54 protein-coding genes, 4 tRNA genes and 8 pseudogenes (1 of these 66 only partly in view) are annotated in these 55915 nt (G+C 67.8%); 36 read left to right on the forward strand and 30 right to left on the reverse strand.

The features are described from left to right. On the forward strand, positions 1–402 hold a 402-nt coding region (locus tag BN4332_RS34395), incomplete at its 5' end, for a thiamine pyrophosphate-dependent enzyme (protein ID WP_235654111.1). Between the two features lie 10 nt (positions 403–412). Here BN4332_RS34395 and BN4332_RS16160 read toward each other — a convergent pair. Then, complete coding sequence (locus BN4332_RS16160) at positions 413–853, reverse strand: SRPBCC family protein (RefSeq protein WP_066899630.1); 441 nt, start codon at positions 851–853, stop codon at positions 413–415. Positions 854–886: 33 nt separating this feature from the next. On the opposite strand from BN4332_RS16160, the gene BN4332_RS16165 reads away from it, so the two are divergent. Beyond that, the gene (locus BN4332_RS16165) at positions 887–1234 is read left to right on the forward strand and encodes a UBP-type zinc finger domain-containing protein (protein WP_066899632.1); all 348 of its coding nucleotides are present in this window, start codon (positions 887–889) and stop codon (positions 1232–1234) included. Here the strand turns inward: BN4332_RS16165 and BN4332_RS16170 are convergent. Together BN4332_RS16170 and BN4332_RS16175 are read right to left on the reverse strand one after the other, a co-directional pair. After that, positions 1231–2787, reverse strand: a complete 1557-nt coding sequence (locus BN4332_RS16170) for a phytoene desaturase family protein (protein WP_066899634.1) — start codon at positions 2785–2787, stop codon at positions 1231–1233. The genes BN4332_RS16165 and BN4332_RS16170 overlap by 4 nt on opposite strands. A gap of 64 nt (positions 2788–2851) precedes the next feature. Further along, positions 2852–3457: a TetR/AcrR family transcriptional regulator gene (locus BN4332_RS16175; RefSeq protein WP_066899816.1), complete on the reverse strand. Its 606-nt coding sequence runs from the start codon at positions 3455–3457 to the stop codon at positions 2852–2854. 89 nt (positions 3458–3546) lie between these two features. Here BN4332_RS16175 and BN4332_RS16180 point away from each other — a divergent pair, with 89 nt between their 5' ends. Further along, entirely contained in the window at positions 3547–4023 is a 477-nt protein-coding gene (locus BN4332_RS16180; protein ID WP_066899636.1) for a DUF2834 domain-containing protein, read from the forward strand. On the opposite strand, the gene BN4332_RS16185 is transcribed toward BN4332_RS16180, so the two are convergent. Both BN4332_RS16185 and BN4332_RS16190 read right to left on the reverse strand, forming a co-directional pair. Continuing rightward, positions 4016–4615, reverse strand: coding sequence for a TetR/AcrR family transcriptional regulator (locus BN4332_RS16185; protein ID WP_066899638.1), 600 nt, complete (start codon positions 4613–4615; stop codon positions 4016–4018). The two genes, BN4332_RS16180 and BN4332_RS16185, sit on opposite strands and share 8 nt — an antisense overlap. Before the next feature lie 72 nt (positions 4616–4687). After that, positions 4688–5241, reverse strand: a pseudogene (locus BN4332_RS16190) (YdcF family protein). Positions 5242–5625: 384 nt separating this feature from the next. Between BN4332_RS16190 and BN4332_RS34400 the strand changes: the two are divergent. The 3 genes and pseudogenes from BN4332_RS34400 to BN4332_RS16200 form a co-directional block, all read left to right on the forward strand. Further along, positions 5626–6261 (forward strand): annotated as a pseudogene (locus tag BN4332_RS34400) (TIGR04222 domain-containing membrane protein); the annotation flags it as partial. A 33-nt stretch (positions 6262–6294) separates the two neighbouring features. Then, a pseudogene (locus tag BN4332_RS34405) lies at positions 6295–6912 on the forward strand (MbnB/TglH/ChrH family RiPP precursor modification enzyme); the annotation flags it as partial. Beyond that, a complete protein-coding gene (locus BN4332_RS16200) occupies positions 6909–7106 on the forward strand; it encodes an SCO6045 C-terminal-like domain-containing protein (protein WP_235654112.1) in 198 nt (65 codons plus the stop codon). The pseudogene BN4332_RS34405 and the gene BN4332_RS16200, both read left to right, overlap by 4 nt. A gap of 33 nt (positions 7107–7139) precedes the next feature. On the opposite strand, the gene BN4332_RS16205 is transcribed toward BN4332_RS16200, so the two are convergent. The 3 genes from BN4332_RS16205 to BN4332_RS16215 all read right to left on the reverse strand — a co-directional run bounded on the left by BN4332_RS16205 (position 7140) and on the right by BN4332_RS16215 (position 7439). Then, positions 7140–7213: transfer RNA gene (locus tag BN4332_RS16205), tRNA-Phe, on the reverse strand. A 41-nt stretch (positions 7214–7254) separates the two neighbouring features. After that, positions 7255–7331: transfer RNA gene (locus BN4332_RS16210), tRNA-Asp, on the reverse strand. A gap of 35 nt (positions 7332–7366) precedes the next feature. Beyond that, positions 7367–7439: transfer RNA gene (locus BN4332_RS16215), tRNA-Glu, on the reverse strand. 135 nt (positions 7440–7574) lie between these two features. Between BN4332_RS16215 and BN4332_RS16220 the strand changes: the two genes are divergently transcribed. Together BN4332_RS16220 and BN4332_RS16225 are read left to right on the forward strand one after the other, a co-directional pair. Beyond that, positions 7575–7650 (forward strand) — tRNA-Lys (locus BN4332_RS16220). A 186-nt stretch (positions 7651–7836) separates the two neighbouring features. Beyond that, the gene (locus BN4332_RS16225) at positions 7837–8193 is read left to right on the forward strand and encodes a DUF732 domain-containing protein (RefSeq protein ID WP_066899641.1); all 357 of its coding nucleotides are present in this window, start codon (positions 7837–7839) and stop codon (positions 8191–8193) included. 11 nt (positions 8194–8204) lie between these two features. On the opposite strand, the gene BN4332_RS16230 is transcribed toward BN4332_RS16225, so the two are convergent. Continuing rightward, positions 8205–9215 (reverse strand): oxygenase MpaB family protein, encoded by a 1011-nt coding sequence (locus BN4332_RS16230; RefSeq protein ID WP_066899643.1) that lies wholly within the window; start codon positions 9213–9215, stop codon positions 8205–8207. Positions 9216–9295: 80 nt separating this feature from the next. Here BN4332_RS16230 and BN4332_RS16235 point away from each other — a divergent pair, with 80 nt between their 5' ends. Then, the gene (locus BN4332_RS16235) at positions 9296–9880 is read left to right on the forward strand and encodes a TetR/AcrR family transcriptional regulator (RefSeq protein ID WP_066899645.1); all 585 of its coding nucleotides are present in this window, start codon (positions 9296–9298) and stop codon (positions 9878–9880) included. A gap of 16 nt (positions 9881–9896) precedes the next feature. Here the strand turns inward: BN4332_RS16235 and BN4332_RS16240 are convergent, their stop codons facing one another. Continuing rightward, on the reverse strand, positions 9897–10337 hold the full coding sequence (locus BN4332_RS16240; RefSeq protein ID WP_066899647.1) for a hypothetical protein: 441 nt from the start codon (positions 10335–10337) through the stop codon (positions 9897–9899). Positions 10338–10489: 152 nt separating this feature from the next. Next, on the reverse strand, positions 10490–10918 hold the full coding sequence (locus BN4332_RS16245) for a hypothetical protein (RefSeq protein ID WP_066899649.1): 429 nt from the start codon (positions 10916–10918) through the stop codon (positions 10490–10492). Between the two features lie 579 nt (positions 10919–11497). Between BN4332_RS16245 and BN4332_RS16255 the strand changes: the two genes are divergently transcribed. The 4 genes and pseudogenes from BN4332_RS16255 to phoU all read left to right on the forward strand — a co-directional run bounded on the left by BN4332_RS16255 (position 11498) and on the right by phoU (position 16773). Continuing rightward, the gene (locus BN4332_RS16255; RefSeq protein WP_066899653.1) at positions 11498–12496 is read left to right on the forward strand and encodes an acyl-ACP desaturase; all 999 of its coding nucleotides are present in this window, start codon (positions 11498–11500) and stop codon (positions 12494–12496) included. 41 nt (positions 12497–12537) lie between these two features. Next, positions 12538–13378: pseudogene (dusB, locus tag BN4332_RS16260) on the forward strand (tRNA dihydrouridine synthase DusB). Between the two features lie 233 nt (positions 13379–13611). Next, positions 13612–16020, forward strand: coding sequence for an LCP family glycopolymer transferase (locus tag BN4332_RS16265; protein WP_066899655.1), 2409 nt, complete (start codon positions 13612–13614; stop codon positions 16018–16020). An 87-nt stretch (positions 16021–16107) separates the two neighbouring features. Continuing rightward, positions 16108–16773, forward strand: coding sequence for a phosphate signaling complex protein PhoU (gene phoU / locus BN4332_RS16270; protein WP_066899657.1), 666 nt, complete (start codon positions 16108–16110; stop codon positions 16771–16773). 4 nt (positions 16774–16777) lie between these two features. Here the strand turns inward: phoU and BN4332_RS16275 are convergent, their stop codons facing one another. Further along, complete coding sequence (locus BN4332_RS16275) at positions 16778–17296, reverse strand: MarR family winged helix-turn-helix transcriptional regulator (RefSeq protein WP_066899820.1); 519 nt, start codon at positions 17294–17296, stop codon at positions 16778–16780. Between the two features lie 82 nt (positions 17297–17378). Between BN4332_RS16275 and BN4332_RS16280 the strand changes: the two genes are divergently transcribed. Further along, on the forward strand, positions 17379–18353 hold the full coding sequence (locus tag BN4332_RS16280; protein WP_066899658.1) for a quinone oxidoreductase family protein: 975 nt from the start codon (positions 17379–17381) through the stop codon (positions 18351–18353). 16 nt (positions 18354–18369) lie between these two features. Here BN4332_RS16280 and pstB read toward each other — a convergent pair whose 3' ends face one another. From pstB to BN4332_RS16310, 6 genes and pseudogenes are all read right to left on the reverse strand, one after another. Then, entirely contained in the window at positions 18370–19146 is a 777-nt protein-coding gene (gene pstB / locus BN4332_RS16285; RefSeq protein WP_055117691.1) for a phosphate ABC transporter ATP-binding protein PstB, read from the reverse strand. Between the two features lie 9 nt (positions 19147–19155). Then, positions 19156–20070 carry a phosphate ABC transporter permease PstA gene (gene pstA / locus BN4332_RS16290; RefSeq protein ID WP_066899661.1) on the reverse strand — a complete coding sequence of 305 codons (915 nt, stop codon included), beginning with the start codon at positions 20068–20070 and terminating at the stop codon, positions 19156–19158. Continuing rightward, positions 20067–21122 carry a phosphate ABC transporter permease subunit PstC gene (gene pstC / locus BN4332_RS16295; protein ID WP_066899663.1) on the reverse strand — a complete coding sequence of 352 codons (1056 nt, stop codon included), beginning with the start codon at positions 21120–21122 and terminating at the stop codon, positions 20067–20069. The genes pstA and pstC overlap by 4 nt, the downstream gene beginning before the upstream one ends. A 53-nt stretch (positions 21123–21175) precedes the next feature. Beyond that, the gene (gene pstS, locus BN4332_RS16300; RefSeq protein ID WP_066899665.1) at positions 21176–22315 is read right to left on the reverse strand and encodes a phosphate ABC transporter substrate-binding protein PstS; all 1140 of its coding nucleotides are present in this window, start codon (positions 22313–22315) and stop codon (positions 21176–21178) included. A 121-nt stretch (positions 22316–22436) separates the two neighbouring features. After that, positions 22437–23056 (reverse strand): annotated as a pseudogene (mshD, locus tag BN4332_RS16305) (mycothiol synthase). Then, positions 23053–23832 (reverse strand): winged helix-turn-helix transcriptional regulator, encoded by a 780-nt coding sequence (locus BN4332_RS16310; protein ID WP_096867097.1) that lies wholly within the window; start codon positions 23830–23832, stop codon positions 23053–23055. Before BN4332_RS16310 ends, mshD begins: the two are co-directional and overlap by 4 nt. A gap of 163 nt (positions 23833–23995) precedes the next feature. Between BN4332_RS16310 and lmeA the strand changes: the two genes are divergently transcribed. The 8 genes from lmeA to BN4332_RS16355 all read left to right on the forward strand — a co-directional run bounded on the left by lmeA (position 23996) and on the right by BN4332_RS16355 (position 28268). Continuing rightward, entirely contained in the window at positions 23996–24811 is an 816-nt protein-coding gene (gene lmeA, locus BN4332_RS16315; protein ID WP_066899669.1) for a mannan chain length control protein LmeA, read from the forward strand. Then, on the forward strand, positions 24808–25230 hold the full coding sequence (locus tag BN4332_RS16320; protein ID WP_066899671.1) for a thioredoxin family protein: 423 nt from the start codon (positions 24808–24810) through the stop codon (positions 25228–25230). Before lmeA ends, BN4332_RS16320 begins: the two co-directional genes overlap by 4 nt. A gap of 29 nt (positions 25231–25259) precedes the next feature. After that, entirely contained in the window at positions 25260–25349 is a 90-nt protein-coding gene (locus tag BN4332_RS35190) for an Ms5788A family Cys-rich leader peptide (protein ID WP_350222965.1), read from the forward strand. Positions 25350–25439: 90 nt separating this feature from the next. Continuing rightward, positions 25440–25931, forward strand: coding sequence for a DUF4395 domain-containing protein (locus BN4332_RS16330; protein WP_066899673.1), 492 nt, complete (start codon positions 25440–25442; stop codon positions 25929–25931). Positions 25932–25965: 34 nt separating this feature from the next. Beyond that, positions 25966–26802: a sulfurtransferase gene (locus BN4332_RS16335; RefSeq protein ID WP_066899676.1), complete on the forward strand. Its 837-nt coding sequence runs from the start codon at positions 25966–25968 to the stop codon at positions 26800–26802. 1 nt (position 26803) lies between these two features. Next, positions 26804–27106: a DUF1416 domain-containing protein gene (locus tag BN4332_RS16340; RefSeq protein WP_029110402.1), complete on the forward strand. Its 303-nt coding sequence runs from the start codon at positions 26804–26806 to the stop codon at positions 27104–27106. Between the two features lie 230 nt (positions 27107–27336). After that, positions 27337–28020, forward strand: a complete 684-nt coding sequence (locus BN4332_RS16350) for a heme-binding beta-barrel domain-containing protein (RefSeq protein ID WP_200820308.1) — start codon at positions 27337–27339, stop codon at positions 28018–28020. Next, on the forward strand, positions 28020–28268 hold the full coding sequence (locus tag BN4332_RS16355) for a hypothetical protein (RefSeq protein WP_074133092.1): 249 nt from the start codon (positions 28020–28022) through the stop codon (positions 28266–28268). Before BN4332_RS16350 ends, BN4332_RS16355 begins: the two co-directional genes overlap by 1 nt. Before the next feature lie 270 nt (positions 28269–28538). On the opposite strand, the pseudogene BN4332_RS16360 reads toward BN4332_RS16355, so the two are convergent. After that, a pseudogene (locus BN4332_RS16360) lies at positions 28539–29212 on the reverse strand (aminotransferase class IV). A 36-nt stretch (positions 29213–29248) separates the two neighbouring features. Here BN4332_RS16360 and BN4332_RS16365 point away from each other — a divergent pair. After that, a pseudogene (locus BN4332_RS16365) lies at positions 29249–29686 on the forward strand (YgfZ/GcvT domain-containing protein); the annotation flags it as partial. Between the two features lie 53 nt (positions 29687–29739). On the opposite strand, the gene BN4332_RS16370 reads toward BN4332_RS16365, so the two are convergent. From BN4332_RS16370 to BN4332_RS16380, 3 genes are all read right to left on the reverse strand, one after another. After that, positions 29740–31197: an APC family permease gene (locus BN4332_RS16370; protein WP_066899678.1), complete on the reverse strand. Its 1458-nt coding sequence runs from the start codon at positions 31195–31197 to the stop codon at positions 29740–29742. 38 nt (positions 31198–31235) lie between these two features. Continuing rightward, on the reverse strand, positions 31236–32702 hold the full coding sequence (locus BN4332_RS16375) for an aldehyde dehydrogenase family protein (protein WP_066899680.1): 1467 nt from the start codon (positions 32700–32702) through the stop codon (positions 31236–31238). A 219-nt stretch (positions 32703–32921) separates the two neighbouring features. Continuing rightward, positions 32922–33446 (reverse strand): Lrp/AsnC family transcriptional regulator, encoded by a 525-nt coding sequence (locus BN4332_RS16380; RefSeq protein ID WP_066899824.1) that lies wholly within the window; start codon positions 33444–33446, stop codon positions 32922–32924. A gap of 284 nt (positions 33447–33730) precedes the next feature. Between BN4332_RS16380 and BN4332_RS16385 the strand changes: the two genes are divergently transcribed. The 5 genes from BN4332_RS16385 to BN4332_RS16405 all read left to right on the forward strand — a co-directional run bounded on the left by BN4332_RS16385 (position 33731) and on the right by BN4332_RS16405 (position 38268). Beyond that, positions 33731–34606 carry a transketolase gene (locus tag BN4332_RS16385; protein ID WP_066899683.1) on the forward strand — a complete coding sequence of 292 codons (876 nt, stop codon included), beginning with the start codon at positions 33731–33733 and terminating at the stop codon, positions 34604–34606. After that, the gene (locus BN4332_RS16390) at positions 34603–35619 is read left to right on the forward strand and encodes a transketolase family protein (RefSeq protein WP_066899685.1); all 1017 of its coding nucleotides are present in this window, start codon (positions 34603–34605) and stop codon (positions 35617–35619) included. Before BN4332_RS16385 ends, BN4332_RS16390 begins: the two co-directional genes overlap by 4 nt. Then, entirely contained in the window at positions 35616–36833 is a 1218-nt protein-coding gene (locus tag BN4332_RS16395) for an aminotransferase class III-fold pyridoxal phosphate-dependent enzyme (RefSeq protein ID WP_066899686.1), read from the forward strand. Before BN4332_RS16390 ends, BN4332_RS16395 begins: the two co-directional genes overlap by 4 nt. Next, positions 36830–37939, forward strand: coding sequence for an alcohol dehydrogenase catalytic domain-containing protein (locus tag BN4332_RS16400; protein WP_066899688.1), 1110 nt, complete (start codon positions 36830–36832; stop codon positions 37937–37939). Before BN4332_RS16395 ends, BN4332_RS16400 begins: the two co-directional genes overlap by 4 nt. A 155-nt stretch (positions 37940–38094) precedes the next feature. Continuing rightward, positions 38095–38268, forward strand: a complete 174-nt coding sequence (locus BN4332_RS16405) for a DUF3073 domain-containing protein (RefSeq protein ID WP_019342977.1) — start codon at positions 38095–38097, stop codon at positions 38266–38268. An 83-nt stretch (positions 38269–38351) separates the two neighbouring features. On the opposite strand, the gene purM is transcribed toward BN4332_RS16405, so the two are convergent. Together purM and purF are read right to left on the reverse strand one after the other, a co-directional pair. Next, complete coding sequence (gene purM / locus BN4332_RS16410; RefSeq protein WP_066899692.1) at positions 38352–39443, reverse strand: phosphoribosylformylglycinamidine cyclo-ligase; 1092 nt, start codon at positions 39441–39443, stop codon at positions 38352–38354. A gap of 50 nt (positions 39444–39493) precedes the next feature. Further along, complete coding sequence (gene purF / locus BN4332_RS16415; RefSeq protein WP_066899694.1) at positions 39494–41050, reverse strand: amidophosphoribosyltransferase; 1557 nt, start codon at positions 41048–41050, stop codon at positions 39494–39496. A 211-nt stretch (positions 41051–41261) separates the two neighbouring features. Here purF and BN4332_RS16420 point away from each other — a divergent pair, with 211 nt between their 5' ends. Then, positions 41262–42614: a DoxX family protein gene (locus tag BN4332_RS16420; RefSeq protein ID WP_096866921.1), complete on the forward strand. Its 1353-nt coding sequence runs from the start codon at positions 41262–41264 to the stop codon at positions 42612–42614. Positions 42615–42667: 53 nt separating this feature from the next. Further along, a complete protein-coding gene (locus BN4332_RS16425) occupies positions 42668–43051 on the forward strand; it encodes a hypothetical protein (RefSeq protein ID WP_066899828.1) in 384 nt (127 codons plus the stop codon). 21 nt (positions 43052–43072) lie between these two features. Here the strand turns inward: BN4332_RS16425 and BN4332_RS16430 are convergent, their stop codons facing one another. Further along, the gene (locus BN4332_RS16430; RefSeq protein WP_066899696.1) at positions 43073–43459 is read right to left on the reverse strand and encodes a sterol carrier family protein; all 387 of its coding nucleotides are present in this window, start codon (positions 43457–43459) and stop codon (positions 43073–43075) included. 18 nt (positions 43460–43477) lie between these two features. Here BN4332_RS16430 and BN4332_RS16435 point away from each other — a divergent pair, with 18 nt between their 5' ends. Together BN4332_RS16435 and BN4332_RS16440 are read left to right on the forward strand one after the other, a co-directional pair. After that, positions 43478–44686, forward strand: a complete 1209-nt coding sequence (locus BN4332_RS16435) for an MCE family protein (protein WP_066899698.1) — start codon at positions 43478–43480, stop codon at positions 44684–44686. Positions 44687–44751: 65 nt separating this feature from the next. Further along, on the forward strand, positions 44752–46017 hold the full coding sequence (locus BN4332_RS16440) for a hypothetical protein (protein WP_066899700.1): 1266 nt from the start codon (positions 44752–44754) through the stop codon (positions 46015–46017). On the opposite strand, the pseudogene BN4332_RS16445 reads toward BN4332_RS16440, so the two are convergent. The 3 genes and pseudogenes from BN4332_RS16445 to purL form a co-directional block, all read right to left on the reverse strand. Further along, positions 45938–46126, reverse strand: a pseudogene (locus tag BN4332_RS16445) (CPBP family glutamic-type intramembrane protease); the annotation flags it as partial. The gene BN4332_RS16440 and the pseudogene BN4332_RS16445 overlap by 80 nt on opposite strands. A gap of 65 nt (positions 46127–46191) precedes the next feature. Then, complete coding sequence (locus tag BN4332_RS16450; protein WP_066899702.1) at positions 46192–47919, reverse strand: alpha/beta hydrolase; 1728 nt, start codon at positions 47917–47919, stop codon at positions 46192–46194. Continuing rightward, positions 47916–50234, reverse strand: a complete 2319-nt coding sequence (purL, locus tag BN4332_RS16455) for a phosphoribosylformylglycinamidine synthase subunit PurL (RefSeq protein WP_066899704.1) — start codon at positions 50232–50234, stop codon at positions 47916–47918. The genes BN4332_RS16450 and purL overlap by 4 nt, the downstream gene beginning before the upstream one ends. Positions 50235–50353: 119 nt before the next feature. Between purL and BN4332_RS16460 the strand changes: the two genes are divergently transcribed. Beyond that, entirely contained in the window at positions 50354–52168 is a 1815-nt protein-coding gene (locus BN4332_RS16460) for a thiamine pyrophosphate-requiring protein (protein WP_066899706.1), read from the forward strand. Positions 52169–52207: 39 nt separating this feature from the next. After that, complete coding sequence (locus BN4332_RS16465; RefSeq protein ID WP_066899708.1) at positions 52208–52438, forward strand: hypothetical protein; 231 nt, start codon at positions 52208–52210, stop codon at positions 52436–52438. Between the two features lie 5 nt (positions 52439–52443). Here BN4332_RS16465 and BN4332_RS16470 read toward each other — a convergent pair whose 3' ends face one another. Beyond that, on the reverse strand, positions 52444–52788 hold the full coding sequence (locus BN4332_RS16470) for a VOC family protein (protein ID WP_066899710.1): 345 nt from the start codon (positions 52786–52788) through the stop codon (positions 52444–52446). Between the two features lie 34 nt (positions 52789–52822). Further along, positions 52823–54106, reverse strand: coding sequence for a M18 family aminopeptidase (locus BN4332_RS16475; protein ID WP_066899712.1), 1284 nt, complete (start codon positions 54104–54106; stop codon positions 52823–52825). Positions 54107–54156: 50 nt separating this feature from the next. Here BN4332_RS16475 and BN4332_RS16480 point away from each other — a divergent pair, with 50 nt between their 5' ends. Both BN4332_RS16480 and BN4332_RS16485 read left to right on the forward strand, forming a co-directional pair. Continuing rightward, positions 54157–55194, forward strand: coding sequence for a Dyp-type peroxidase (locus BN4332_RS16480; RefSeq protein WP_066899716.1), 1038 nt, complete (start codon positions 54157–54159; stop codon positions 55192–55194). Further along, a protein-coding gene (locus BN4332_RS16485; protein ID WP_066899718.1) for a family 1 encapsulin nanocompartment shell protein crosses the window boundary here: on the forward strand, positions 55191–55915 show its 5' portion. The gene runs 73 nt beyond the window's last position; the window shows 725 of its 798 coding nt (coding positions 1–725); its start codon is at positions 55191–55193; its stop codon lies beyond the right edge, outside the window. Before BN4332_RS16480 ends, BN4332_RS16485 begins: the two co-directional genes overlap by 4 nt.

Below are 55915 nucleotides of genomic sequence, written 5' to 3' on the forward strand. Positions count from 1 at the left end.
GCCGGGCTGGCCGACCGCGCGCGGCGCACCGTGCTGCTGATCGGCGACGGCGCGGCCCAGCTCACCATCCAGGAATTGGGCGCGTTCGGCCGCGAGGGCCTGGCGCCCGTCGTCATCGTGGTCAACAACGACGGGTACACCGTGGAACGCGCAATCCACGGTGTCACAGCCGAATACAACGACATCACCGGATGGCGCTGGACCGAGCTGCCCGCCGCGCTCGGGGTGCCCGACGCGCTCACCTTCCGGGTCAGCACCTATGGCGAGCTCGACGACGCGCTGAGCGCCGCAGCCGAAACGCCGCAGCGCATGGTGTTCCTGGAGGTGATGCTGGGCCGGATGGACATCCCGCCGCTGCTGACCGAATTGGCACAGTCGGCCTCGGCGGCCAACGCGGGTTGAATCCGGCGGCTCAGCCCTTCTTGACCTTGAGCACCTGCTTGCGCAGGCCGTCGGTGGCGGTCTCGACCCCGCCCTTCATGGTCCGCTTGAGGATGAAGCCGGGCAGGGGCACCGACAGATCGATGGTGATGTCGAACCGAACCCGGGTCTTGTCCCCTTCGGGCGTCAACGTGTAGCTGGCGTCCTGCGCCTTGAGCTGGCCCGCGCTCACCAGCGTCCAGCTCACCTTGTTGTCACCCCAGGTGTATTCGATCACCTGCTCGTCGGTCAGCCCGGCGGCCTTGACGGTCATCTTGACCTGCTTGGGCCTGCCGTCCTCGTAGGTCTCGAGGATCTCCGCGCGCTGGTACTGCGGTGACCAGGTGGGCGTCGCCTCCACGTCCGCGACGACGTCGAGGATCTCCTCCGGGGTCGCCTCGATCACTACTTCACGAGAATCGCTGGTTGCCATGGGCCGAAGGGTACCCGGGCTAACCTCGACAATATGAGCGATGCGGTTGATCCGACGGTGCGCCCCAGCGGGACCGGCTGTGTGGACTGCGAAGCCGACGGCGGGTGGTGGGTGCACCTGCGGCGCTGCGCGGCGTGCGGGCACATCGGCTGCTGCGATGACTCGCTGGCACGCCACGCGTCGGCGCACTGGCGCGCCACCGGCCATCCGATCATCCGGTCGTTCGAGCCGGGTGAGGACTGGTTCTGGAACTTCGAGACCAACCAGTACTACGACGGCCCCGAGCTCGCACCACCCCAGTCCCACCCGCGAGACCAGCCGGTGCCCGGCCCGAAAGGCCGCGTGCCCGTGGACTGGGCCGCTCAGCTTCGCAATCGTTAGCCGCCCAGCACGGCCTTGGCGGCGTTGTAACCAGGGATGAAGGTGATCCCGGGCCCACCGTGGCACCCGGCACTGGCCAGGTACAGCCCGTCGATGGGAATCGGTTGACCGACATAGCCTTTCGGTCCGGGACGGTTGGGGCCCATCTGCTCGGGATGGATCAGGCCGTGGCAGTAGTCGCCACCGGGGGCGCCGAACATGGTGCCCATGTGCCGCGGCGTGAACGTGGTGTGCCGAATGATGCGGCGCTGGAAATCCGGTGCCAGCCGGGTGATCTTCTCGATGACCCGCCGGCCCATCTCGGCCTTCCGTTCGCCGTAACCGGAGGCCGACTCCTCGACCGGAAACCATAGGGCGAACGCCGAAGCAGCGTGCTTTCCCGCCGGGGCCAGGGTGGGGTCGTGCGCCGACGGAACCTGGAACGCGATCGCCGGATCGGCAGGCACGATCCCGCGCCGGGCATCCTGCCACTGCTGCTGCAGTTCTTCCGGCGTGCTGAAAAGACCGATGGCAGCCTGCATTTCCGGGTCGTTCAACATCTCGTACGGGGAGCCGAACGTCGGCGCTCCGTCGAGGGCGAAGTGCATCTGCAGATAGCTGCCACGGTGGTCGACCCGAGTGAACCGCTCGCGCACCTCGGCGGGCAGCGCGTCGGGGTCGATCAGCTCGGTGATCGTGGTGTCCGGGGCGATCGCCGACACCACGACCGGTGCGGTGATCGTCGCTCCGCCGGCCAGGCGGACCCCGCGGATCCGGCCGTCGTCGACCAGGATGTGTTCGACGCTGCTGCGCAATCGCAATTCCCCGTCCGCCGCGGTGAACCGGCCGGACAAGTGGTCGGTCAGGGCACCGATCCCGCCTGCGAGCTTCTTCATCAACATGGCGTTCTCGTCGGGTACCGCGAGTCCGTAGGCAAGGGCGGCCGCACTGCCCGGCGTCTCGGGCCCGCGGTAGGTGGTGTTGACCGCCAGGAAGGCCAGCATGCCGCGCAACGCGCCGTGCTTCTCCCGATCCGGCAGGTAGCGGTCCAGCACGCCGCTGACCGATCCGAACAGCAGATCGTCGACCGCCGACCGTTCGGATTCGGTTGTCGCACAGGCATACATCTCGTCGAGCGACCGCGGCGGGCGGCCCGCGTCGAACCGACCCAGCGCCCGGGTTGGGGCCAGGCTCCACGCCATCAGTCCGGCCATCCCGGTGACCGCGTCGGCGCCGTGCACCTCACCGAGGTGGGCGAGCATCTTCATCGGGTCGGCGTAGTAGACGACCGGCGGATCGCCGATCCCGCGCAGCGATACCGACATGACCTCCAGGTCCACGGTCGGCAAGGTGTCCAGTCCGAGTTCGGCGCTCACCACCGCCGAGGTGGGGAACTGCAGCGACCCGGCGATCTCGAACCGGTAGCCGTCGAACAACTCCACGGTCGACGCCATCCCGCCGGCGTACCGCCCGGCCTCCAGGCACAGTGTCCGCATTCCGGCACGGGCCAACAGGGCCGCCGCGGCCAGTCCGTTGTGCCCGGCACCGATCACGATCGCGTCGTAGTCCGCCATCGACTGAGGCTGACATCGGAACGCCAGTTTTGTCAATAATGACAAAACTGGTACTTCGCGGGCGTCAGTCCAGACCCGACCGCAGCGCTTCCAGCGCGGTCCGGCACATCCGCGCCAGTTCGGGCAGCGACCGCTCCCCCGCGTCATTGCCCACCATCCACAGCTCCATGGCGCCGAACACGGCCGCCGCCACGCACCTGGCATTGACCACGATCCGCAGCCGCTCATCGCCCCGCGGCACCCCGGCGTGGCGGGCCACCAGCAGATCGGCCACCGCATCGGCGAAGTCGGATTCGACCTGACGGATGTGCCGCACAATGCGTTCCGGATCGAGTTCGGCGGCACGCATGCTGGCGATCTTGGTCACCGCGTCGACGTCGTAGGGGAATGCCAGGATCGCCGACTGCACCGAGTCGAGGACCGATTCGGTGGCAGGCCGCTCAGCCAGGGCGGCACGGAACCAGTGCAAGCCGGCGTCGTAATCGGCAAACAGCAGATCGTGTTTGGACGTGAAGTGGCGGTAGAAGGTACGCAGCGACACCCCGGCGTCCGCGGCGATCTGCTCGGCCGAGGTGTCCTCGACCCCCTGCGCCAGGAACCGCACCAGGGCGGCCTGACGCAGCGCCTCGCGGGTGCGCTCACTGCGCGCGGTCTGCGCGGGCCTGACCATGCCGGTGAAGTTACCGCATCCGTCGACACATCCGAGCCCCACGAAATGTCAATATTGACAAAACTTCGGCGGGCGAGTGTGCTCACGGCATGGTGTCTCTCATCGTTCACGCGATCCTGGGCGTCGCCGTCGTCGTCCTGGTGATCCGCCTCAACCCACACATCTTCTCGAGGCCGCCCGGGCCTGCCCTGTCCCGCGCCGAGTTGGCCTATTACCTCGTCGGCCTCGCATCGATCCCGATCTGCTGGTATTTCAACGCGCAGTTCATCGCGCAATACGCCGTACCGGACGGCAACCCGATCTGGGGACCCGGAAGTTGGACCGAGTTCATCACCCTGGGGTACACCAACCCCGCCGCGAGTTCGGCAAGCGCCGACTACACGATCGCCAATGTCGTTCTGCTGCCGCTGTTCACGATCATCGACGGGCTGCGGCGCGGAATCCGCCATCCCTGGCTCTTCTTCGTCGCGAGCCTGTTCACCAGCTTCGCGTTCGCATTCGCCTTCTACTTCGCGACCATGGAACGCCAGCGCCGCCACCAACGGGCCGAGGTCGCGGTCAACTGAGCGGCGTCAACAACGCGGTGCAGGCCACCACGGCATCCTCGGTGATCTCGCGAACCTGACCACCGCTCTCCACCGTGACCGCGGTGAGCTCGCGCAGGCCGCCCAGCATCATGATGATGCGATTCCGCGAGATCGCCACCCCCGCCGAGCGGAACGCGTCCGTCGCGATCATCGCCTGCACCATCGCGATGAATCCCTCCATCGACTCCCGCTGCAGTGCCCGCGCCGCGCTTCCCAGCGTCGGCACGTCACGAATCCAGGCCAGCATCAACTCCGGATGATCCTCGTAGGAGGCGATCCATGCCTCGACAGCCTGACGCACCTGGGCCTGCCAAGGGGCACTGCGATCCACCGCGCCGACGATCCCCCGTGCCTGCTGGGCGGTGACGCTGCTCAGCAGCGCCACGAAACACTGCTCGCGGCTGTCGAAATACTCGTAGAAGGTGCGGCGCGAGGTCTTGGCCCGCCGCACAATGTCGGCGACCGTGGTGTTCTGGTAGCCGTCCTCGACGATCGATTCGAGCAGGGCTTCGAGCAGACGCGTCCGATACGCGCTCTTGCCGGCCTCAACCGATGTGGTGGAACTGTTCATCTCGGGCTGCCATCGTAGTGCCGATCAGCGGCGCACGGTCGACCATGTACAGCGCAGCGTAACGCGCGGTGATCAGCCGATCGCCGTGAATGGGCTCAACACATCCCGCACGAATTGGGCGATGTTCACCGACGGATCGCCGTCCGGGAAGCTCACCGTCGCGAGCACGTTCCCGCCGGCGTCGGCGAAATTCTGATCGGCGCGGCCCTGGTGTGTCGAGGACGTCACCACGATGATGCCCGTCGCACCCGCCTTCTTGGCCAGCGGAACCGAGAACCGCGCGTTCTGCACGGTGCTGTTGGCCCGGTCTTCGACGAGATGCGGTTGGCCGGAAAACCAAGTGTCAGTAGCAGATTGCGCATCTGCCCGGCTTCGGTCTTGCCGTTGCGCGGATTTCCACCGGTGACGATCACCGGTGATTGCGGAAACGCCTGGGCGACTGCGAGGCCGGTGAGCACGCGGTGATAGAGGATCGTGCGCATCGATCCGTCCGGCTGCAGACCGTAACCCAGGATCACGATCGCGGGCTTGGTGAAGTCCTTGCCCGCCACGGCCGGCGCCGCATGTGCCACCGCCGGGGTGAGACCGCCGCACGCGACAGCCAGGGCCAGCACCGTCGTCGCCAGGAATCGCCGCAAGCGGCCGGCCGATGCACGCGCTCGGCGCACGGTCTCACCCCCATCAGATTGCGACACGCGTGATTATCGGTGCCAATGAGGGCGATGTTACAGATATGCTCCGTGAGGCGCATTGTGCCTTCTGTTACTTTCGGCCGCGTCGGCCGTCATCTCCGGCACGTGCGGGCCGGCCTGGATTTTCCTCAGACAACCGCCACCAACTCCTCACCGCCTCCTGTCTCCAACCGTGCACAGTGACTGGTTCAGCCGGCCCGCACGACGAAACGACGGATCTGAAACTTGTGACCGGTAGCGGGCCGGGTCCGCACATCATGGCTCGACCCGAAACACACGGAGGTGAAGGCGATGTCGATCAACGACTACTCCGCGGCAATGACCGCGGGAGCGTACGGATACCTGGCGGCACTGGCCGCGGCGGCCGTGTTCGCGGTGCTCTGGCGGATCGCCACGGCACCACGACACCCGGTGACCGGCGAACCCGTGAGCGCGACCGAGCTGGCGTTCCTGCGGTCGGACATCGCCCCGGTGGTGGCCGCCCTGGCCGCCCTGCGCGCCGGTGGACGGATCACCGCGAACCGCCGGGTGGACCACTCGGTGCCGGCCCAGGACACCGACCGGTTCACCGAACGGCTGCTGAACCGGGTCGTCGGCGACCAGGACCACACCGTGCCGAACCTGTACGACGCGTCTCGGGGCGACCTGGCCGCTCTGGAAGAGCAGTTGAGCCGGCGGGGCCTGGTCCGCACCCGAGCCGACCGGATCCGGATGCGGTGGGGCGCGGCACCGTCGTTCCTGGTGCTGGCAATGGGCATCGCGTATGCCGTGCTCCTGGTCAACCACGTGAACGAACGCCCCCAGAACGTGGTGCCGCTCATGGCGGTCATCGTGGCGTCGATCGGGTACGTCGTCGTCGTGTTGCCGCGCCTGCTCTCGGTAGACCGGCTGACCCGGGCCGGACGACGCCTCCTGGCCGCCGAACAGGAGCGTCTGGCCTACCTGAAGCCGGCCGAACGCCCGGCATTCGAGACCTATGGCCCGGCNGTCGGCCGGCTGGCGGCCTGCGCGCAGGCGTTGAGCGCACCACTGGTCAGCGAGCACATCGCCTTCGTGCGGGCCGGCGGCATCGAGGCCGGGCATCTGCTGCCGGTCCCCCGCACGCGTGAGGCCCTGGATGTCTTGGCCCGCAACATCGAACGCACCGCCGGGCAGTTACCGGTGCCGCTGGCGGTGGAGAACATCGCCTCGTTCGTGGAATGGCCGGAGTCGGATCTCACCGAGTCGGAGTTCCTCACCGAACTGGTCGACCGCACGGGCGTGCTGCTAGTGCTCGACGTGGCGAACGTCTACGCCAACGCCCGCAATCGCGGCCTGGACCCGCAGCGGGAGCTGGCCCGGCTACCGGTCGAGCGGGTGGCCTACTGCCACGTCGCAGGCGGCCACGACGGCGGCGATTTCTACCACGACACCCACACCGACCGGACTCCGCCCGAGGTGCTGGAGCTGGTCACCGCCTTGCGGGAGCGGGTGGATACGCCGTTCATGCTCGAGCGCGACGGCCGCTACCCACCGGCGGTCGAACTGTTCGACGAACTGGACGCCATCGCCGCGGCCGCGGGCGCCGCACCCATCACCACCCGGGCACGAAAGGCATGGGCATGAGCGACAGCTTGGCGCGACGGCAGGAAGCTCTGGTGCGGGCCCTGGTGGCCGGTGGTCCGGTGCCGGACGGGTTCGACCCGGCGGCGGTGGCCGCGGCGGGCGAGGTGTGCCGACACAAGCGGGATGCGCACGCGGGAGCGGCTGCCCCAAGGCGCCGGCTGTGGTTGCGATTGCGGTCGCTGCTGACCAAATAGAAAAAACCCGCCAACGGGAGCGGGTTCTCTCAGTGGCCAGGGCCGGGATCGAACCGGCGACCTTCCGCTTTTCAGGCGGACGCTCGTACCAACTGAGCTACCTGGCCGGAAGGCACCGGCTCTTGCAAACCGAACTGCCTCGCCGTGATGGCGACCCTGACGGGACTCGAACCCGCGACCTCCGCCGTGACAGGGCGGCGCGCTAACCAACTGCGCCACAGGGCCTTGCTTTCCTGCGTGCTCCGCGTTTCCGCGATGCGTACCCCCAACGGGATTCGAACCCGTGCTACCGCCGTGAAAGGGCGGCGTCCTAGGCCACTAGACGATGGGGGCCTAATCCGAATCTCTCCGGGGTACTCATCAACCTCGTTCGTTGGGAGCTTCGATAGCTTAGGGTACGGAGGCCCAAATCCTCAAACCGTGTGGTCGCAGCACGAAAATCAAGCATCTTGTACCCTGTCTTCTCGCGCCCCTATAGCTCAGTTGGTAGAGCTACGGACTTTTAATCCGCAGGTCCCAGGTTCGAGCCCTGGTGGGGGCACCAGGATCGCCACATGGCGAGGTCATGAGCAGGTCACGCGCTCCGCGTGACCGACTCACGAGCACCACCGGCCACTCCCGTCTATCGTGTCGGGAGGGTCGTGCGGCCCAGCGTGAACAAGATCGCGAGATTCTCGGGAAATCCCGCCATCGTCTTCACGTTCGCAGTTTGATCGAAGGAGTCAGCAGAATGTCGTCCCGGCGCCTGAGCACTCGAGCCTTGGCCACCGCGATCGGTGCGGCGGCACTGACCGCCGGCGCCATCTTCGGCGTCGCACCGGCCCACGCCACCGCCCAGGACGACCAGTTCTTCACGATCGTCAAGGATCTGGGGATCCCATCGAACTCGGCGGAAGAGGCCGGCACGGTCGGCCGCGGCGTCTGCGATGCGTTCGAGAAGGGCAGGATCGAGCCCGCCCGCACCGTGCGCGGAGTCATCAATCAGCTGATGAGCCAGGCGGGCATCGACAAACACCAGGCGGCGAACCTGGTCAGGGGTGCGGTCAAGATCTACTGCCCGCAGTACGCGTCATTCCTCGGGCGCTGAGGCCCGCCCGCTCACACCTTCGGGCAGTAGTGCATGCCGTTGTCGCGGTGCCCGACCGGCGGCAGATTACGGGCCGGGGTGTGCACCAGCGGGGCGTCGGCCGGAATGCGCCCGGTGGCGCGGTCCCATGCGCTGCGCGCCCGCGGATGCATGCGGCGACGCCGGGGCACCAGCGTGAACACCTTGCCAATTACCTTGCCCAGCAAGCGATGCCGCTTCTCGTCGCGGTCCGACCAGGTGTAGCCCATCAGTTCGCGAACCGCGGGGTGGTACAGGCCGACGGTGAACCAGACGAACAACGGATGCACGATGTACTTGCGCTGCAGCGCCCACATCCAATCGGGCATCTTCGAGGCGAACGGCGGCTTCGGCAACTCACTGAGGTCCAGCACGTCGCGGGCGGCCTTGTTGTCCTCTAACACGTTGCGGCACATGTGTTCCCAGTACTCCTGGAATTCCTCCCAGGTCTTGGGCACCGGCCGCATGCTCATGCCGTACATCGAGTACCACTGGATGTGCTCGTCGAACAGCTGGCGCTTCTCGGCCTCGGTGAGCCCGCCCGCGAGCCGCTCGGCCACGATCAGGGTGCCGACGAAGAAGGTCGAATGCGCCCAGTAGAAGACGTCGGGATTCAGTGCGTGGTAGCGCCGCCCCTGCTCGTCGACGCCCTTGATGTTGACGTGGTAGTCGCGCACCTCGGCACCGGTCTGCGGTGCCCGGTCGCCGTCGAACACCACACCGCCGATGGGATACAGCGAGCGCAACAGCCGGGGCCAGCGTTCCTGGAAGAAGATCGAGTGCTCCATGACGGCCGCGCCGAGCTGCGGATGCATGTTCTGCATCGAGCCGGCCCACGGCCCCTGGAGCATGCCCCGCCAGTCACCGAAGTACTTCCAGGTCAGCGAATCCGGTCCGAGCGGTATCGGCGGCGCCTCGTATCCGCCGGGAGCAGCCGGACAACCGGCCCCCACCGCCGCGGATCCGCTGGTCACGGGGCATGCCTCAGAAGTATCTTGTGTCACAGGTGCACTTTCTGCCGACAGAACGGTGGTCCTGAATCAATTCTGACTACATCTGTTGTCATCTGAGCTTAGGAGTAGATGTGCCTTCCGGTCAACGACGCGGCCGATGGTCGGGTGTTCCGCTGCAGGAACGCACCGCCCGCCGCCGCGACGAACTGATCGCTGCGGGCGTCACATTGCTGGGCAAGGCCGACGGTCCGGCCCTGACGGTACGTGCCGTGTGCCGGGCGGCCGAGCTCACCGAACGGTACTTCTACGAGAGCTTCTCCGACCGCGACGCGTTCGTGCGGGCGGTCTACGACGATGTCTGCGCGCGAGCCATGAGCGCCCTGACCACGGCCGTCACCCCGCGCGACGCGGTAGAACGCTTTGTGGCACTGATGGTCGACGACCCCACCCGCGGCCGGGTACTGCTATTGGCCCCCGAATCCGAACCCGTGCTCACCCGGTCGGGCGCGGAGTGGATGCCCAACTTCATCGGGCTGTTGCAGCGCAAACTCACCCGCATTGCCGATCCGGTACGGCAAGCCATGGTCGCCACCAGCCTGATCGGCGCGCTCACCGCGCTGTTCACCGCGTACCTCGACGACCGGTTGCCGGCCAGCCGCGAACAGTTCATCGACTACTGCGTCGACATGCTGCTCGGACGGGCCGGAAGCTTCTGAACCTTACGGGCGCCCGTTACTCGTCGGGGGTGCTGACCCCGGCGAGCTCTTCCTGCTCGGCCGCGGCGGCCTCATCGGCGGCGGCCTTGGCCTCCCGGCCGGCCGGGCTGGCGATCGACGCACCCGGATTGGTCTCGGTGGCATGGTCGCCATCGCAGTTGAGCGACACCTGAGTCACGTCCTCGGTGTACTCGAAGTAGGTGTCGTCGGTCTGCGGCACCAACGTCCGGACACTCCAGGCATTGGTGACGATGCACTCCTCGCGCGGTAACCGGCTACCGACAGTGACGGCGACGTGCGCCGTGCCGCCTTCATCCTCGATGGCAGTCACCGCGTCGCTGTACGGCTGACCCACCACATCGGGGACCGCACCGGCCGTCCCCGCGCCGGCCATCGCGAGCGCGAAACCCGCCGCCGACGCCGCAACAACACTTCCGAACCCGATCGCGATATTCATCCAGCTCGACCTCCCCGTCCGGTGATCTGTCCCGGAGAGGTGGGGCGGCCAGCGCCTTCAATCGTGGTTTCGGTCGCCCCACGGCCCGCACGTCGCGGACTCCAGGAGCTAGGTGAATTCTAGCCGTCGGGAGGGTTGACGAGCCGGAATTCTCACTCGTCCGGCGTGCTGGCCTCGGCAAGCTCGGCCTCCTCGGCCGCAGCGGCCTCGTCGGCGGCCTTCTTGGCCTCTCGCCCGGCCGGGCTGGCCAACGACGCACCCGAGTGGGTGGCCGAGGCGTAGCCGCCGTCGCAGTTGAGGGAGAGCATCACCTCGTCCTCGGCGTGGGTGTACTCGTCACCGGCGTCGCGTACGAACGGCGCATCCCAGGCATTGGTGACCACGCATTCGTCCTGCGACAACTTGGAGCCGACGGTCACCGCCACCTTGGCCTCGCCGCCGTCATCCTCGATGGCCGAAGCGGCGTCCGCGTACGTCTCGCCCACCACATCAGGGGCGGCGGCGGCGATACCTGCTCCGAACAGGCCGGCTGCGCTCAAAGCTATGGCCGTTCCAGCCCCGGCAACGACGAGCTTCCTCATATGCGCCCCACTCCTCACGGTCCTGCACCAACGTCAGTCCGCGAGATTNGCCTGCCGGCCGGCCGGGCTGGCCACCGAGGCGCCCGGGTTGGTGGCCGTGGCATGATCCCCGTCGCAGTTCAGTGCCACCATCACGACACCGCCGGTGTGCTCGAAGGTCGGCGCTTTCCAGGTATTGGTGACGATGCAGTCGTCCTGGGACAGCTTTCCGCCCACCGTCACGGCGATCTTGGGGGTACCGCCGGAATCCTCGATCGCCGTCGCGACATCCGAGTAGGGGTGCCCTACCAGGTTGGGGTCGGCGCCGGCCGTACCGGCTCCGAGCATCGACGCCGACACGGCACCAAGGGTGAGTGTTCCGGCGCCGAGGACGACGAGCTTCTTCACGTGTGCCCTACCTCCGAGTGTGGGTATCCGACAGATGTTCGTGCGGATCGTACCGGCGCCGTCTGGTCCGCGCAGGAACATCGGACACGCACCGGGGGCAACTTGATGTCACCGGGTTACACAGATATATTGACTGCAACCAACAGGTACAGATAACTGAGCGTCTTCGCGACGCGAGGAGGGTGAGGGCACATGACGCAGGAATACACGGACCTGCAGCTCCTACACGAACTCGAGCCTGTCGTCGAAACCAGCATCAACCGCCACATGCGGATGCGTAAGGACTGGAACCCGCACGACTTCATTCCGTGGTCGGACGGCAAGAACTATTACGCGCTCGGCGGTCAGGATTGGGATCCCGAGCAGTCCAAGCTGTCCGAGGTCGCCAAGACCGCGATGGTGCAGAACCTGCTCACCGAGGACAACCTGCCCTCCTACCACCGCGAGATCGCGATGAACATGGGCATGGACGGAGCCTGGGGCCAGTGGGTCAACCGCTGGACCGCCGAAGAGAACCGCCACGGCATCGCCCTGCGCGACTACCTCGTCGTCACCCGCGCCGTCGACCCCGTCGAGCTGGAAGAGCTGCGCGTCGAGCAGGTCACCCGCGGCTTCTCCCCCGGCCAGAACCAGCAGGGCGACCTGTTCGCCGAGAGCCTCTTCGACTCGGTGATGTACGTGTCGTTCCAGGAGCTCGCCACCCGCGTCAGCCACCGCAACACCGGCAAGGCCTGCGACGACCCGATCGCCGACCAGCTGCTGCAGCGCATCTCCGCCGACGAGAACCTGCACATGATCTTCTACCGGGACGTCTCCGCGGCCGGCCTGGACATCGCCCCCAACCAGGGCATGGCCTCGCTGCACCGCGTCCTGGACAACTTCAAGATGCCCGGCTACACCGTGCCCGACTTCCGCCGCAAGGCCGTCGTCATCGCCGTCGGCGGTGTCTACGACCCGCGCATCCACCTGGACGATGTGGTGATGCCGGTTCTGCGCAAGTGGCGCATCTTCGAACGTGAGGACTTCACCGGCGAGGGTGCACGCCTGCGCGACGACCTCGGCCGCATCGTCGAGGAACTCGAGGACGCCTGCGACAAGTTCGAGGTCGCCAAGGAGCGTCGCCTGGAGCGCGAGCGCAAGATGGCCGAGAAGAAGGCCATGAAGAACCTGTTGGTGTCGTCATCGTCGTAGCAAGTCCCCCCGCCCAGACGGCAGCGCCGGCCCGATCCCAACTGCGGATCGGGCCGTTCGCGTTGCCCAGCCCCGTCGTGCTGGCACCCATGGCCGGGGTCACCAACGTGGCGTTCCGCACCCTGTGCCGTGAACTCGAGATCGCCCGCGCCGGCACCGTCAGCGGGCTCTACGTGTGCGAGATGGTCACCGCTCGGGCCCTGGTCGAGCGGCACCCGGTGACCATGCACATGACCACGTTCGCGCCCGAGGAATCTCCGCGGTCGCTGCAGCTCTACACTGTGGACCCGGAGACCACCTACCTGGCGGCCAAGATGATCGCCGACGAGGGCATGGCCGACCACATCGACATGAACTTCGGCTGCCCGGTGCCCAAGGTCACCAAGCGCGGCGGCGGGTCGGCCCTGCCCTACAAGCGCCGGCTGTTCGGCCAGATCGTGGCCGCCGCGGTGCGCGGCGTGCAAGGTACCGACATTCCGGTGACGGTGAAGTTCCGGATCGGCATCGACGATGCCCACCACACGCACCTGGACGCCGGGCGGATCGCCGCCGAGGAGGGCGCGGCGGCCGTGGCGCTGCATGCCCGTACCGCGGCACAGCGCTACTCCGGGACGGCTGACTGGGACCAGATCGCCGCACTGAAGGCGCACGTCACCGGCATCCCGGTGCTGGGCAACGGCGACATCTTCGAGGCCGACGACGCCCTGGCCATGATGGCTGCGACCGGATGCGACGGCGTGGTGATCGGCCGTGGCTGCCTGGGNCGGGCCGCGCGGCCGGCAGGGATCGGCCGCGTCGGTGTCGCTGCCGGAGGGCTGGCTCGACGATCCCGACGACTGCGCGGTGCCGGTCGGGGCCGATGTGATGCATTCCGGAGGCTGATCGCGGTCGCGTCGAGATGACATCGAGACGCCCCTGTCACCGGGATGGGTCTAGATCAGTCTCAGGATGTCTCAGTACGATGAGAACCTCGCTGCGGCCGGCTCAAGTGGCCGGCGCCGCACACTGCTGCTAGAAGAGATGAGGAGAAAACCTCAGCAGCGCCAGCAGAACCGCAGGAACGATGCGCACCGACGCGCACGCGCAATCTCGAAGAGTCGGAGGCCGGTTAGGACATGAGTGACGGTGACAACGCCACTCCCGGCCGTCGGCGCCGCTCCCCGGGGGATTCGTCGGACAACCAATGGATTACCCGATCGCCGCAGCCTTTGCCAGGCGCCGCGCCGTGGGAACGCCAAGATCGATCGCTGCCCGAGGATTTCCCGGACGTTTCGGTTCCTGATGAGCCCACCGGAAGCCACGCCGACGGGGTAACTGTCGCCGATCTGATCGCCAAGGTCGCCGGGACCGGATTCACGCCGACCCGCCACCGGCTCGAGGACGACGACGAACCCGAGTACGAGGCCGGGTATGAGGAGGTTGCCGAACCCGAGCCCGAGTACGAACCGGAAGCGGAGTTCGAGCCGGAAGCGGAGTTCGAGCCGGAAGCGGAGTTCGAGCCGGAACCCGAACCGGCGTACCTCGACGAACCGCTCCCCGCGCCGGCGTACAGCCGTCCCGAGGTGCCCGATCCGACCGACGTCATCGAGGCGGTCCGGATCGAGCCCGAGCCCGAGGATTTCCCCGAGGCCGAGGACTTCCCCGACACCGAGATGTTCCCGGAGCACTTCGGCGACGCCTTCGACGAGCCGTTCGCGGAGCCTTTCGAGCAGCCGTTCGACGAAGCGGCGCCCGACTCCGGGCACGACGACGCCGTCACCGACAACGCCAACACCGACGTGCTCCCGGCCCTGGCGGTCTACGACTACGACATGCCGCAGCAACGGCCGTCGTGGCGGGTCGGCCGGGTGCCGCCGGACGAGCACGACACCGACGAGCACGGCGAATGGACCGAGGGCGACCACGAGCCCGCGCCGGAGCGCAACCCCCGGGTGATGCTGGCCGGCCGTGCCATCGCGGCGATGATGGCCGTCTTGGCCCTGGTGCTGACGGGCGGGGCCTGGCAGTGGCAGACATCGAAGAACAACAGCCTCAACAAGGTCGCCGCCCTGGATCCCAATTCGCGCGACATCCTCGACCCCAACGCCCAGTTCGGTGACGAGAACTTCCTGATCGTCGGGACCGACAGCCGGTTCGGCGAGAACGGCGGCATGGGGGCCGGCGGCACCGAAGACGCCGGCGGCGCCCGCTCGGACACCATCATGCTGGTGAACATCCCGGCCAACCGGGAACGCGTCGTCGCCGTGTCGTTCCCACGCGACCTGTCGATCACCCCGATGGAGTGCGAGCCGTGGAACCCGGAGACGGCGTCCTACGGTCCGCTCTACGACGAGGAGACCGAGACCTACGGGCCGGACACCGTCTACACCGAGACCAAGCTGAACTCAGCCTTCGCCTTCGGCGGCCCGAAGTGCCTGGTCAAGGTGATCCAGAAGCTCTCCGGTCTGTCCATCAACCGCTTCATGGCCGTCGATTTCGCCGGGTTCTCGAAGATGGTCGACGCCCTCGGCGGGATCGAGGTGTGCAGCACCACCCCGCTCGAGGACTACGAGCTCGGCACGGTCCTGCCCACGGCCGGACGCCAGACCATCGACGGTCACACCGCGCTGAACTACGTGCGGGCCCGCCAGGTCACCACGGAGTTCAACGGCGACTACGGCCGCATCAAACGCCAGCAGCTGTTCCTGTCCTCACTGCTGCGCACGCTGATCTCCCGGGACACGTTCTTCTCGCTGAACAAGCTGAACAACGTGGTCAACATGTTCATCAGCGACAGCTTCGTAGACAACATCCGGACCAAGGACCTCGTCGACCTCGGCCAGTCGGTGCAGGGTGTCAACGCAGGCCGGATCACGTTCGTGACGGTGCCGACGGTCGGATACGCCGACGACTACGGCAACGAGGTGCCCCGCACCGAGGACATGCGGGCCCTGTTCGACGCGATCATCAGCGACGAACCGCTGCCCGGTGAGAAGAACCCGGACAACACCCCGGTGCCCGGCACGCCGGAATCGGCGACGTCGTCGGTCCAGGCCGCGGCTCCCTCGGAAACGCCGCAGTCGACGGCGGCGGCCCCTGACCCGGCGAGCACGGACAGCGGCGAAACGGTCAGCGCCGTCACCACCGAACCACAGCAGGTCACGGTGCAGGTGTCGAACTCGACCGGCCAGAGCGGCCTGGCCTCCACCGCCGCCACTGAGCTGCAGGAACACGGGTTCAACGTCAACACCCCCGACGATTACCCGAACACCCTGTCGGCGACCACGGTGTTCTTCTCCCCCGGCAACGAGGAGGCGGCCGCGACGGTGGCCAGCTCCTTCGCCAACCCGACCATCGAACGGGTGACGGGTATGGGCGACGTGGTGCAGGTGGTGCTGGGATCTGACTTCAACTCGGTCAACCCGCCCACACCCAGCGGGTCGGAGGTGCAGGTGCACGTGCTGAAGGGCACCAACAGCAGCACCCCGACGCACCTGCCGGAAGACCTCACCGTCACCAACGCCGCGGACACCACCTGCGAATAGGCGGAGGAAAGGGCAGGCAGACGCCATTCACCGTTCGTTCATCGTTGCATCGTGACGACACGGCCGGTTACCGCCTAATCTTGCAGCATGCGTACCCAGTACCACGAGCAATTGCGTTCACTGACGGATCAACTCGGCGAGATGTGCGAGTTGGCGGGTACCGCAATGGAGCGAGCCACCCAGGCGCTTCTGCAGGCTGACCTGGCGCTGGCCGAGCAGGTCATCAGCGATCACGACCAGATGGCGACCCTGAGCGCCCAGGCCGAGGAGTCGGCGTTCGTGCTGCTGGCCCTGCAGGCGCCGGTCGCAGGCGATCTGCGCTCCGTGGTGGGGTCGATCCAGATCGTCGCCGACGTGGACCGGATGGGCGCGCTAGCACTGCACGTGGCCAAGATCGCCCGCCGTCGTCATCCGCAGCACGCGCTGCCGGAAGAGGTGAACGGCTACTTCGCCGAGATGGGCCGGGTGGCCGTGGAGTTGGGTCACGCCGCGCGCGAGGTGCTGCTGACCCAGGATCCGGAGAAGGCGGCCCGCATCCAGGAGGAAGACGATGCGATGGACGACCTGCATCGTCACCTGTTCTCGGTGCTGATGGACCGGGAGTGGAAGCACGGCGTGACCGCGGCCGTGGACGTGACGCTGTTGAGCCGCTTCTACGAGCGCTTCGCCGACCACGCCGTCGAGGTGGCCCGCCGGGTCATCTTCCAGGTCACCGGCTCCTACCCGGACGGGGAGTCCGTCCCCTCGACGTAAGGCGTCAGGACTGGTCGGTGGGCGCCACCAGACGGACTCCGTCCTTGTGCGCCCTCGCCAGGTCCCCCAGCACCTTGACCAGCACCTGCAGATCGGCGTTGGGGTAACGCAGCAGGAAGTCGCGAGCCCCGCGGTCCATCTCGTCGTGCATCTCCTGGTGCACCCCGGCGACGAGCTCGCCGTCGGGGCTGAGCTCCAGTTCGATCTCCTTGCGGTTGCCCGGTACCGGTTTCCGGATCACCAGACCCGCCTCTACCAGCCGTTGCACGTGTTTGGACACCGTGCCCTTGAGCCGGCCGGTGCGCGCCGCCAACCCGACCACGCTGATCGGCCCTTCGGCGATCTCGGCCAGCAGGTGCAGCGAGGACGTCGGCAGTGTCTGCACCACCTGCTGTAGTCGTTCGGGGCATCGGGCAGCCATGAAATCGCGCTCGGCGTCTCCCTCGCCGTCGTTCCCGAGCCGGTCCCCCACCGTGGACATCAACCCGGTGATGGCGTCGATCAGCTCGAGTTTGGTTTTCACGGAAACCATCTTGCCACCCTCCGCAAGCCTGAGTAGATTGTTTCCACAGAAACCATATCTATGGAAACCAAAGGAGGCGCTCATGAAGGCCGCACTGGTCACCGAATGGGGCCGGCACCCCGTCTACACCGATGTGCCCGAGCCGCAGCCGCGTGACGGCGCAGAGGTGGCCGAGGTAGAAGCCTCGGCCCTGACCAACCTCACCCGGGCCCTCGTCTCGGGAAAGCACTACGCCAGCAAGGAGATTGCGCTACCGGCCATTCCCGGCGTCGACGGTGTCGCCCGGCTGGCCGACGGGAGACGGGTCTACACCGGCGCGCTCGGATACTCCGGGATGATGGCGCAGCGGGCGTTGGTCGACCCTGCGGGCGGCGTCGACATCCCTGAGCAGGTGGACTCGGTGACGGCGGCTGCCTTGCCCAATCCCGGCATCTCGGCCTGGACCGCACTGTCTCACGCCGCCGCGGTCAAGCCGGGCGATCACGTCCTGGTGCTGGGCGCCACCGGCGTAACCGGTTCCATGGCAGTGCAATTGGCCACCGCCATGTTCGGCGCCGAAACGGTGGTGGCCGCAGGCCGCAACACCGAACGGCTGGCCTGGCTCCGCTCGGCCGGCGCGCACGCCACGATCGCGCTGGGCGAGCAGGAGCTGGGTGCGCAGGTGGCCGACATGCACGCCCGGCGCCCGTTCGACGCGGTCCTCGACTATCTATGGGGCGAGCCCGCCGCCCAGGTGCTCACCGCCCTGACGACCAGCCATCCGGCCGCACACCACCACCGGACCCGGTTCGTCCAGATCGGGTCGATGGCCGGGCCGACACTGCCGCTCGACGCCGCGGTGCTCCGCAGCACCGGAATCACGTTGAGCGGGGTAGGCATCGGCAGCGTGCCGCCCGAGGTGCTGGGCCGGGCCCGCACCGAGGCGCTCCCGACGTTGTTCGGCATGGTCGCCGATGGCCGGCTCGAATTGCGCACTCAGACACGGCCGTTGGCCGACGTCGCCGAGGTCTGGGACGCCGGCGAGCCGTCGGGAACCCGCGTGGTGCTGACGCCGTGACGAACCGCGCGCGAACTCAGCCGAAGCGACCCGAGATGTAGTCCTCGGTGGCCTTCTGCGTCGGGTTCGAGAAGATCTTCTCGGTGTCGTCGATCTCGATCAGCTTGCCCGGCTTGCCGGTGGCCTCGAGATTGAAGAATGCCGTCTGATCGCTCACCCGGGCGGCCTGCTGCATGTTGTGCGTCACGATGACGATGGTGAAATCCTGCTTGAGCGTGGAGATCAGATCCTCGATCGCCAGCGTCGAGATCGGATCCAGCGCCGAGCAGGGCTCGTCCATCAACAGCACGTCGGGCTGCACCGCGATGGCGCGGGCGATGCACAACCGCTGCTGCTGACCACCCGACAGGCCACCGCCAGGCTTGTCCAGCCGGTCCTTGACCTCGTTCCACAGGTTGGCGCCGCGCAGCGAGCGCTCGGCCACCTCGTCGAGGGTCTTCTTGTTGCGCACGCCCTGCAGCTTCAGGCCGGCCACCACGTTGTCGCGAATCGACATGGTGGGGAACGGGTTCGGGCGCTGGAACACCATGCCGATGGTCTTGCGCACACCTACCGGGTCCACCCCGGCGCCGTAGATGTCCTCACCGTCGAGCAGCACCGACCCCTCGACGCGGGCCCCGGGGATCACCTCGTGCATACGGTTCAGCGTGCGCAACACCGTCGACTTGCCGCAGCCCGACGGGCCGATGAAGGCCATCACGCTGCGCGGCTGCACCGAAAGGGAAACCTCGGCAACAGCGTGGAAAGCGCCGTAGTAGATGTTGACGTCTTTGAGATCCAGCCGCTTGGCCATGGATGGCTCCTAAACCTTCTTGGGGGAAAAGAGTTTGGCGACCGCGCGAGCGCCGATGTTGAGGACCGCGATCAGCAGGATCAGCGTCAGCGCCGCACCCCACAGGCGATCGGTGGGCACCGGGTTGGCACCGGCCCCGGCCGAGATCTGGTCGTACATCATGCCCGGCAGCGATCCCATGAACCCGCTGAACATGTCGAAGTTCATGGCCTGGGCGTAGCCGACCAGGATCAGCAGCGGCGCGGTCTCGCCCATCACGCGGGCCAGTGCCAGCATGATGCCGGTGACGATGCCCGAAAGGGCCGTCGGGATCACGATCCGCACGATGGTCTTCCACTTCGGCACGCCGAGCGCGTAACTGGCCTCACGCAGATCCATCGGCACGATCCGCAGCATCTCCTCGGTGGCCCGCACGATCACCGGAATCATCAACAGCACCAACGACAGTGACACCGCGAAGCCGGACCGGCCGAACCCGAAGGTGGCCACCCACAAGGCGTAGATGAACAGCGCGGCGACGATCGAGGGCACGCCGGTGAGGATGTCCACCATGAACGTGGTGATCTTGCCCAACCGCGTCCCACCGCCGTACTCGACGAGGTACACACCGACCATCACGCCGATCGGGATCGAGATCAGCGAGCACACCAGGCCCTGCAGCAGGGTGCCGATGAGCGCGTGATAGACGCCGCCACCGGCGGTGAACGTGGTCATGCCGGCCTGAGAGTTGGTGAACCACGTGGGCGAGGTCAATGCGGCCATGCCCTTGGTGATCACCGAGAACAGCACCCAGGCCAGCGGAACCAGCGCGATCAGCAGGGACAGGGTCACCAGCACCGTGGCGAGGTGGTTGGTCAGCTTGCGGCGCAGGCTGACCCCTTGGAACGCGGCGACTTTGACCGGCCGCTCGAGAGTGGAGGTCATGAGCGTCCCTTTCCGGCGACCGCGGCGCGGGCCAGCGAGTTCACCACGAAGGTGAGGATGAACAGCACCAGGCCGGCGGCAATGTAGGCACCGGCCTTGTACTGGTCGTTGAATTCGCTTGCGGTGGCGGCGATCTTGCTCGCGAATGTGTAGCCACCGTCGAACAGCGACCAGCTGAACGCGGTCTGCGTGCCGCGCAGGATGATCAGCAGCGCGATGGTCTCACCGAGCGCGCGGCCCAGGCCCAGCATGGCGCCGCTGATGTAGCCGGACAGACCGAACGGCAACACCGTGGTGCGCACGACTTCCCAGCGGGTGGCGCCGAGGGCCAACGCGGCCTCGATCTGCCCGCGCGGGGTCTGGGTGAACACCTCGCGGGTCACCGCCGTGATGATCGGCAGGATCATCACCGCCAACACGATGCCTGCGGTGAAGATGGTGCCGCCACCGGCCACCGAAGCGTTGCCGGTCTTGAACAGGAACAGCCAGTCCAAGTTCGTATTCAGCCATACCGCAACGGGTTTGATCACCGGGGCCAGCACGTACAGGCCCCAGACGCCGTACACGATCGACGGCACCGCGGCCAGCAGGTCGACCAGGTATGCCAGCGGGCCGGCCAGCCGGCGCGTGGCGTACTGGGTCAGGTAGATCGCGATGCCCAGCGCCACCGGCATCGCCAGGATCAACGCGAACACCGAGACGAACACCGTCACCTGCAGCAGGTCGAGGATGCCGAAGTGCATCGCCGAGGTGTCGGTGGTGATCCAGTTACCGCCGTAGAGGAAGAAGTTCTCCTCGTTGCGGGTCAGCGCCGGAACCGCGCGCCAGAGCAGGAACACCCCGATCGCCGCGATGAGCGCGACGATCAGGATGCCCGAACCTTCGGCAAGCCAACGGAAAATGCGGTCGCCCAGGCGAACCTTGGCTCCCTTGGACGGATTGGTCGAGATGGGTTCCGGTTCGGGGAACGGGGAGGCAAGCGTCTCCCCAGACCCCGAATCAGATGGATTCGGCGTTGTCACTGTTGTCCCGTCGGGGCCTCTGGTGGTCATGTAGTCGAATACCCATCCTCGCCCAAATTCGTCCTCTTATGCCAGCCGGGCAACTACGCGATCGCCTCGACCGAGGTCAGCAGGCGCTGCTTGAACTCGTCGGGGAGCGCGATGTATCCGGCCTGCGACAGGCTGGCCTGGCCCTCGTTGGCGGCCACGGTCAGGAAGGACTTGACGGCCGAGGCGGTGTCGGCGTCATACCCCTTGGAGCAAACAATCTCGTAGGTGGCCAGCACCAGCGGGTAGACCCCGGCCTCCTTCGAGGCGTACAGCGCGTTCAGGTCCAGCACCAGGTCGTTGCCGTCGCCCTTGACCTTGGCGGCGCCGACGGCCTTGGTGGTGGACTGGTCGTCCAGCGGCACCGCGCCGGCGCCACTGTCGATCTGGGCGTACGGCAGGCCGGCCGCGGCGGCCGGGCTCTTCTCGACGTAGCCGATCGAGCCGGGGGTGGCCTGCACGGCCTGCACCACACCGGATGACTTCTGGGCGCCCTCGCCGGCGCCACCGTTGAACTCCTTGCCGTCACCCTTGGTCCACGCCTGCGGCGCGGCGGCGGCCAGGTACTTCTGGAAGTTGTCGGTGGTGCCCGAGGAATCCGAGCGGTAGATCGGCTTGATGTCGATGTCGGGCAGCGTGGCGCCGGCGTTCAGCGCGGCCACGGCCGGGTCGTTCCACTTGGTGATCTGGCCCTGGAAGATCTTGGCCAGCACCTCGGGGCTCACCACGAGCTTGTCGACGCCCTCGACGTTGTAGGCCAGCGCGACCGGGCCGAACACCAGCGGCAGGTTCCAGGCCTCGTTGCCACCGCACCGCTCGGCGGCCTTGGCCACCTGGTCGTCCTTGAGCGGCGAGTCGGAGCCCGCGAAGTCGACCTGCTTGGCGATGAACTGATCCACACCCGCGCCCGAGCCGGTCGGGTTGTAGGCCAGCGTCTTGCCGGAGCACACCTGGCCCCACACCTTGTTGAACTCCGCAATGGCGTTCTGCTGAGCCGTCGAGCCCTCTGCCGTCACCGAGTTCTTGCCGGCGCAGGCGGCGGACGAGGCCGCGCCGGTGCCCGAGGCCGGCGAGCTGGTGCCTGCGGCGTTGTTGTCGCTGCCGCACGCGGTCAGGGTGAGTGCTGCGATCGCCGTCGCGGACAGAGCGACACCGAACGGCTTGCCAACACTCTTGCCAATGCTGAGGAGCTTCACTTGTCCCACTTTCAGTTGACGGCTTCGAACTCTCCGGCAACGTATGCGGCCGCAGTGGACGGCTCGGGGACAGCAGGTAAATCAACAGTGAACAGGTTCAGCGTGTTCACAGCTAAACGGGTTAACCGGCGGCGTACGCCGCGTCGACGCTGAACACCTCGAAACCCAAGTTTCGGTACGTCGCCACGGCCGCCGAGTTATCTGCCTCGACGTACAGCAGGACCGTCGGCAGGGACCGCTGCGCGAGATGGTGCAGACCGACCAGCGTGAGCACCGAGCCGAGACCACGCCCCTGCGCGGCGGGGTCGACGCCGACGACGTAGACCTCGCCGAGCGCGGGCGCGTGGATCTCGCCGGAGGGCGCGGCGTGAACCTTCGTCCAGTGGAAGCCCAGCAGGGCCCCGGTGTGCTCGTCGACCGCCTCGAACAGTCCCTCGGGGTCGAACCACGGCTCGCCCCGGCGTTCGGCGATCTCGTCGGTGGTCCAGCCGCCCTGCTCCGGATGCCAGGCGAAGGCGGCGTTGTTGACCCGCAGGATCNGGCCGGCGCCAGATTCAGGTAGCCGACCAGCTCGGTGCCGTCGGTGGCCAGCAGGTGGCGGGTCCGGTCATGGGCGAGCTCGCGCAGCACCTGGTCGCCGACCGGTGCCACGCCGTCGACCGCGGTGGCTGCCGCGATGAGGTCACGTATCCCGGTCTGCTCGGCGGCTGACAGCCCGGTACGCCAATCGAGTTCGGTCACTGGCTGGGTAACCGCCCGGCCATCGGCTCGTCGGCGTCGTCCAGCGCCGGATCGAAGTCGTCACCATCGTCGGGTCCACCCGCCGCCTCGGTGGCCGCAGCGCGGCCACGGGACGGGCGCACGGCCTTGTACCCGACGTTGCGAACCGTTCCGATCAGCGATTCGTACTCGGTGCCGAGCTTGGCGCGCAGCCGGCGGACGTGCACGTCGACCGTGCGGGTGCCGCCGAAGAAGTCGTAACCCCACACCTCCTGCAGCAGCTGCGCCCGGGTGAAGACCCGCCCGGCGTGCTGCGCGAGGTATTTGAGCAGCTCGAATTCCTTGTAGGTGAGATCGAGCGGACGGCCGCGCAGGCGCGCGGTGTAGGTGCCCTCGTCGATCACCAGCTCACCCAGCGTGATCTTGCCGACGTTCTCCTGGTTGGCGCTGCCGCCACGGCGCCCGACGAGCAGCCGCAGCCGGGCATCGATCTCGGCCGGGCCGGTGCTGGGCAGCAGGATCTCGTCCAGGCCCCACTCGTGGTTGACCGCGACCAGTCCGCCCTCGTTGATCACCGCGACGACCGGGACCGCGGTGCCCGTCGTGCCGAGCAGTCGGCACAGGCCGCGAGCGGCCGCCAGATCGGCACGCGCGTCGACGATCGCCACATCGGCACTACCCGCCTCCAGCAGCGAGGACACCTCTGTCGGGGCGGTGCGCACGGTGTGGGCCAGCAGAGCCAGGGAGGGCAGGACTGACTCGGGATGCGGGTCGACGGTCAGTAGTAGCAGATCCAACAGGTCCTCCGGCGCGCCGGCAATCACTCCCTACGATCGCCCGGACCCCGATGTCCGCACGGTCGGATTCATGACTGACATGTAGCCGTTACCGGCCTTTAGTGAACTAACGATAACGCCTCACCTGCTGATTAGCCGCGCCGAGCGGTTCGATTCCGAGGCCGTGGGCGACAATGTGGCGGTGCGCAAACTGCTGATCGGACTGACCGCGACCGTCACCGCACTCATCGTCGGGGTCGTCGGCACCGATTTCGGCTCCGCGATCTACGCCGAGTACCGACTGGCCCGCAACGTCCGCAGCGCGGCCGGGCTCAACTGGGATCCGTGGGTGGCCATCCTGGGCTTCCCGTTCCTGACGCAGGTCCGCAACCACCGCTACCGGGAGATCGAGATCCGGGCCGCCGGCGTCGACCATCCCGTGGTGGGCAAGGCCTCCCTGGAGGCCACCCTGCACGGCATCGACATCGCCGGCTCGTCCTGGCTGATCCCGCCGGACGCGAAGCTGCCGGTCAAAAAGGCCGAGAGCCGCATCATCATCGACTCCACCCACATCGGCCGAACGATGGGCATCGACGATCTGCTGGTCGAAGCCCCGGCCCGGGAATCCAACGACGCCACCGGCGGCACCACCGAATCCGGCATCTCCAGCAGCCAGGGGCTCGTGTTCACCGGCACGCCGAAGGCCTCCGGCCTGGACAAGCGGGTCAGTGTCTCCGTCGACCTGTCGTTCGCCGACAACGACCAGACCACGCTCGTGCTGACCGCGACCGGGATCATGACCGGACCCGGAACCGCCGACGAGCCGGTGCCCGAGGACAAGACCGCGGCGGTCCTCGCGGAGTTCAGCGACACGATCACCGGGCAGAAGCTGCCGTTCGGCGTCGCCCCGACCACCGCGGGCGCTCGCGGCTCGGACGTGATCATCGAGGGCATCGCCGAGGGAGTAACCATCGACCTCAGCGGGTTCAGACAGTCATGAGCTCGTCGTGGGTGTTGGTGATCGTGGTGCTGATCGCAGCACTCGGGGTGGCCTATGTGATCGGCCGGCTGCTCACGTTGCGGGCCGGGCTGCTCAAGGCAGGCGAAGCAGCCGCCGATATCGACACCAGTGGCCTGGGATTGTCCGACACCGGGCCGACGGTGCTGCATTTCTCGGCCTCCTGGTGCGGCCCGTGCGCCGCGGTGCGCCGCGTGGTCGATCAGGTGTGCGCCGAGCTGCCGCAGGTGGCACATGTGGAGATCGACATGGACGCCAATCCGGAGGCGGCCCGGCGGCTTTCGGTGCTGTCGCTTCCGACGACGATCATCTTCGACGCCGACGGGCGGCCCCGGTTCCGCACGAGCGGAGTTCCCAATGCCGCTGACCTGCGGTCGGCCCTGGAACCACTGTTGGCCTGACTCGGCGGTCATTGGGTAAGCTGTCGCTCGTGTCAGCCCGCCTTGAGCTTGTGCTCACCAAGCGCCGCGCAGTGGATCTGTGCCGCGTCGCGGGTTGCTGCTGTTGTTGTTGCTGTTGAGCGCAGCCGCGCGCTTTCGCGCGCCCGCTCGGGTGTCGTGCCCTGAGCCTGCACACAACCAGACCCTCGACAACAGGAGTTTTCGTTCACATGTCATCGACATCCCCCCGGCCGGTTTCCGGTCAGCACGCCCAGGTGGACGTGCGGGGTCCCCGGTTCGCGGCCTGGGTCACCACCGCGGTACTGATCGCCACCTTCCTGGTCGCCGGCGCGAGTGAGTCCGCGGCCGCGGTGCTGCTCGGCGCCCAGGCCGTGGTGTTCGCCATCGGCGCGGTCGGAGGCCCGCGCCGCCATCCCTACGGCCGGTTGTTCGCCGCCTTCGTCGCACCGCGGCTGGCGCCGGTCACCGAGCGTGAGCCGGTGCCGCCGTTGAAGTTCGCCCAGCTGGTCGGCTTCGTGTTCGCCGCCGTCGGGGTCATCGGCTTCGCCCTCGGCATCACCGCGCTCGGCCTGACCGCCACCGCCCTCGCGTTGGTGGCGGCCTTCCTGAACGCCGCCTTCGGCATCTGCCTCGGCTGCCAGATCTACCCGCTGGTGACGCGGTTTCGTCGCACGGCGGTTGCCACCACCCAACCCGCCTGAACCCAAACCTGAAGCAACCGAAAGGAATTCGTACATGGCACGTTCCGACGTCCTGGTCTCGACCGAGTGGGCCGGGAACAATCTCGACACCCCTGGCGTGGTGTTCGTCGAGGTCGACGAGAACACCAGCGCCTACGACGACGAGGGCCACATCCCGGGCGCCGTCAAGCTGGACTGGCGCGACGATCTGCAGGACGCGGTCAAGCGCGACTTCGTCGACCAGCAGCAGTTCTCGAAGTTGTTGTCCGACAAGGGCATCAGCAACGACGACACGGTGATCCTGTACGGCGGCAACAACAACTGGTTCGCGGCCTACGCCTACTGGTACTTCAAGCTGTACGGCCACAACGACGTCAAGCTGCTCGACGGCGGCCGCAAGCGCTGGCAGCTCGACGGCCGCCCGCTGGTCACCGACGCCGTCAGCCGCCCGGCTACCTCGTACTCGGCCAAGGCACCCGACAACAACATCCGCGCCTTCCGCGACGAGGTCATCGCCGCGATCGGCGCGAAGAACCTGGTCGACGTGCGCTCCCCTGACGAGTTCTCCGGCAAGATCCTGGCCCCGGCGCACCTGCCGCAGGAACAGAGCCAGCGCCCCGGGCATATCCCCGGCGCCATCAACGTTCCGTGGAGCAAGGCAGCCAACGAGGATGGCACCTTCAAGTCCGACGAGGATCTGGCCAAGCTGTACGCCGAGGCCGGCCTGGACGGCGCGAAGGAGACCATCGCCTACTGCCGGATCGGTGAGCGTTCGTCGCACACCTGGTTCGTGCTGCAGGAGCTGCTGGGACACCAGAACGTCAAGAACTACGACGGCAGTTGGACGGAATACGGCTCCCTGGTGGGCGCCCCGATCGAGTTGGGAAGTTGATATGTGCTCTGCACCGAAGCAAGGACTGACGTTGCCCGCCGGCGTCGACCTGGAGAAGGAAACCGTGATCACCGGTCGTGTGGTCGACGGCTCGGGTCAGGCGGTCGGCGGCGCCTTCGTGCGCCTGCTGGACTCCAGCGACGAATTCACCGCTGAGGTCGTCGCCTCGGCCACCGGTGACTTCCGGTTCTTCGCCGCCCCGGGCACCTGGACGCTGCGCGCCCTGTCCCCCGCGGGCAACGGCGATGCCAGCGTGGCCCCGTCCGGCGCGGGCATCCACGAGGTCGACGTCAAGGTCGCCTAGCTAGCACCTGCGCTTCGAACGTGGGCTTGTGTACGAAGATTCGTCCATATTTCGCACACAAGCCCACGTTCGGCTGCTATGGGGCGTCCCCACCCGGGGCGCCGACACCCTCGACTAGGAACTAGACTCAACGCCGTGGTGCTCTTCTTCGAGATTCTGCTCGTCGCGGCCGTCGTGGTCATCACGTGGTTCGCGCTGTACACGCTGTACCGCCTCGTCACCGACGAGTCGTGACCTCCGGCGGCAACATTCCGGCCGAGGCCTCCGTGCCGGAGCCGGGATCCGGTGACCGGGCCGTAGCGGCAGCCGCCGAACGGGCCAAGGCCACCGCCGCCCGTAACATCCCGGCATTCGACGATCTGCCGATGCCTGCCGACACCGCCAATCTGCGGGACGGCGTCGAACTCAACGATGCGCTGCTGGCGCTGTTGCCGTTGGTCGGCGTCTGGCGCGGCGAGGGTGAGGGCCGCGACACCAACGGTGATTACCGTTTCGGTCAGCAGATCGTGGTCTCCCATGACGGCGGCGACTACCTGAACTGGGATTCCCGGTCCTGGCGGTTGACCGAATCGGGTGAGTACGACTCCCCCGGTCTGCGCGAGACCGGCTTCTGGCGTTTCGTGACCGACCCCGACGATCCGGCAGGCCGTGACGAATCCCAGGCCATCGAGCTGTTGCTGGCCCATTCCGCCGGCTACGTCGAGCTGTTCTACGGCAAGCCGCTGACCCAGGCCTCCTGGGAGCTGGTCACCGATGCGCTGGCGCGCAGCAAGTCCGGGCTTCTCGTCGGTGGCGCCAAGCGGCTCTACGGCATTGTCGAAGGCGGCGATCTGGGCTATGTCGAGGAACGCGTGGACGCCGATGGCGGTCTGGTACCGCATCTCTCGGCCCGGCTGTCGAGGATCGTCGGCTGATGCGGCGACCGATCATCGCGGCAGGCCTGCTTGCCGCAGCAGTTGTTCTCGGCGCCTGTTCGTCGGAAGGCCCTCAGCCGGCACCCACCTCGCCGCCCGCCGAGCACGGCAGTTATGCCCATTGCCTGTCCGAGCACGGCGTACCGGCCGCGCCGGGTCCGATGGTGGGCCCGCCGTCCGGGGTCGACGAGCAGACTTGGCAGGACGCCACGGAGGCGTGTTCGACGCTGGCGCCCGGCCCGAGCTGACACCCGCGCCAGCCTTTCCACACCGGGTTCGGGCTGCCCCAGATATGGGGCGGCCCCCGAGCCTTGGTACCTGGTTGGACTGACCGAGGGGCTCGGGGGCCGGGTGGCTGCGGGGAATTCGCCAGCGCGCTGCAGGCAATACCCCGGCGCTGCTAGCGGGCAGCCACCTCACATGTCCATAAGTCACTCAATTTGACGGACCACCTCCTTCCCTGTGTGCCCACGAAGGTACCCCCGTGCGCGCACCCCGACAAGCGATTTATTCGCAGCTCAGCGGCCGCTGGTCAACGCCGTGTCCACCAGGCCGGCGATGTCGGCCGCCAGCGGCGCGTCGGGTAGCCGCTGCCCGTCCAGGGTGTGCACCCTGGCCGCCAGCGTGATGCTCGATACCAGCCAAACCCCTTGGGCGGTAAACAGATCCGCAGGAGTGAGGGCACGGAAGTCGCAGTCGTAGCCCTTGTTGCGCGCCACCTCGAACAGCGCCTGCTGGGTGGTTCCGCGCAGGATCGGATACCAGGGCGGCGGGGTGAGCAGCAGTGGATCGCCCTCGGGCCCCAAGGTGGCGATCACCACGGTCGAGCGCGGCCCCTCCAGCAGATAGCCGTCGGAGCTGACGAAGATGACGTCCCCGGCNCGCGTCCCCGGCTGTACACCAGGCGCAGCACGCCCTCACCGTCGTGGTCGTCGACCCAACGCCGGGCCCCGAGCGCCACCGCCGCACGCCACGCGTCCAGGTCGGGTGCCGGCAGGTCCAGCATCTTGGCGGACTGGGTCAGCCGGGCCAGGTGCGCCTCGAGCAGGCAGGGCCTGCCGTCACGCACCAGTAGCGTCTCGAAAACCCCGTCGCCGCGCACCGCGGCCAGGTCGTCGGCGTGCAGCAGCGGGGCGTCGGGATCGTGGATCTGCCCGTCGAGGGTGACCAGCACGGCTGGTGGGCTTGCCATGGGTGGCCAGCGTAGCGACAAACGTAGAGTTGGCCTATGACCGCACTACCGTCAGCAGTGCCCACGCCCGAGGGCAGCCCCGACTCCGGGGCCGTGTGGCATTACGGTGATCCGCTCGGAGAGCAACGGGCCGCTGCCGATGCCGCGATCGTGGTGGACCGGTCGCACCGCGCGGTGCTGACGCTGACCGGCAAGGACCGTCAGACGTGGCTGCACAGTATCTCCAGCCAGCACGTCAGTGCACTGCCGGAAGGCGCGGTCGCCGAGAACCTCAGCCTGGACCTGCAGGGTCGGGTGGAAGACCACTGGATCCAGACCGATCTCGGTGGCACCACCTACCTGGACACCGAGCCGTGGCGGGGCGAACCGCTGCTGGCCTACCTCCGCAAGATGGTGTTCTGGGCCGATGTCCAGATCGAGCCGGCGGATCTGGCGGTGCTGTCGCTGCTGGGCCCCGGGTTGGCCNGGGGCGCGCCGCAGTGGACCGGTTGCGCGGCGGCGCCCGGTAGGCACCGCCGCTCGCTGGGCTAGCTTTCCTGCCGGAGCGCTTGATAACTGTCCGGCCGGCGGCGCCTGACCCGCTCCGCGACCAGGATGCCCGCGGCGAAGATCGCCACGATGAGCCCGCCGAGCACGACCGCGGTGGTGGTGCTGCCGACCAGCAGCGGGAAGTTGCCGATCACCAGAAGCAGGATCGCGGTGAGTCCGAGGAACGCCAGACCGGGGGCGATCATCGTGTGCCACAGACTCGGCCCGCTCTGCCGGGTCCGGAAGAAGACGATCACCGCCAGGCTGGTCATCGCCATCAGCGCGATCAGACCGAGCGTCGACGCACCCGAGAACCACATGTAGATCTGGGTGATCGGATCCCAGCCGCTGACCGCCACCGCCACCATGGCGGTCAACGAAATCACCGTGAACACGAGCGATGACCGTGACGGCGTGCGGTGCCGGTGGTTGATCTCGGCCAGCGTCGGCGGGAGCAGGCCCTTGGTGGCCAACGTGAACTGATAGCGGGTGATGACGTTGTGGAACGACAGCACGCAGGCGAAGAAGCTGGTGACCAACAGCACCTGGATCACGTCGGTGAGGATCGGCGATACGTAGGAGCTGGCCAGGTTCTGTACCACGCTCTCCGGCTCGGCCGAAGCGACTTCGACGGCGTGATCGACGCCCAGGCCCTCGACCACCACCCAGGCGGCCAGGGCGTAGAACAGGCCGATGAAGACCACCGCCGTGTACGTCGCCCGCGGAATGGTTCGGTCGGGGTCCTTGGCCTCGTTGCGGAACACCGCGGTGGCCTCGAACCCGATGAAACAGAAGAACGCGAACATCAGTCCGAGACTCGGTGCACCGGTGGCGAATTCGGACGGCGACAACGGAGCCAGGCTCAGCCCGCCGGCGCCGCCGGCGCTGATGACGCCGACGTCGACCACCACCACGGCCAGCGTCTCGGCGATCAGCAACACGCCCAGCACCTTCGAGCTCAGCTCGATGTCGCGGTAGCCGAGGAGTCCCACCAGCGACACCCAGCCGATCGCACTGGCCCACCACGGAATTCCGATGTGCACCTCGGACAACAACGTCGAGGTGGCCACGCCGAGGTAGGTGTAGAGCCCGATCAGCATCACCCCGTAGGACCCCAGCGCCAATGCCGCTGCGCCTACACCGATGTGGCGTCCCAGCCCGCGCTGAATGTAGGAGTAGAACGCGCCGGCGTTCGGTACGTACTTGCTCATCGCGGTGAAGCCGACCGAGAACAGCGCCAGGATGCCCATGGCGATCAGGAAGAACTGTGGTGCGGCCGCGCTGCCGCTGACCGAGATGATGATCGGCACGCTCGCGGTGACGACGGCCAGCGGCGCGGCCGCGGCCACCACCATGAACACGATCGATCCCACGCCCAGCCCGCGCTGCAGCATGGCGTGGGCCTCGGGCGCGGTCTGCGCGGTCATCGCGGGTTCGGATTGCTGACTGTTGATCATTGGTTTTCGGCTTTCTGACGACATTGTCGGATGGATGGTCAGTCGGTGAGCACGCCCCGCAACACGATGCTTTTGACTTGGGTGAATTCATCGAGCGTGTAGCCGAGCCCCTCACGTCCGATCCCGCTTTTCTTGTAGCCGCCGAACGCGGCCACATCCGGGCGGTAGGTATTGCCGCCGTTGACCGAGACGATGCCGGCTTTGATGCGTCGCCCGGCCCGGATGGCCTGGGTGATGTCATTGGTGAAAACGGCGGCGTTGAGGCCGAACTGGGAGGCGTTGGCGATGTCGATGGCCTCGTCGAGGTCGTCGACGGCGAGCACCGAGAACACCGGCCCGAAGATCTCTTCGTCGGTGGCGATACCGATGCTCGTGTCGATCTCCAACAGGGTGGGGTCGACGAAGGCACCGCGCCGGGTGCCACCGACCAGCAACCGCGCGCCCTGCTCGACTGCCGCATGGATCTGTGTTTCGACGGTCCGGGCCGCCTCGACGCTGATCAGCGGCCCGACGTCGGTGGCTTCGCAGCGCTGGTCACCGATCCGGAGCGCCCCGACGCGATCACGCAGGCGTTCCACGAATTCCTGGTATCGCGACCTGACCACCATGATGCGTTTGGTGGCCACGCACACCTGCCCGTTGGCGTAGGTGCGCCCCGCGATCGCGTGCTCGACTGCGGCGTCCAGGTCGGCATCCTCGCAGACGATGAACGCGTCATTCCCGCTGAGCTCGAGGAAGACCCGCACGATGTTGCGGCCCGCGTTGGCCGCGATGACGGCGCCGACCGCGGTGCTGCCGGTGAACGTGACCGCGGCGATATCGGGACTGCCGCACAGGTGCTCTCCGACGATGTGGCCGTATCCGGTGACCAATTGCAGTGCGGCACCGGGGACTCCGGCCCGATGCAGGATCTCGGTGAGCATGATCGTCACGATCGGATCGTCCTCCGGCGGTTTGACGATCATCGCGTTGCCCGCGGCGAGCGCGGCACCGACCTTGTGGGCGTACAGCTCGGCCGGGAAATTGAACGGAACGATGCCCACCATGACCCCGAGCGGCTCCCGCACCGTCAGCATCAAATCGGACTCAAGCCCGTCCTGGATGTCCAGTGGGATGGTCTGCCCGAACAGGCGCAGCGACTCCTCGGCGAAACCGTCGAAGATGCGTGCGGTGGTGTCGATCTCCATCCTGGCGTGAGCTATGGTCTTGCCGTTCTCGGCCGACAGCGTGCGGCTCAGTTCCTCACGGTCGGCCCGGATCTGGGCCGCCGCCGCCCTGAGGATCGCTGCGCGACGGAAAGCCGGTGTCGCCGCCCATATTTCAGCTCCACCGGGCGCGGCATCGAGCGCCTCCTGCGCATCCTCGACAGTGCCCGCGGGGACGGTGCCGATGAGATGGCCGTCGAACTTGTCGCGGATCTCGATGATCGCGCCATCGGCGCTGTCACGCGCCCGGCCACCGATCGACATCCGGTGTTTGACGAGTAGTTCCATCGGTGCGGTCATCGTCGAATTCCTCTCGGGGCGAGTGCCGGGCGGCCCGTGGTGTGGCGCCGTGACGTGGAGTGCCGCCGGCCGCGTCGGCAGGACGACGCGCCTATGATGCAGAACACATTCGCGGCCGCGAGAGGATTCCGAACGTCGTGCGCATTGCGGTCCGGATATTGCGATGTTTTTCGAAGCAACCTCGACGTACGCCGCTGTGCACCGAAGCTTGTTCGGTATTTACCGGATCGGCCGGCGCATCTCCTCGTACCCGCTGACATATTCCATGTTCTGCACACCGATGTAGTGGTCGAACACGATGCTGGTCGTGGTGGCGGCCACCGGACCGGAACTGAGCTTGGTGGCGACGAAGTCGCGCAGCTGGCTGGTCGAGGTGCAGGCCACGTGGATCAGGAAGTCGTCGGGGCCGCCCATGTGAAACACGTTGAGCACCTGGGGAAACCGGATCACCCGACTGGCGTAACTCTTCACCTGGTCACGGGCGGGCGCGGGTAACCGGACGAACACGATGGCCTGGACCGGGAACCCGAGCGCCTCGTAGTTCACGAAGGCGTTGATCGACCGGATCACGCCGAGTTGCTCGAGCCGTTTGATGCGGGCGTGGCAGGTGGACGGCGCGATGCCCGCCTTGCGCGACAACTCGTTGTTCGACATCCGGCCGTTCGTGGTCAGCTCCCAGAGCAACAGCTCGTCGATCTCGTCGGTCTTGACCTCTCGGCCCCGCTCGTCCTCATACCGCTGCATTGCAACCTCCTCGTCGAACAGCCTGAATCCGCAGCGGCCGGACCCGCATTCCGGCTGCACATCCTTCGGAGCAACACGGACAATACGGCCCGTCGACGAAAAAAGAGTGTTGTTTGCCCTAGTTTCCGAACAAACTTCAGCTCCTGGGCCCAACTTGCGAAGAATCTCCCACCATAGCGTGAGGCCGACCACAGCCGGCACTGCGATAAGCGCCATAGCCGTTGCGCCACATCACCATTGGCGCACCCCGGTCGGCACATCCACCGAGTGCAAGGGAGCAGAAGATGATTCCACCGACGGGCACACCCGAACGCGCGGCCGCGCTGGAACGGCTCACCGACCGGGCGAAGTTCATCCGGCTCGAGACGGTGCGGTTGTCCCGGATCGCCGGAGCGGGCCATTACACATCGTCCTTCTCGGCCGCCGAACTGTTCGCGGCACTGTACTACTCGGTGCTGAAATACCGCCCGGAAGAACCAAAATGGGCCGACCGCGACCGGTTCGTGCTCAGCAAGGGCCACGCCGCCATCGGCCTGTACCCGGTGCTGGCCGACGTGGGTTTCTTCGCCCCGTCCGAGCTCGACAATTACACGCGGTTGGGCAGCCCGTTCGGCGACCATCCCGACATGAAGAAGATCCCCGGCATCGATTTCAGCTCGGGCTCACTGGGTCACGGTCTGTCGATCGCCGTCGGCATGGCCTTCGCCGGCCGCGTCGGTGATCACCCGTTCCGCACGTTCTGCATGCTGGGTGACGGGGAGCTGCACGAGGGACAGATCTGGGAGGCGGCCAACGCCGCCGGGCACTATCGCCTCGGCCGGCTGGTCACCATCGTCGACCGGAACAGACTGTGCATCGACGGTTTCACCGACGACGTGATGAGTGTCGAGCCGATCGAAGACCGTTTCGCCGCCTTCGGCTGGCAGACCCACCGGGTCGACGGCCACGACGTCGACGCACTGCTGGAGCTTTTCGGCGGCCTGGCCGATACACCCGACGGACCACCACAGCTCATCGTGGCCGACACGGTCAAGGGCCGCGGCGTGAAGCTCATGGAATACAACCCCGATTGGCATGTCGGCAACCTCGTCGGCGCCGACTTCGACGACGTGATCGCGGAACTGCAGGCCGGCCTGCGTCCGCTGGAGGCAGCGAAATGACCGAAACCCAAGACCAGGCAGAGATCTTCGGCGGCGGCTCGACCGAGCTACGGGACAAGCGCTCGTTCGACGGCAGCGACGTCAGCACCATCCCCGCGTTCGTGTTCGGCGAGGAACTGGCCGACCTGGCCGACAACGATCCGCGCGTCGTCGTGCTGACCGCCGATCTGGCCAGCGCCAACCGGGCGACCGATTTCGCGGGGCGCCACCCGGACCGGTTCTTCAACATGGGCATCGCCGAGAAGGGCATGATCACCTCCGCGGCCGGCATGGCCTCGTGCGGATACATACCGTTCGCCGCCACATTCGCGTCGTTCTCCGCACTGTTGTGCGCCGAGCAGATCCGCACCGACTGCGCTTATCCGCGGATGCCAGTGCGGATCGTCGGGCACCACTCCGGGATGTCCATGGGGTTCTACGGCACCAGCCACCATGCGCTGGAAGACATCGGCGTGCTGCGCACGTTCGCCGAGCTGACGGTGGTCTGCGCGACCGATGCCAACCATCTGCGCGCGGTCCTGCGGGCATCCGTCGACCACCCGGGAGCGATGTATATCCGGTTGGGTCGCGGACGCGACCCCGAGGTCTATCCGACGGTCCCCGAACTGACCTTCGGCAAGGCCATCCGGCTGCGCGAGGGCGTCGATCTCACGATCATCGCCACCGGCAGCGAAGTTCACCCGGCGCTTGAGGCCGCGGCCATCCTGGCCGACGAGGGTGTCAGCGCACGCGTCGTCGACATGCACACCGTCGCGCCGCTCGATGTCGACGAGGTCCTGGCCGCGGCGCGGGACACCGGCGCCATTCTCACCGTCGAGGAACACAACGTCACCAACGGTCTGGGGACCGCGGTCGCCGAAGCGCTGCTGCTGAGTGGCGCGGCCGGGGTGCGGCTCGCCAAACACGGTGTGCCCGACGAGTACATCCCGGTCGGCCCTCCGGCGGCGCTCTACGCGAAGTACCGGCTGGACGCCCCCGGCGTCGCGGCGGTGGCCAGGGAGCTGCTGCGATGATCGACCACAACGACTCCGCGCTGACCAAACGGGCCGAGCTCGTCGTCCCCGGCGGCATGTACGGGCACATGAATGTGCGGTCGTTCTCCGCGACCCTGCCGCAGTACATGGCGTCCGGTGACGGCTGCCGGATCACCGACACCGATGGCAACACCTACCTGGACTTCATGTGCGGGTGGGGTCCTGTCGTCCTCGGTCATCGCAACCCCGCTGTGCAACAGGCAGTTTCGGATCAGATCTCGAGAGGTGACTGCCTCAACGGGGCAGCTCCGACGATGGTCGAACTCGCCGAGCTGCTCGTCGACACCGTCGCACACGCCGACTGGGCGCTGCTGGCCAAGAACGGTACCGACGCCACCACCACCTGCGTCACCATCGCGCGCGCCGCGACCGGTCGGCGCAAGGTGCTGATCGCCAACGGCGCGTATCACGGTGCCGTGCCGTGGTGCACCCCGGTCACCGCCGGGGTGACGCCGGAGGACCGAGCCCACCTCGACTACTTCGAGTACAACGACCTCGGCTCGGTTCGGGCCGCCGCCGAGCGGGCCGGCGCCGATCTGGCCGCGGTGATCGTCTGCCCGTTCCGCCACGATGTGCATCGCGATCAAGAGCTCGCCGACCCCGGGTTCGCCCGCGGGTTGCGCGAGCTGTGCGACCGCACCGGTGCCGCACTCATTCTCGACGACGTCCGCTGCGGCTTCCGCCTGGACCTGGCCGGCAGCTGGGAGCCGTTGGGGGTTCGCCCCGATCTGTCCGCCTGGTCCAAGGCCATCGCGAACGGCTACGCGCTGGCGGCGGTGACCGGCACCGATGCCCTCCGCACCGCGGCCCGCGAGATCTACGCCACGGGATCGTTCTGGTTCTCGGCGGTGTCGATGGCCGCTGCGATCGCCACCATCCGAGAATTGCGCGACACCGACGCGATGGAGCGCATGCGCGCCTCCGGGCAACGGCTGCGCGACGGATTGGCCGCCCAGGCCCGCGCGCACGGATTCGAGGTGGTGCAGACAGGTCCGGTACAGATGCCGCTGCTGCGGTTCGCCGGGGACGACGATTTCAGCCAGACCCGGCGGTGGTGTGACGAAGTCGGCGCCCGCGGCGTCTACCTGCACCCTTACCACAACTGGTTCCTCAACGCGGCACACACCACGGCCGACATCGACGATGCCCTCGAGCGCACCGACGATGCCTTCGCCGCATTGGCCCGGCGATGAAGATCGTCGGCGCGGTCCTCGAAAAGTCAGGCCGGCCCCGGCCATACGCGAGATCGCGGCCGATCACCGTCGGCGAGGTGGAGCTGGCGGATCCCGGCCCGACGGAGTTGCTGGTCAAGATCGAAGCGGCCGGGGTCTGCCATTCGGACCTCAGCGTGGTCGACGGGAACCGGCCCCGCCCCACCCCGATGCTGTTGGGGCACGAGGCCGCAGGTGTCGTGATCGGCGCCGGTACTGCCGTCGACGACATCGGCCCCGGGCAGCGAGTGGTGATGTCCTTCCTCCCCCGCTGCGGTCGGTGCCACGAATGCGGTCAGGGCGGCAGGCTGCCGTGTTCGGCCGGGTCGGCGGCGAACACCGCGGGCACCCTCCTGGGCGGCCGTCGGCTGACCCGGGCCGGGCGCCCGGTGCACCACCATCTCGGAGTGTCCGGTTTCGCCACGTACGCCGTGGTGGACCGGGCTTCCGCCGTGCCCGTCGGCCCGGATATCCCGGCCGAGGTGGCCGCAGTGCTGGGCTGCGCGGTGCTCACCGGGGGCGGTGCGGTGCTCAACGTCGCCAAACCCGCGCCGACCGACAGCCTGATGGTGGTCGGGCTGGGCGGGGTCGGCATGGCCGCCGTCATCACCGCTCGGGCACTGCAGGTCAGCCGCGTCATCGCGGTGGACACGGAAGAGAGCAAGCTCGGCCAGGCCGCCGCGCTGGGCGCAACCGAGACCTACAGCCCGGCTCAGCTCGCCGAACTCGGCATCAAAGCCCGTCACGTCATCGACTGCGCCGGCCATCCCCGGGCCTTCGAGACCGCCTTCGGGGCGACCCAGCCGGGCGGCAACACGATCACGGTGGGCCTGCCCGCGGCCACCGCGCTGGCCGCGGTCTCTCCGCTGACCATCACAGCCGAGGCCAGAACGGTGGTCGGCAGCTATCTGGGTTCGGCCATCCCGGCCCGCGACATCCCCCGGTACGCACAGTTGTGGCGGGAGGGGAAGCTACCGGTGGACAGGCTCATATCCAGCAGGATCAGGCTCGATCAGATCAACGAGGCGATGGATCGGCTGGCCGATGGCCGGGCCATCCGCCAGGTCATCCTGTTCGACGAGGCGTGAACTGTTCGATTCGGCGTGTTCCGGACCACCGTGAGGCAGGGCCTGACAGCACTTCGCGGGCGGGCACGGTAAAGTGTTGGCAGGACAATAAAGACACACAGATCGGAGCCGCCTAGCAATTGGGCCGCTCCGTTATTGCGCGAGGGGGTCCCCCCATGGGCCGCGGCCGGGCGAAGGCAAAGCAGACCAAGGTGGCACGTGAGTTGAAGTACAGCTCACCGAACACCGACTTCAGTCAGCTCCAACGTGAGCTGTCGGGATCTCCCGATTCCGGCGACGTCAATGACGACGCCGATGAGTGGTCGGGTGAGGATGACTGGCGGCGCTGAGCCGCCGGCACTCCGTCCCACAACTTAGACGCAGGTCGCGCTGGTTGCGCAAGTCGCTCACCAGCGCGACCTTGTCTAATTGTCTAGAACCGCGGATGCTGTCCGACCAGCTGGGCGCGCACACTGTCCTTGCCGCCCTTCTTGACGGTTCCCAGCGTCCAGCAGTCCAGATGCCGTGCGGTCAGGATGGCCAACGCGCGGTCGGTGTCCTCCGGGGCCACGACCGCGACCATCCCGACGCCCATGTTGAACGTCTTCTCCATCTCGGCACGCTCGATGCGTCCGCGCTGGGCGATCATCTGGAACACCGGTGCCGGCGTCCACGTGCCGCGATCCAGCTCTGCGGTCAGGCCGTGCGGCACCACCCGCTCCAGGTTGCCCGCCAACCCGCCTCCGGTGACGTGGCAGAAGGTGCGGACCTGGGTCTCGGCGGCCAGCGCCAGGCAGTCCTTGGCATAGATGCGGGTCGGCTCGAGCAGCTCCTCGCCGAGCGTGCGGCCGAACTCCTCGACGTGGCCGGCCAGGTTCATCCGGTCGATCTCCAGCAACACCTTGCGGGCCAGTGAATAGCCGTTGGAGTGCAGGCCGCTGGAACGCATGGCGATGATCACGTCGCCGGGCCGCACGCGGTCGGGGCCCAGCACGTCGTCGGCCTCGACGATGCCGACACCGGTCGCCGAGATGTCGTAATGGTCGGGTTCCATCAGGCCGGGGTGTTCGGCCGTCTCGCCGCCCAGCAACGCGCAGCCGGCCTGGACACAGCCCTCGGCGATACCGGACACGATCGCGCTGACCCGCTCCGGCACGGTCCGGCCGACGGCGATGTAGTCCTGCAGGAACAGCGGCTCGGCGCCGCACACCACGAGGTCGTCGACCACCATCGCGACCAGGTCCAGCCCGACGGTGTCGTGCTTGTCCATGGCCTGCGCCACGGCGAGCTTGGTGCCCACCCCGTCGGTCGAGGAGGCCAGCACCGGCTCGCGGTATCCGCCACGTAAGGCGAACAGGCCGGCAAAGCCACCCAGGCCGCCGCGCACCTCGGGACGGGTGGCCTTGGCGGCGAGCGGTTTGAAGAGTTCTACAGCGCGGTCACCGGCCTCGATGTCCACTCCGGCCGATGCGTAGGAAATGCTGCTGTGTTCGGCGATGCCGTGCTGTTCGGCGCCCTTAGTCATCGCAAGCAAGGCTACCGCCCCGCTGTTGCGGGGGTACAGCGCAGGAGGCGTTAAGGACGTCTCAAGGCCGACGCGTTGTCGTTGTCGGCCTGCAGCGGCCCGCCGGTGCGGGCGGGGACGATCTCGCTCCTCGCGTGCGCAGAAGCCAGCATGTGCTCGACGACGTTCTTGCCCAGCGCGGTCTCACCCGGCAGCTCGATCGGGTAATTGCCGTCGAAGCAGGCCGAGCACAGCCGGGTCGGGGGCTGTTCGGTGGCCGCGATCATGCCCTGCTGGGAGATGTAGCCCAGGCTGTCGGCGCCGATGGCGTGCCGCACGGCCTCCAGCATCTCGCCCTCGTGCTCGGCGGACGCCGCGTTGGCGATCAGCTCGGCCGGGGTGGCGAAGTCGATGCCGTAGAAGCAGGGCCAGCGCACCGGCGGCGAGGCGATCCGGACGTGGACCTCCAGGGCCCCGGCCTCCCGCAGCATCCGGACCAGGGCCCGCTGGGTGTTGCCGCGCACGATCGAGTCGTCGACGACGATCAGCCGCTTGCCCCGGATGACTTCACGCAACGGGTTGAGCTTGAGACGGATGCCCAGCTGCCGAATGGTCTGTGAGGGCTGGATGAAGGTGCGGCCCACGTAGGCGTTCTTCATCAGGCCCTGGCCGAACGGGATGCCCGATTCCTGGGCGTAGCCGACCGCAGCCGGCGTTCCGGATTCGGGAACACCGATCACCAGGTCGGCGTCGACGGGATGCTCGCGGGCCAGACGCCGGCCGATGTCGACGCGGGTGGCGTGCACCGAGCGGCCGACCAGCGTGCTGTCGGGGCGGGCCAGGTAGACGTACTCGAAGACACAGCCCTTGGGTTCGGGGTTGGCGAACCGGGTGGAGCGCACCCCATCGGCGTCGATGGCGAGCAGTTCGCCGGGTTCGATGTCGCGGACGAACGAGGCGCCGACGATGTCGAGGGCGGCGGTCTCGGAGGCCACCACCCAGCCGCGGTCGAGCCGGCCGAGCGCCAGCGGACGCACACCGTGCGGGTCGCGCGCGGCATAGAGGGTGTTCTCGTCCATGAAGGTCAGGCAGAAGGCGCCGCGCACCGTCGGCAGCAGCTCGAGGGCGGCCTGCTCGAGGGTGGCGTCGGCGGCGCCGTGGGCCAGCAGCGCGCCCAGGATGTCGGAATCGGTGGTGGCGGTCGGGGCGCCCTTCATGTCGATCAGCCCGGCTTCCCTGGCGCGGGCCGCCAGCTCGGCGGTGTTGACCAGGTTGCCGTTGTGGCCGAGCGCGACGCCGGTCCCGGCGGCGGTGTTGCGGAACACCGGCTGGGCGTTCTCCCAGGTGGTGGAGCCGGTGGTGGAGTAGCGGCAGTGGCCGACGGCGACGTGGCCCGGCATGGCGGCCAGGGTCTGCTCGTCGAACACCTGGCTGACCAACCCGAGGTCCTTGAACACCAGGATCTGTGACCCGTCGGACACCGCGATGCCCGCGGCTTCCTGCCCACGGTGCTGCAGCGCGTACAGGCCGTAGTAGGTGAGCTTGGCGACGTCTTCACCCGGGGCCCAGACCCCGAATACGCCGCACTCCTCGCGCGGCTCGTTCTCGTCGATCTGGTGATCAGTCACGATAAGGCTGCTCCCGGGGCGGCGGTTGGTGACATAAGCGAGTCTACGGTCCAGCCGGGCCAAGAAAAGAATCGAATGGCCGGTCTGGCACCGGGTTTTGCAACAGCCGGCGGGGGCGTCGACATTCCCGCCCCACCTCCCCGCGGTGTGGCCAGCCCCACCCCGATCCGTCGGGAAAACCCCATCGACCCACCACATGCCAACGGCAAGGATGGATTTCGTGACGCGCCAGCTCTCGGAGAAACCGACAACCGATCCCCTCGATTCCGGCGCGGAGCCCGGGCCGCAACCGTGGCCGGAGGTGACGAAGATCGCATTCCGGTTCTGCTTCTTGTACTTCGGCCTGTTCTGCCTGCTGTTCGCGCAAATCACCTTCGCGTTCCTGGGAATCGTGGGCCACTGGCTGCCGGAGCGGGCCGTGATGTGGCAGATGACCGTGCTGGGCCCGGCGGTGAGCTGGGTCGGCCGCCACGTCTTCGGCGTCGAGGCGGTGCTGCACCAGGACTCGGGCAGCGGGGATCAGGCCGCGATCTGGGTCCTGGTGTTCTGTTTGCTCGTGGTCGCGATCGTCGGCGCCGCGGTGTGGTCGTGGCTGGACCGACGGCGGCCGGACTACGCGCGGCTGTCGGCCTGGTTCCTGACCTTCGTGCGGCTGTGCGTGGCCGGGCAGATGCTGTTCTACGGTTTCGCCAAACTCGTCCCGACGCAGATGCCGGCCCCGCCGCTGGCGGCGCTGCTGCGGCCCTACGGCGACTTCAGCCCGGCCTCGGTGCTGTGGCTGCAGGTGGGCAGCTCCTATCCGTACGAGATGGCGCTCGGCGCGGTCGAGGTGCTGGCCGGGCTGTTGTTGTTCCTGCCGCGCACCGGGACGCTGGGCGCCCTGCTCGCCGTGGCCAGCATGGTGCAGGTGTTCCTGCTGAACATGACCTTCGATGTGCCGGTCAAGATCTTGTCCGGGCATCTGTTGCTGATGGGTCTGGTGCTGCTGGCGCCGCAATACCGCCGGCTGGCCGACTTCCTGATGCTGCAGCGCACCACCGAGCCTGCGGTCCAACCCGAACTGTTCGCCGATGGCCGGGCCAACACCATCGCGGCCCGGGTACAGGTCGCACTCGGCATCTGGATGGTCGCCGGCTGCGTGCTGACCAGCTGGCAGAGCTGGAGCGAGTACGGCGGGGGCCGCGTCAAACCCGAGTTGTACGGGATCTGGACGGTGAGCCGCTTCGATGTCGACGGCAGGACGGCGCCACCGCTGACCACCGATCAGTACCGGTGGCAGCGGGTCGTGTTCGACCTGCCCGAGGTCGTCACCTACCAGCGGATGAACGGCGAGTTGGTGGACGCGCTTCTCAAGGCCGACGGGGACAACCTCACGGTGTCCGGGCCGGACGGCACGGCGCTGGCCACGCTCACCGCGTCTCGGCCGACGCCCGAGCAGCTGCAGCTGACCGGTGAGTTGTCCGGCCGCGACGTGACCATCTGGCTGGATCGGCTGGACCTCAACCAGTTCACCCTGAGAAACCGGGGCTTCAACTGGGTGCAGGAGTATCCCTACTTCCGGTGAGTCGCGGCGGCGCCGATAACCTCGTCGGACATCTGCCGGATGAGGAGGACTTTGTGGGAGTTTGGGGCCCAGGCAACTTCGACAGCGACACCGTGGCCGACGGGTTGGGCGAGCTGACGAAACGGATCATCGACCAGATTTCGGAAGAGTTCGAAGACGGATCCGACGATTCCGCTCTGCAGCCCGACGAGTGGGGCGGCGAGATGGTGCCCGCCTGGCTCGAGATCCTGGTCGACATCGTCGAACCGGGGCGGGTCGGTGCCACGTTTCCTCCGGCGGCGACGCTGCACGACTGGCGTGATCGCTACCTGCGCGTGTGGGACGAGTACATCGACGAGCTCGAGCCGGATGACACGTACAAGACCGAACGGCGCGCGGTGCTCGTCAGCACGTTCGAGCGAGCCATCACCGTCGCGACCGCGCGCGAACCGGGTTAGGGCGCGTCCGGCAAACCGGATTCAGCCCGCCAGCGGCACCAACGGCAGCCACCGGGCCACCTCACCGGCCCGTGAACCCGACATCTGCACGGCCTGCCCGGCCCCGTCGAGGCCGAGCAGGCCGGTCGCCAGCAGCAGCCAGGTGCGGGGATCGGTTTCGACGACGTTGGGCGGGTTGCCGCGGGTGTGGCGCGGCCCTTCGATGCACTGCACCGCGACGAAGGGCGGAACCCGCACCTCGACACTGGCGCCCGGTGCCAGTGCCGCCAGCGTGCGCGCGGTCAGCCGGACCGCCTCGGCCAGTTCGGCACGGGCGGGTTCCGGGCGGGTCGGTTCGCGTAACCAGTCGGCCACCACGGCGACCGCGGCCCTGGTCTTTTCCGGATCGACTTTGCCTCGCGCGGCCATGCCCTAGAGTCTCGCAAAGTGATTGCCGATCACCGAAATCTGCCGTACCGCACGGCCGGTGCTGTGTTCTTGGCAATTCTCGCGCTCGTATTCGGGTTGATCGTGGCGCAGTTTCGGGGCGCGTTCGAACCCAAGGCCCCGCTGACGCTGCTGGCCGCACGCGCCGGCCTGGTTCTCGATCCGGGGTCGAAGGTGACCTACAACGGGGTTCCGATCGGCCGGGTGGCCGCGATGACCACGGACCACGGCGATCCGGTGCGGGCCCTGGTACGGCTGAACATCGACCCGAAGTACCTGGACCTGCTGCCGGCCAACGTTTCGGCGACAATCCAGGCGACGACGGTGTTCGGCAACAAGTACGTCGCGTTCACCTCGCCGGAACATCCGAGCGCGGAACGGGTTTCGAGCTCCGCCCCGATCGACGTCACGGCGGTCACCACCGAGTTCAACTCGTTGTTCGAGACGATCACCGCCATCACCGAGCAGATCGACCCGATCAAGCTGAACCAGACTCTCGAGGCCACCGCGCAGGCGCTGACCGGCCTGGGCAACGCGTTCGGGCAGTCGCTGACCGACGGCAACACCATCCTCGCCGACCTGAACGGGCGGATGCCCGCGCTGCGCCACGACATCGCCGGGCTGGCCGATCTCGGCGACCGCTATGCGGCGGCCGGGCCGGATCTGTTCGACGGTCTGGGCCACGCCGCGCGCAGCGCCGCCACGTTCAACTCCCGGCGTGGCGATCTCAACGCCGCCCTGATCGCGGCGATCGGATTCGCCGGAACCAGTTCGGACATCCTCGAACGGGGCGGACCGTATCTGGAGCGGGGCGCGCAGGACCTGATCCCGACGTCGAAATTGTTCGACGAGTACCAGGGGCAGCTGTTCTGCACCATCCGCAACTACCACGACGTCGCGCCCGCCTTCTATGCGACGTTCGGCGGCGACAACGGATATTCGTTCGAGAGCACAGGGACGTTGTCGAGCATCGGCGTCGGCAACACCTACGTCTATCCGGACAATCTGCCGCGGGTCAACGCCAAAGGCGGGCCCGAGGGCAAGCCGGGCTGCTGGCAGCCGATCACCAAGGACCTGTGGCCCGCGCCGTATCTGGTGATGGACACGGGCCTGTCGATCGCGCCCTACAACCATGTCGAACTCGGCTCGCCGATCTTCGTCGACTACGTCTGGGGCCGCCAGATCGGTGAGCCCACGATCAACCCGTGACGGCCTTACGATCTTGATCCAGGGGAGCTTCGCGCGAAATGGGGGATTTGTGAACGGTAGTGCCGATGCCTAAGCGCGCGGTGCCGGCGGGCGCGGAGCTGGCCCCGGCGTGGCCTCCTGCGCTTCCCGCATGGCGTGCCGTCGGTCTGTCGCTGGCCCCGATCGGTGGCGCAGCCTTCAACGGGGTGGCCGCCCTTGGCGCCGCGGTCGTCGTCGCCGTTCTGATCTTTTCCTTCGGCCGCCTGCACCGGCACGCGCCGCATGCGGTGTCGACGGGTGATCTGGTCGCCGCCACCGTGGGTTCGGCGGCCGGGCGGTTCACCAGCCTCGTACAGCTGGCGGCCTATGTACTGCTCGGGGTGGGGGCCGCACTCATGCTGGCCCTGCAACCGTTGACGGGTGTCCCGGATCTGGAGACCGCGCTGGCCGGCTGGTGGTGGCCCGGCTGGGCGGTGGCCGTGGTGGTGATCGCCGGCGCCGTGGTGGCCTACCTGCCCACCCGGGCGGTGGGTGCGACGGCCGCGGCGCTGGCCGGCGTGGGCCTGCTGATCTTCCTCTACATCGCGCTGGCCATCGTGGCCCGAGTCGCCACGGGCACACCGCCGATGGAGTTCGGGCCCGCCCGTGTCGATTCCTTCCTGCTCGCCACGGCGGCCGCGATCCCGCTCGCCCTCGGCCTGGTGGGCTTCGAGGCCGCCACGGTGGTCAGCGGCCGGCTCGAGTCGGTGGCACGCCCGATGGGAGCGGCGCTGGGCGTGACGGTGGCGGCCACCGTGGCGCTGCTGTGCGCCGCCAACATCGGCGCGACGGGCGGCTTGCACACCAATGCCGCCAGCCTCTCGCTGATCATCTCGGAGTTCTTCGCCGACGCCGGGTTCTACTGGTTCGCCACCGGGGCGTTGTGCCTGGGGTCGGCGGCGCTGCTGACGCTGACCTGGGCGGCCACCCGCGTCGCGGCCCGGCTGTTCGGGTCCGGCCCGCAGGTCGCGATGCTGGTCCCCGCGGTGATGTGTGTGCTGGCCGTGGTGTTCTGCCGGTTTCAGGACTACATCGGCCGGCTGCAGATGATGGTCCCGGCCCTGCTGTTGCTCGTGGTGTACATACTTGTGGCGGAGGCCAATTCGCGTATCGCGGGTTCGGCGGCCGCACAGCAGGCACCGCGGCTGATCCTGACCGTGGTGGCCGTCTGCGTGGTGTTGATCCCGTTGCGGGTCACCGACTACGCGTTGCCCGCGCTGTGGCCGGTGGCGGTCACGGCCGCAATCCTCGCGCTGGCGGCGCTGTTGGCCAGGATTGGTAGGCCAGTGCGGCCAGCGCCCCCGCCTCATTGATCGCCAGATGCGCCAGGATCGGCGCGGCCAGGCTGGCCGTGTGCTGCGCCAGCCTGCCGAACACCCACCCGGCGAGTCCGGTGACCAGCACGGTCGGGNGCCGCGGATCGACCAGCCCGTTCCACGCCACCAGGCCCGCGGCCAGGGCCAGCGCGCGAATCCGGCTGGAGCTCATCAGTTTTCAGGCCCGTCGTTGGCGGCGGTCTTTTCCAGCGCGACACGGATCCGTTCGGTGTCCTCGGGCGTCCATCCCTCCGGCGGGGCCACCGCCGCCCAGCCGTCGAGCACGGACTGCCCGTAGTTGTGTCCGTGCCCGGCCGGGACGCTCGACGCGTTGGTGATGTCGGCGGCCACCTGCCAGAACGTGATGATCGGGTACCAGCGCATCGAGGCGGTACGGTCTGTCCCCGGCGGCTCCACGAGCCAATCCGGTTCGGAGAACAGCAGATCCGTCGACCACCAGATGATCGGGTCCGACGGGTGCTGCAGGAACAACACTCGGGTGCCCTCCCACGGTGCGGCGGTGTCGCGCGCGATCTCGGCGGCGTCGGCGGCCTCGGAGAAGCGCACCGTCCGGCCGTTGTCGTAGCGGGGCCGCACCTGCGGGGTGCCCGGGTCACGGCGCACGGTCAGTCCGCGCCACAACGGACTGGCGTTGGGCGGCCCCACCCACAGCACCGAGGAGAAGCCCATCCGGGAGATGTCGGGCAGCCAGCTGAACGCGCCCTGCCCGGCCATCGAGCCCAGGCTCTCCCCGTACAGCACCAGTTTGGGACGTCGCTCGGGCGGCAGTTGCTCCCAGCGCGCATGGATGGCGTCGATCATCAGGCGGCCGATGACCATCGACTTCTGCCGGTCACCCATGAACGAAATCCAGCTCGGCAGATAGGAATACTGCATGCCGACCATCGTGGTGTCACCGTTGTACATCAGTTCCAGCGCGCGGGCGGCCACCGGATTCACCCAGCCCGTACCGGTGGTCGGGACGATCACCAGCAGCTTGCGCTCGAACGCGTGGGTACGTTCGAGTTCGCTCAGCAGCACCGCGATCCGCTGATCGTCGGTGTCGGCGGTGTGCAGGCCGGCGTAGACCCGGATGGGTTCTTTGGCGGGTGCGCCGTTGAGTTCTTCCAGTTCGGCGCGTCGCGGGCCGGTTGCCACGAAGTTGCGGCCCTGAAAACCCAGGGAGTCCCAGGATGCGAACGAGGCTGGGCTGCCGGATCTTTCGGACTCGCTCGGCTGGCTGATCCCCTCACGGGTGGTGGTGTTCTGCGGCTGGAACACCCGGCTGGCCCCGGCCAGGAAGCCGCGGTACAGCACGCCGTTGACGAGCATGACGACCAGCACGACCACGATCGCGGTGCCGATGAACTGGGCGACCTCGCGGTGCAGATGCCAGCGCCGGATGAACAGCTTGGCCAGCAGCCGGACCGTGTCACGCAGCAGGCGCGCGGTGGCGATCAACGCGGCGGCCACCGCGACAGCGATGATCAGGGTGCGCAGATACCCGAGGGTGGCCGGGCCTTCGATACCCATCAGCGCCGAGACCTGTCGTTGCCAGGCCGCCGCGGGGATCAGCATCAGCACGCACGCCGTGGCCGATCCGGTCACCACGAGCGCCTTGAGCCAGTACAACACCCGCTTGGACGGCGGCCACCAGGCACGGTTGCGCAACACCAAGCGGTACAACACTTTTCCGAGCAGCACGCCGATGCCGTAGCCGATCGCGGCGTTGATGCCGCCGATCAGCCCGGCGAACAACCAGTCCCGCGGCAGCAGCGACGGGGTCAGGGACAGACAGAAGAACAGGGCTCCGACGGCGATGCCGGCGAAGTCCAATCGCACCAGGCCCCAGGCCCAGCGCAGCAGAGGATGACGTTTGTCGAGGGCTTCGGCCGTCACCCGAACAGCCCGGGCAGCACGCCCTCCGACGTGCTCCGTAGCTCCGCGAGAGTGATGCTGAACTGTCCCTGGACCTCGATGACGGGTTCTCCCCCTTCGGGGCCCTGGTCCACCACGCCGACCCTGGTGACCGGCAGGTCCCTGGCCTCACACATCGACCGGAAGCGGCTCTCCTCGGTGCGGGGTACGGCCACCAGGACCCGGCCCGCCGACTCGGAGAACAGGAACACGAAGGGATCGACGTTCTCGGGAAGGATTACCCGGCAACCGGTTTCACCGGCCAGCGCGGATTCGACGACGGCCTGGATCAGTCCGCCTTCGGAGAGATCGTGGGCCGCCGAGATCAGGCCGTCGCGCGATGCCGCGGTCAGCACCTCCGACAGCAGCTTCTCGCGGGCCAGGTCCACCTTCGGCGGCACCCCGCCCAGGTGGTCGGCGGTGACCTGGGCCCAGATCGACCCGTCGAACTCGTCGTGGGTGTCGCCGAGGAGCAGCAGCGTCTCACCCGGTTCGGCGCCGAATCCGGTGGGGATGCGGCGTTTCACATCGTCGATCACGCCGAGCACCCCGACCACCGGGGTCGGCAGGATCGCGGTCGAACCGGTCTGGTTGTAGAAGCTGACGTTGCCGCCGGTGACCGGGATGCCAAGGGCCGCACAGCCGTCGGCCAAACCGCGGACGGCCTGGCTGAACTGCCACATCACGCCCGGGTCCTCGGGGGAGCCGAAGTTCAGGCAGTTGGTCACGGCGACCGGGGTGGCCCCGGTGACCGCGACGTTGCGGTAGGCCTCGGCCAGCGCCAGCTGCGCCCCGGTGTACGGGTCGAGTTGCGTGTAGCGGCCGGATGCGTCGGTGGAGACGGCGATGCCGCGGCCGGTGGTCTCGTCGATGCGCAGCACGCCGCCGTCGGCATGCTCGGCCAGCACGGTGTTGCCGCGCACGTAGCGGTCGTACTGCTCGGTGATGAACGCCCGGCTGCACAGGTGCGGGCTGCCGATCATCGCCAGCAGGGTGGCCTTGAGCTCGTCGCCGGTCTGGGGCCGGGGCAGCTTGGCCGAGGTGTCGGCGACCAGGGCGTCCTGCGTGTCGGGCCGGGCCACCGGGCGCTGGTAGACCGGGCCCTCGTGGGCGACGGTGCGCGGTGGCACGTCGACCACCGTTTCGCCGTGCCAGGTGATCTGCAGCCGGTCCCCGTCGGTGACCTCACCGATCACGGTGGCCAGCACGTCCCACTTGCGGCAGACGGCCATGAACGCCTCGACGTTCTCCGGCGTCACCACGGCGCACATGCGTTCCTGGGATTCGCTGGAGAGCACCTCGGCCGGGGTCATGTCCTTGGCCCGCAGCGGCACCCGGTCCAGCTCGATGTGCATACCGCCGTCGCCGGCGGACGCGAGTTCTGATGTGGCACAGGACAATCCGGCACCACCGAGGTCCTGAATGCCGACCACCAGGCCGGCCGCGTACAGCTCGAGGCAGCACTCGATCAGCACCTTCTCGGTGAACGGGTCGCCCACCTGCACGCTCGGCAGCTTCTTGCGGCCCGCTCCGCTCTCGTCGCCGGAGAAGGTGTCAGAGGCCAGCACCGACACGCCGCCGATGCCGTCCAGGCCGGTACGCGCGCCGAACAGGATGATCTTGTTGCCGGTGCCCGAGGCGAAGGCCAGGTGCAGGTCTTCCTTGCGCAGCGCACCAACGCACAGCGCGTTGACCAACGGGTTGCCCGCATAGGACGGGTCGAAGATCGTCTCGCCGCCGATGTTCGGCAGGCCGAGCGAGTTGCCGTAGCCGCCGACCCCACGTACCACGCCGTCGAGCACGCGGCGGGTGTCTGGCGCGTCGGCCGCCCCGAAGCGCAGCTGGTCCATGACCGCCACCGGCCGGGCCCCCATCGCCATGATGTCGCGGACGATGCCGCCGACGCCGGTCGCCGCACCCTGATAGGGCTCGACGTAGGACGGGTGGTTGTGGGACTCGACCTTGAAGGTGACGGCCCAGCCGTCGCCGATGTCGACGACGCCGGCGTTCTCGCCGATGCCGGCCAGCATGCCGGCGCGCATCTCCTCGGTGGTGGTCTCACCGAAGTAGCGCAGGTGCACCTTCGAGGACTTGTAGGAGCAGTGTTCGCTCCACATCACCGAGTACATCGCCAGCTCGGCATCGGTGGGGCGGCGGCCAAGGATCTCGCGAATCCGCTGGTACTCGTCGTCCTTGAGACCGAGTTCGCGGTAGGGCTGCGGCTGATCAGGGGTGGCGGCTGCCCGCTCCACAGTGTCCTGGGTCGATGTACGGCCGTGGGTGAGCTCAGACGTCACGTGACCAGTTTAATTGTTGCTCGCGCATGGTCGCGGGCAGCCGCTGGTGCGGCCGGTTCCGCCCCACTTTCCGGCGGCCGTGCAGGTTTTTCCGCCGGTGGCGCGGGTACCACCGCCAGATGAGTCAAACCGTCGCTGAGTTCATCCTCGCCCGCCTCCGTCAATGGCACGTTCCACAGGTGTTCGGCTATCCGGGCGACGGCATCAACGGCTTGGTGGCCGCGTTCGGCAAGGACCGGTCGGCCGGGCCGCAGTTCGTCCAGACCCGGCACGAGGAGATGGCCGCGCTGGCCGCGACGGGCTACGCCAAGTTCTCCGGCCAAATCGGGGTGTGCATGGCCACCTCGGGGCCAGGGGCGATCCATCTGCTCAACGGGCTCTACGACGCCAAGCTGGATCACACCCCGGTCGTCGCGATCGTCGGGCAGACGGCGCGCAGCGCGATGGGCGGCAGCTACCAGCAGGAAGTGGATCTGCAGGCGTTGTTCTCCGATGTGGCCAGCGATTTCCTGGTCGAGGTCAACGTCGCCAGCCAGCTGCCCAACGCCTTGGACCGCGCGTTTCGCACCGCACGCGCGCGCCAGGCACCCACCGCGGTGGTGATCCCGTCGGATCTGCAGGAGCAGCCGTACGAGCCGCCCGGCCACGCGTTCAAGCAGGTGCCGTCCAGCGGCCCGAACGATGCCGAGCCCGTGGCGGCGCCCGATCCCGTGGCACTGCAGACCGCGGCCGACATCCTCAACGCCGGCTCGAAGGTGGCGATCCTGATCGGGCAGGGCGCCCGCAGCGCCGCCGACGAAGTGGCGCAGGTGGCCGAGCTGACCGGGGCGGGCGTGGCCAAGGCCCTGCTCGGCAAGGATGTACTGCCCGACGATCTGCCGTACGTCACCGGCGCGATCGGCCTGCTCGGTACGCGGCCCAGTTATGACCTGATGCGCGAGTGCGACACCCTGCTGATCGTCGGCTCGAACTTTCCCTACAGCCAGTTCCTGCCCGGGTTCGGGCAGGCCCGTGCCGTGGAGATCGACATCGACGGCGCCAACATCGGCATGCGCTATCCCACCGAGGTCAACATCGTCGCCGATGCGAAAACCGCCCTCGGGGAGCTGATTCCGCTGCTGACCCGCAAATCGGACCGGTCCTGGCGCAGCGCTGTGGAGGCCGGTGTCGCGCGGTGGTGGGAAACGGTCGAGCGGCAGTCGATGTTGTCGGCCGATCCGATCAACCCGATGCGTGTGGTGTGGGAGCTGTCGGCCAGGCTGCCCGACTACGCGATCGTCACCGGGGATTCCGGTTCCTCGACCAATTGGTATGCCCGCTGTCTGCGTTTTCGGGACACCACCAGCGGATCGCTGTCGGGCACGCTGGCGACCATGGGTTCGGCGGTGCCGTATGCGATCGGCGCCAAGTTCGCCCAGCCGGATCGCCCGGTCATCGCCCTGGCCGGCGACGGGGCCATGCAGATGAACGGATTGGCCGAACTGCTGACCGTCCGCCGGTACGCCGATCAGTGGGCCGACCCTCGCCTCGTGGTGTGCGTGTTCCACAACAACGATCTGGCCCACGTGACGTGGGAGTTGCGGGCCCTGGGCGGGGCACCCAAGTTCGAGGGTTCGCAGAACCTGCCGGACGTGTCCTACGCGGAGCTTGCGAAGGCCATGGGTCTGCAGGCGATCACGGTCGAGGAAACCGATCAGCTCGGGCCGGCGTGGGACGCCGCACTGAGCGCGGACGGACCGGTGGTGCTCGACGTGCACACCGATCCCGAGGTTCCGCCCATCCCGCCGCACGTCACCTACGAGCAGGCCAAATCGACCGTCGAGGCGGTCGCCAAGGGCGATCCGAACGGCTGGCACCTGATTGCCGAGATCGCGAAAAACAAGGCGGCAGAAGTGCTTACCGGTTCTGGTTTGCGTACCGAACCCCGCGGGTAGCCGACGCACGACAACCCAGGAAGCGAAGGAGAGTGAACCATGACCGCGACCACCGAAACCGGCCACATCACCGGCACCAAGGACAAGAACTACAACCTGATCTGGTACACCGAGCAGTGCCTGGAGAACGCGCTGCGGATGGAGACCTACATCGCCGACGCCGAACGCGACGGCGACAAGGAAGTGGTGGAACTGTTCCGCAAGGCGCAGGCCGACAGCCGCAAGGGCGCCGAGATGGCCAAGCACCTGCTGGCCAACCGGATCACCTAGGCGCGTCAGAGCCCGATACAGAACGCGTTGCCCTCGGGGTCGGCCAGCACCACCCAGCTGAAGTTCTCGCCGAAGCTGTGGCGCTCGGTCTCTCTGGCCCCGAGGCTCACCATCCGGGCCACCTCCGCCTCACCGTCGGTCGCGGCCAGGTCGAGGTGGACGCGGTTCTTGCCCGGGGTGGGATCCGCGACCTTCTGAAAGCCCAGGCGCGGCCCGTCGGGCTGTGCCACCATCACGAATTCGCCTGGCATCACGGCGTTCACCTCACCGCCGAGCGCCTGCGCCCACCACTGCGCCAAGGCATCGGGATCGGTGGAGTCAACGGTGATCATCTCTACGGACAGTCCCATGGCGCCGACGATAGACCGACCCGGTGACATCTCGTCAGCGCGGCGAGAGAAACGCCTGCAACGCCGCTGAGTAAGCGGCGACGTCGTCGGCCCCCATGAACTCGCGGGCCGAGTGCATGGCGAGCTGTGCGGCGCCCACGTCGACGGTCGGGATGCCGGTGCGCGCGGAGGTCATCGGCCCGATGGTCGACCCGCACGGCAGATCCGCCCGGTGCTCATACCGCTGCAACGGCACCCCCGCCTGATCGCAGGCCAGCGCGAATGCGGCCGCGGTCCGGCCGTCGGTGGCATACCGCAGATTGGGCTGCACCTTGAGCACGGGCCCGCCGTTGACCTCGATCAGATGCCCCGGCTCGTGGCGGTCCGGATAGTTCGGATGCGTCGCATGGGCCATGTCCCCGGAGGCCACCATCGACCCCGCCGCCCGGCGCAGATAGTCCTCGCGGCCGCCGCCGGCGGCCAGCACGATGCGTTCCAGGACCGTCGGCAGCAGCTCGGACTGCGCGCCGTGATCCGATGTCGATCCGACCTCCTCGTGGTCGAACAGCGCCAGCACCGGCACCTGGGCGCCGGCCTCGGCGGCCAGGAAGGCCTCCAGCCCGGCATAGCAGGTGGCCTGGTTGTCCAGCCGGGGCGCGCTGACGAACTCCCCCTCGGCCCCGGTGATCGCCGACGGGGTCAGGTCGTGGGTCATCAGATCAAAGCCGAGCAGCCCATCCGGTTCGACCCCGGCCCGCTCGGCGACGTATCCGAGGAAAGACCGCGGCCGCTGGCCCAGCCCCCAGACCGCGTTGACGTGACGCTGCGGGTCGGGGCTGACCCCCTTGCGATCCTCGGACAGGTGGATCGCGAGCTGCGGCACCCGCAGGATCGGGTCGTCGATCCGCACCAGGCGATGCTCGACGGCGTCACCCCGGCGGACCGAGAGCCGGCCGCTGATCCCGAGGTCGCGATCGAGCCAAGAGTTCAGCCAGGCGCCACCGTAGGGCTGCAGGGCGACCACCTGCCAGCCCGCGACAACGCGGTCGGGATGCTGTTTGACCCGAAGATTGGGGCTGTCGGTGTGCCCGCCGACGATCCGGAACGGCGCATCCGCGGCGGCGGTATCGGTCTGCCAGGCGACGAGCGATCCGGCCCGCACCGTGAAGAACTTTCCGCCCGCGCCCGATTCACCGCCCGCGGCGGCCGGCCAACGGTCGGTTTCGGCCAATTCGGTGTATCCCGCGTCACGCAATCGTCGCGCCGTGGTCTCGCAGACATGAAAAGGCGAAGGTGAGGCGTCGATGAATTCGCACAGGCTCTGTGGGCTGGCTGCCATATCTCTATCTTGACCGGGATTTCGACGCGTGCCGCGTTAGGGTCCCATATGTGCCTGCACCACAGCCCCAACCGGTTCTGGCCCCGTTGACGCCCGCGGCCGTGTTCATGGTCGCGACCATCGACGAGGGCGGCGAGGCCACGGTCCACGACGCCCTGGCCGATATCTCAGGTCTGGTGCGTGCCATCGGCTTCCGTGACCCCACCAAGCACCTGTCGGCGATCGTCTCCATCGGCTCCGACGCCTGGGACCGGTTGTTCTCCGGTCCGCGCCCGGCCGAGCTGCACCCGTTCATCCCGTTGGACGGTCCGCGTCACCGCGCCCCGGCCACCCCGGGTGACCTGTTGTTCCACCTGCGCGCGGAGTCGATGGATGTGTGCTTCGAGCTGGCCACCAAGTTCGCCGAGGCGCTCGCCGGCGCCGTCACCATCGTCGACGAGGTGCACGGGTTCAAGTTCTTCGACAATCGCGATCTGATGGGCTTCGTCGACGGCACCGAGAACCCGAACGGCTCGGTGGCCGTCAACGCCAGCCAGATCGGCGACGAGGACCCGGAATTCGCCGGAGGCTGCTACGTCCACGTGCAGAAGTACGTGCACGACATGGGCTCCTGGAACTCGCTGTCCACCGAGGAGCAGGAGCGGGTGATCGGCCGCACCAAACTCGACGACATCGAACTCGACGATGCGGTGAAACCCGCCAATTCGCACGTGGCGCTCAACGTGATCGAGGACGACGAGGGCAACGAGCTGAAGATCATTCGGCACAACATGCCGTTCGGTGAGATCGGCAAGGGCGAATTCGGCACCTACTACATCGGCTACTCCCGCACACCGGCGGTCACCGAGCGGATGCTGAACAACATGTTCATCGGCGACCCGCCCGGCAACACCGACCGCATCCTCGATTTCTCCACCGCCCTCACCGGCGGGCTGTTCTTCACCCCCACGATCGATTTTCTGGACGATCCACCGCCGCTGCCGTCGCCGTCGTTAGACGAAACGTCGGCAGCGCAAGATGATTCACCCACTCAGGGCCGGCGCGACGGCTCGCTCGGCATCGGCAGTCTGAAAGGAATCCCGCAATGAACAACCTGTACCGCGAGCTGGCCCCGATCACCGAGTCCGCGTGGGCCGAAATCGAACTCGAGGCCAGCCGGACCTTCAAGCGGCACATCGCCGGCCGGCGCGTGGTCGATGTGAGCGATCCCGGCGGTCCGGTCACCGCGGCGATCAGCACGGGCCATCTGCTCGATGTCGCCTCCCCCGGTGACGGCGTGGTCGCCCACCTGCGCGACGCCAAGCCGCTGGTGCGCCTGCGGGTTCCGTTCACGGTGGCGCGCAAGGACATCGACGACGTCGAACGCGGATCACAGGATTCGGACTGGGATCCGGTCAAGGACGCCGCCAAGAAGCTGGCCTTCGTCGAGGACCGGGCGATCTTCGAGGGCTATCCGGCCGCCTCGATCGAGGGCATCCGCAGCTCCAGCTCCAACCCGGCGCTGGCCCTGCCCGACGACGCCCGCGAGATTCCCGACGTGATCGCCCAGGCCCTTTCCGAGCTGCGGCTGGCCGGTGTCGACGGGCCGTACTCGGTGCTGCTCTCGGCCGAGACCTACACCAAGGTCAGCGAGACCACCGCACACGGCTATCCGATTCGTGAGCACCTGAGCCGGCTGGTCGACGGGGAGATCATCTGGGCGCCCGCGATCGACGGTGCGTTCGTACTGTCCACCCGCGGTGGCGATTTCGACCTGCAGCTGGGCACCGATGTGTCGATCGGCTACCTGTCCCACGACGCCGAGAGCGT

Source organism: Mycolicibacterium houstonense (assembly GCF_900078665.2).
Classification (GTDB): domain Bacteria; phylum Actinomycetota; class Actinomycetes; order Mycobacteriales; family Mycobacteriaceae; genus Mycobacterium; species Mycobacterium houstonense.

Excerpts from the sequence above, each read along its gene's own strand:
- BN4332_RS16160 (WP_066899630.1), bottom strand. The coding sequence starts at position 853 with ATGGCAACCAGCGATTCTCGTGAAGTAGTGATCGAGGCGACCCCGGAG.
- BN4332_RS16165 (WP_066899632.1), top strand. The coding sequence starts at position 887 with ATGAGCGATGCGGTTGATCCGACGGTGCGCCCCAGCGGGACCGGCTGT.
- BN4332_RS16170 (WP_066899634.1), bottom strand. The coding sequence starts at position 2,787 with ATGGCGGACTACGACGCGATCGTGATCGGTGCCGGGCACAACGGACTG.
- BN4332_RS16175 (WP_066899816.1), bottom strand. The coding sequence starts at position 3,457 with ATGGTCAGGCCCGCGCAGACCGCGCGCAGTGAGCGCACCCGCGAGGCG.
- BN4332_RS16180 (WP_066899636.1), top strand. The coding sequence starts at position 3,547 with ATGGTGTCTCTCATCGTTCACGCGATCCTGGGCGTCGCCGTCGTCGTC.
- BN4332_RS16185 (WP_066899638.1), bottom strand. The coding sequence starts at position 4,615 with ATGAACAGTTCCACCACATCGGTTGAGGCCGGCAAGAGCGCGTATCGG.
- BN4332_RS16200 (WP_235654112.1), top strand. The coding sequence starts at position 6,909 with ATGAGCGACAGCTTGGCGCGACGGCAGGAAGCTCTGGTGCGGGCCCTG.
- BN4332_RS16225 (WP_066899641.1), top strand. The coding sequence starts at position 7,837 with ATGTCGTCCCGGCGCCTGAGCACTCGAGCCTTGGCCACCGCGATCGGT.
- BN4332_RS16240 (WP_066899647.1), bottom strand. The coding sequence starts at position 10,337 with ATGAATATCGCGATCGGGTTCGGAAGTGTTGTTGCGGCGTCGGCGGCG.
- BN4332_RS16245 (WP_066899649.1), bottom strand. The coding sequence starts at position 10,918 with ATGAGGAAGCTCGTCGTTGCCGGGGCTGGAACGGCCATAGCTTTGAGC.
- BN4332_RS16255 (WP_066899653.1), top strand. The coding sequence starts at position 11,498 with ATGACGCAGGAATACACGGACCTGCAGCTCCTACACGAACTCGAGCCT.
- BN4332_RS16265 (WP_066899655.1), top strand. The coding sequence starts at position 13,612 with ATGAGTGACGGTGACAACGCCACTCCCGGCCGTCGGCGCCGCTCCCCG.
- phoU (WP_066899657.1), top strand. The coding sequence starts at position 16,108 with ATGCGTACCCAGTACCACGAGCAATTGCGTTCACTGACGGATCAACTC.
- BN4332_RS16280 (WP_066899658.1), top strand. The coding sequence starts at position 17,379 with ATGAAGGCCGCACTGGTCACCGAATGGGGCCGGCACCCCGTCTACACC.
- pstB (WP_055117691.1), bottom strand. The coding sequence starts at position 19,146 with ATGGCCAAGCGGCTGGATCTCAAAGACGTCAACATCTACTACGGCGCT.
- pstA (WP_066899661.1), bottom strand. The coding sequence starts at position 20,070 with ATGACCTCCACTCTCGAGCGGCCGGTCAAAGTCGCCGCGTTCCAAGGG.
- pstC (WP_066899663.1), bottom strand. The coding sequence starts at position 21,122 with ATGACCACCAGAGGCCCCGACGGGACAACAGTGACAACGCCGAATCCA.
- BN4332_RS16320 (WP_066899671.1), top strand. The coding sequence starts at position 24,808 with ATGAGCTCGTCGTGGGTGTTGGTGATCGTGGTGCTGATCGCAGCACTC.
- BN4332_RS16330 (WP_066899673.1), top strand. The coding sequence starts at position 25,440 with ATGTCATCGACATCCCCCCGGCCGGTTTCCGGTCAGCACGCCCAGGTG.
- BN4332_RS16335 (WP_066899676.1), top strand. The coding sequence starts at position 25,966 with ATGGCACGTTCCGACGTCCTGGTCTCGACCGAGTGGGCCGGGAACAAT.
- BN4332_RS16340 (WP_029110402.1), top strand. The coding sequence starts at position 26,804 with ATGTGCTCTGCACCGAAGCAAGGACTGACGTTGCCCGCCGGCGTCGAC.
- BN4332_RS16355 (WP_074133092.1), top strand. The coding sequence starts at position 28,020 with ATGCGGCGACCGATCATCGCGGCAGGCCTGCTTGCCGCAGCAGTTGTT.
- BN4332_RS16370 (WP_066899678.1), bottom strand. The coding sequence starts at position 31,197 with ATGATCAACAGTCAGCAATCCGAACCCGCGATGACCGCGCAGACCGCG.
- BN4332_RS16375 (WP_066899680.1), bottom strand. The coding sequence starts at position 32,702 with ATGACCGCACCGATGGAACTACTCGTCAAACACCGGATGTCGATCGGT.
- BN4332_RS16380 (WP_066899824.1), bottom strand. The coding sequence starts at position 33,446 with ATGCAGCGGTATGAGGACGAGCGGGGCCGAGAGGTCAAGACCGACGAG.
- BN4332_RS16385 (WP_066899683.1), top strand. The coding sequence starts at position 33,731 with ATGATTCCACCGACGGGCACACCCGAACGCGCGGCCGCGCTGGAACGG.
- BN4332_RS16390 (WP_066899685.1), top strand. The coding sequence starts at position 34,603 with ATGACCGAAACCCAAGACCAGGCAGAGATCTTCGGCGGCGGCTCGACC.
- BN4332_RS16395 (WP_066899686.1), top strand. The coding sequence starts at position 35,616 with ATGATCGACCACAACGACTCCGCGCTGACCAAACGGGCCGAGCTCGTC.
- BN4332_RS16400 (WP_066899688.1), top strand. The coding sequence starts at position 36,830 with ATGAAGATCGTCGGCGCGGTCCTCGAAAAGTCAGGCCGGCCCCGGCCA.
- BN4332_RS16405 (WP_019342977.1), top strand. The coding sequence starts at position 38,095 with ATGGGCCGCGGCCGGGCGAAGGCAAAGCAGACCAAGGTGGCACGTGAG.
- purM (WP_066899692.1), bottom strand. The coding sequence starts at position 39,443 with ATGACTAAGGGCGCCGAACAGCACGGCATCGCCGAACACAGCAGCATT.
- BN4332_RS16420 (WP_096866921.1), top strand. The coding sequence starts at position 41,262 with ATGGATTTCGTGACGCGCCAGCTCTCGGAGAAACCGACAACCGATCCC.
- BN4332_RS16430 (WP_066899696.1), bottom strand. The coding sequence starts at position 43,459 with ATGGCCGCGCGAGGCAAAGTCGATCCGGAAAAGACCAGGGCCGCGGTC.
- BN4332_RS16440 (WP_066899700.1), top strand. The coding sequence starts at position 44,752 with ATGCCTAAGCGCGCGGTGCCGGCGGGCGCGGAGCTGGCCCCGGCGTGG.
- BN4332_RS16460 (WP_066899706.1), top strand. The coding sequence starts at position 50,354 with ATGAGTCAAACCGTCGCTGAGTTCATCCTCGCCCGCCTCCGTCAATGG.
- BN4332_RS16465 (WP_066899708.1), top strand. The coding sequence starts at position 52,208 with ATGACCGCGACCACCGAAACCGGCCACATCACCGGCACCAAGGACAAG.
- BN4332_RS16470 (WP_066899710.1), bottom strand. The coding sequence starts at position 52,788 with ATGGGACTGTCCGTAGAGATGATCACCGTTGACTCCACCGATCCCGAT.
- BN4332_RS16475 (WP_066899712.1), bottom strand. The coding sequence starts at position 54,106 with ATGGCAGCCAGCCCACAGAGCCTGTGCGAATTCATCGACGCCTCACCT.